This is a genomic window from Actinoplanes sp. NPDC020271, assembly GCF_044388125.1.
GTDB lineage: Bacteria > Actinomycetota > Actinomycetes > Mycobacteriales > Micromonosporaceae > Actinoplanes.
Genome location: NZ_JBIRWQ010000020.1, coordinates 130,134 through 187,804, shown reverse-complemented (window position 1 = coordinate 187,804; position 57,671 = coordinate 130,134). Strand labels below are relative to the sequence as shown.

Below are 57,671 nucleotides of genomic sequence, written 5' to 3'. Positions count from 1 at the left end.
CGATCGCGATCATCGTGATGGCCCGGGTCCGCAGCCCCTGGCGGTGGGTGTTCCCGGCGCTCGCGGTGCTGATGCCGCTCGGCGTGGCGATGTCCCGGATGTACCGCGGGATGCACCACCCGACCGACGTGTTCGGGGCCTGTCTGCTTGCGGCGGCCTGGCTGTCGGTGCTGTGGTGGGTTGTCCGGCCGAATGCGCACGCGGTCACCGCGACCGAGGCGGCGGTGGAGAACCGGCAACTGGTGGTCGCCTGATGCGCTTCATGTCGTGGAACATCAAGACCGGTGGGGTCGACCGGGGGCAGCGTTTCCGGCTGCCGGCGATCGCCGAGGTGATCGCAGCCGAGAAACCCGACATCCTGTGCCTGCAGGAGCTGCGGGACTTCACCCGCAACGACGGGCGGCGGATGACCGAACTGGCCGGGGCGGTCGGGATGACCGCGCACCTGGCCCGGTCACTGATCGGGATGCCGGTCGCGGTGCTGGTCCGTGACCCGCTGCGCTTCACGCACACGGCGAGTGTCACCTGGCGGCTGCACCACGCGGCCGCGGTCGCCGTGATCGCGACCGGAGGCGAGCCGCTGACCGTGGTCAGCGCGCACCTGAACCCGTTCTCGCCGTTCCGCCGGATGCGCGAGGCCCGCTGGCTCGCCGCCCGGTACGTCGATTACGTCGTGGTCGCCGGTGACCTCAACGGGCTCGACCCGGTCAGCGACCACACCGCGGCGCTGGAGAGTCAGCCGCTGCTGTTCCGCAAACGGCACCTCTACCCGGACGGGCGGGTCGACAGCCGGGCGCTCGCGGCGTTCGCCTCGGCCGGGCTGGTCGACCTGTGGGGCACGGCCGGCCGCGGGGACGGGCGGACCGTGCCGACCACGCAGGGCGGCGGGCGCGAGTTCGGCGGCATGCGCCTCGACTACGCGCTGGCCTCGCCGTCGGTGGCGGCGCACGCGCACGACATGCGGGTGATCCGCGGCGGCCCGTCCGAGCACGCCTCCGACCACTACCCGATCCGCGTCGACCTCTGACAGCGCGGTCGTACGAGCTGCCGTCGGCAGACCGGACGCACAGCGCGCGCTCGTTGCCGTGAACGGGCCCCGTCGGGCGGCTCGCGGTCGCCGGCCGGCGCTGAAGGCCGTTCTGGTCTCGGGAACCAGCCGTGAGGGCCGGCCGGAGACGGTGCGGCGCGCTGCCGGCGGAGGTCGCGCGGGAGCGTCAGGGGCGCGGGCTCACGGCGTACGGGCGCCTGGGGTTGATCTTCGGGGTCAGGCCTCGACGGGGTGGCGGGTGGCGTGGCCGGAGTGGGCGCCGGCAACGCCCAGGTCGTAGGCGGATTCGCCGTGCAGCGCCAGGTCGAGGCCGCCGTGTTCGTGCTCGCTGGTGACCCGGAAGCCGATCGTGCGGTTCAGGACCGTCGCGATGACCCACGTGGCCGCGAACGAGAACGCCGCCACCGTGATCGCGGCGAGCGCCTGCCGGCCGAAGAGCGAGAGGCCGCCGCCGAAGAACAGCCCCCGCGGGCCGCCGGTGGCCGTGGCGGTGGCGAGCAGACCGATGAGGATCGTCCCGAGGAAGCCGCCGACGCCGTGCACTCCGGCCACGTCGAGCGAGTCGTCGAGGCCGAGCCGGTGCTTGAGGCCGACGACCCAGCCGCACAGGGCGCCCGCGGCGACACCGATCAGCAGGGCGCAGAACGGGTTCACCGAGCCGCACGCCGGCGTGATCGCGACCAGTCCGGCGACCGCCCCGGACGCCGCGCCGAGCGTGGTGGCATGCCCGTCACGCAGGCGTTCGACGATCAGCCAGCCGGCGATCCCGGCCGCGCCGGACACCTGGGTGTTGAAGAACGCGAGCGCCGCCGACCCGTTCGCGGCCAGCGCCGACCCGGCGTTGAAGCCGAACCAGCCGAACCAGAGCAGCCCGGCGCCGAGCACCACCAGCGGCAGGCTGTGCGGGCGCATCGGCTCGGAACGGAAGCCCAGCCGCTGACCGAGAACGATCGCCAGGGCCAGCCCGGAGGCACCTGAGTTGATCTCGACGACAGTGCCGCCGGCCAGGTCCAGGATCCGCAGGTGCGCGGCGATCCAGCCGTGCGGGGAGAAGACCCAGTGCGCGACCGGCGCGTAGACCAGCGTCACCCAGATCGCCACGAACACCACCCAGGTGCTGAACTTCGCCCGGTCCGCGATGGCGCCGCTGAGCAGGGCGGCCGTGATGATCGCGAACATCATCTGGAAGGCCGCGAAGACCAGCGTGGGCGTCGAGCCGGTGATCGCATCCGGTCCGATGCCGGCCATCCCGGCCAGGCTCAGGTTCCCGATCAGGCCGTCCCCGGTGTCCGGCCCGAACGCCAGCGAGTAGCCGTAGGTCACCCAGATCACGCTGACCACGGCCAGGCAGGCGAACGTCATCATCAGCATGTTCAGTGTGCTCTTGATCCGCACCATGCCGCCGTAGAAGAGGGCCAGGCCGGGGATCATCAGCAGCACCAGAGCGGCGCTGACCAGCAGCCAGGCGGTGTCCCCGGAGTTCATCTGTGCGGGCATGACGGTCAGCGTCACGGTGATCGGTTTCGGGACGGCCACCCATGGGTTTCCGACGTGTTACAACCGGATCTCCAGGGTGATCTCGTCGCGGAGAGGAATCCCGTACTCCCCGACCAGGGGGATCGACGGCTTGACGGCGCGGGCGGCGTCGACCGCATCCGGCGTCACCGCCACGATCCGGAAACCACGACGCTGATAGAAACGCAGCGCATCCAGATTGTCGTTGGTCGTCACCACCCACAGCCGGGCCGGGGCCAGCTCGCGCGTGGCCTCGACCAGGGCGCTGCCCACGCCGGCGCCGGAGGTGAACGCATTCAGCGAGACGATCTCCAGGGCGTCGCCGTCGAGGTGGAACGTCAGCAGGCCGGCCACCTCGCCGTCGCGCTCGGCGATCAGGGCCGGGAGCTCGGCCGCGTCGTACGTGACACCGTGCACCACCAGGATCGGGGCGCCCCACGCCTCGCTGATCAGGCGTTTCACCGTTTCGCGGTCGCCGGGACCGGCACGTCGTACCCGCAGAGCAGTCATCTCGTCATCCAAGCTGCATACTCGCGGCATGACGATCGAGTTTCCGTCGCCGACCCGTCCTGCCGCCGGCACCGCCGACGTCTTCTCGGGCTACCTGACGTACTTCCGTGACACGCTGCTCGCCAAGGTCTCGGCCCTGCCCGACGCCGAACGCCGGACCAGCCGCCTGCCCTCCGGCTGGACCCCGCTCGAACTGGTCAAACATCTGCGGTACGTCGAACTGCGCTGGATCGAGTGGGGATTCGAGGGGGTGGCATTCGACGACCCGTGGGGTGACCGCAACGTCGACCGCTGGTACGTGGCGCCGGAGGAGAGCTTCACCGAGCTGGCCGAGGCGCTGCGGACACAGGGGGCACACACCGACGCGGTGATCGCGAAGACCGAGTTGAGCGCGGTGGGGAAGCCGGGGCCGCGCTGGGACGGTGCTGACCCGCCGACTCTGGAGCGGATCCTGTTCCACCTGGTGCAGGAGTATGCGCGGCACGTCGGTCACGTGGACATCGTGGTGGAGCTGTCGGTCGGCGCCGTCGGCGAATGACCGGCTCGGAGCACCGGCCCACCCCGGCTGCCCGGCCGGCAGCGGGCGGCCGGGCAGCCGGGGTGTCTCGGGTGGCTTGAGGCACCCCGGGGCCCGGCCGAGAGCGGGCGGCCGGCTCGCGGGCAGACCGGAGCGGCGCGTCGGTCAGATCGCCGGGTCGGCGACGACCCGGTCGCGGCCACTGCGCTTGGCGGCGTAAAGGTTGCGGTCCGCCTGCGACAGCATCGTCGTCACGCTGCCGTTCCCGTCCAGCGAGGTGGTCACCCCGATGCTGGTCGTCACCGGCAGGCTGCCGGTGATCGGGCCCCACGCGTGCGCACGGATCCGCAACCGCAGCCGCTCGCAGCGGACCGCCGCCTCCTCCGGGCCCACCCCGGGGAAGACCAGGAGGAACTCCTCCCCACCCATCCGGGCGGCCAGGGCCGGCCCGGGGGTGGCCTCCTCCAGCAGTTCGGCCACGTTCTGCAGGACGCTGTCACCGGTGGCGTGCGAGAGCGTGTCGTTGACCCGCTTGAAGTGGTCGAGGTCGACGATGGCGAGCGAGATCGGCTCGCCGCCGGCCACCGCCTCCTGCAGCAGGGCGGGCAGCCGTTCGTTGAGGTAGCGGCGGTTGTAGAGCCCGGTCAGCGCGTCCCGGTGGGCCATCTCGCGGAAGTGCTCGCTGGCCCGTCGCGCCTCATTGGCCTCGAAGACGGCCTGCAGCGCGCGGGCCCGGGCGTCGCGCTGCGCGGAGAGCAGCGCGGTGGTCTCGGTGTGGAAGGCGCGGTGCTCCTCGTACGCCTCGGCGTAACGCCCGGTCGCGGCGTACAGCGCGGCCTGTTCCTCGCGGATCCGGGCGCGCACCGCGGCGAGCCCACGCTCCTTGCAGATCCGCAGGTTGGCGTCGAGGGCGGCCTGCGCCTCCGGGTAGCGCCCGGCGAGGCGGCGGGCCAGCGCCAGGGTGAGCTGGCACTCGGCGATCGCGTCGCCCTCGTTCGCCGCGACCAGGTCGGCCAGCACCGGGGTGAGCAGCGCCTCCACCTCGTCGTAGTGGCCGCCCATCAGCTCGACGCGGGCCATCGTGTCGAACTCGTTCGCGCCGAAGCGGTGACCGGTCCGGGCCTGCAGTTCGTGCATCTCGGTGACCAGTGCGCGGGCGGTGGCCTCGTCGTCGGTCTCGTACGCGCTGTAGACCATGTTGTTCAGCGCCAGGATGGTCATCTCGTGGTCACCGCCGGCCTTGGCGAGCGCCAGCGCCTCCCGCGCGCGGCGTTCGCCCTCATCGCGGGAACCGGACTCCTCCAGGGCCACCGACAGCGACATCAGCAGCTGGGCGCGCATGGTGACCGGCCAGTCCTCCCGCATGTGGGCGACGGACTGGACGGCGTGCTTGAGCCCGTCGGCGGAGTCGCCGACGTATCGGTAGAAGAGCGACAGATAGCGGTGCGCCCGGGCCAGCAGGTGTAGCGACTTGTGTTCCTCGGCCCAGGCCCGGACACGGTGGGCGGTCTGGCCGCCCTCGCCGATCCGGCCCTCGCGCAGGTCGACGGAGGCGAGCAGCAGATCGGCGCGATGGAAGAGCTCCTCGGCACCGAGTTCGCCGGCCCTGCGGCGGATCTCGGCGGCGGGCTCGCGGATGGTACGGAACTGGGAGTTGGGCCGCCCCTCCAGCTCCGTCACGGCAGCCTCGAGCGCACCGAGCTCGTCGAGCCCGGTGGTGGGGACACAGTTCGCCGTCTCGGTCGTCACTGTCCCTGCTTCCTGTAGTCGCCGTGACGGCCAACACTCCGGCGCCACGGGAGCAAGACGGTTCCCCGTCGGGTGCGATCCGGGTGCATGGTCACCGGGCCGTGCAGACGGGCGCGGAGGCGGCGAGTTCGCCGCCGGAGGTCTGCACCGCGACGGTGAAGCAGTAGTCCGGCTGGTCGTTGAGGTTGTAGACCTCGTAGCCGGTGGCGCCGGGGGAGAGCCGCTGGAACTCGGCCGGTGGCTGCCCGCTGCGCCCACCGGAGATCACCACCAGGCCGGTCGCGGACGCCGGGTAGATCCAGCTCAGGGAGACGCTGGCACCGTTGTCGCGCAGGGTCACCCGCTCCGGTGAGCCGGGCGCGCCCGGGCCGGCGGTGACCGGGGCGGGCGCAACGCTCGCCGGGGGCGCGGCCGGCGGGGTGGTGGCGCCGTCCGCGTCGGGCAGCGTCACGATCACCGCGGCCGCGGCGACCGCGACCCCACCGGCCAGGGCCGCGGCGAGCAGCGCGGGGTGGCTGCCGCGACGGCGCCCGGCCGTGTCGTCCGGTGGTGGCCCGGCGGGGCCGGGCGGCCCGTAGTCGGGCGCGCGGTGCCCGGGCAGCGGCGGCGGGGTGTCGGCGCGGGCGTGCCGGCCGACCGGGTCACCGGGCAGGCGCAGGTCGCTCAGGTAGAACGGCTGCTGGTAGATCGTGCCGTTGGCGTCGGTGGCCAGATTGTCGGGCGGCGGCTGGGTGGCGTCGTCGAGCGTGTCGTCCGGCGCCGGCAGGTATTTCGTCGTCGGTTTCCGGCCGCCGGGGTCGGGGACCGTGGGCCGCCGGGGGAAAGGGCGGAAGCCGCCCGGCCGCGGCTCGGTGTCGTCGTCGCGGCCGGGCCGGGTCATCCGCCCGCAGGTGTGGCGGCCGGAACGCTCGCCGGCGACCAGCGCGGCGGCCTGCCGGGTCAGCAGGTGACCGGCCGGCAGGTGCTCCTCGGCCAGGCGCAGCGCGGTGCCCAGGTGGTCGCGGGAGGCGGCGTCGCGCCCGCACTCGCGTTCCATGGCACCGAGGCGGGCCAGCATCTTGATGCTGGCGGGCGCCGACTCCCCGTACCTCCGGTGGTGGCGACGCCAGGCGCCGGTCAGGCGGGCGCGGGCGGCGGCACAGTGCCCGGCCGCGTGCTCGGCGGTGGCCAGATCGGCCTCGGCGGCCAGCACGCGCGGCGAATCCGGGTCGTCGACGTGGGACAGCTCGCCGACCAGATCGTGATAGACGAGGGCGGCCCGTCCGTACTGCCCGATGAGGTGCAGGACCGCGGCGTGGGTCGCGGCCGCGGCGATGGTGCGCTCGTCGCGCGGGCCGTGCAGCTGCTCCTCGGCGGCATGGGCAAAAGCGGCCCAGAGCCGGGCCGACTGCGGGTCGCCGAGCGCGATCAGGACCCGGGCGAAGAGGGCGGCGGCGACGGCGAGCTCGGCGGTGGCGCGGCGGGGGTCGGCATCCGCGGTGCGCAGGACCTCGGCGAGAACGGCTCGGGCGCCGGTCAGATCACCGGCTGACGAGAGGGTCTGTGCCTGGGCGGTGAGTTCGGCGAGCGGAGGAGCCACATGTCTCATAGTGCTCGTGCGAATACCCTGGGTACAAGTCTTGGGGTGTGACGGCCGGTACGAAGTGGACGGGGTAGAACATCCGCATGTCAGTCACCACGGTCAAACGCGAACTGCTGATCCGCCATCTCGAAGCGTGGGCGCCGACGGCGTTGCATCGCGGGCGCCGGGCCATCTATCTGCACGGATACGCCGACGTGGACGCGGGCGCGAGTGCTGAGGCGGCGGTCCGGGTGCTTGCCGATCTGCCCGATCTGGCCCGCGGGCGAGAGCTGTCCATGGTGGCCGTGGGTGACGACATGACGACAATCACTGCGCGGCTCGGCGAGGTCCAGCAGCAGGCGGGGGCCGGGGCGGGACTGTCCGTTCTTGCCATCGCGGCGCCGGTCGCTGTCGCGTTGCGGGCGGCCGGGGCAAAAAACGTACCGACGCTGGGTTTTCTCGATGCCGGAAGCGCGAGTGAGCCGCCCGCGGTGACCACCGTGACGGCGCTGTCGGCGGGCCGGCCGGCCGAGGTGCTGCTGGTGCTGCCGCCCGGATCGTCGCCTGATCCCTATCGGGCGGCCGGCTTCCCGCTGGTCACCGCGGCGGAGCTGGCCACCGGCGACGAGCCGGGTCAGGTGGTGGTGTTCCTGACCGGGTCCGGCAAGAGCCTGGAGCACTTCAAGGAGGCGCTCTGGGCGGTCGATGAGTTCGCCGGGGTGCGGCTGCGCGACCCCGGTGATCCCGAACGCCACCTGATCGACATCTCGCTGCAGCCGCACCCCGGCCCGTTGCGCCGGGAGATCCTGGCGTACCTGGCCGGGGTGGGTGCGGCGACGGTCAGCGATCTGCGGACGTTCACGCTGACCGAAACGGTCTATCGAGCGGCGGACGCGAGCCGCGTCCTGCACCTGATGCTCGACGCTCGCGTGGTCACCCGCGACCCGGAACACGGCCGGCTCGGCGGGGACGTGCTGATCACCGCGTCATGACCGGGAGCGGGACTTGTCCTGCTTCCAGGAGAGCGGGCCGGGCAGATCGACGCGGTGCGCCCGGGTCTTGGAGTTCCACGACCAGCGGCCGATCTTGAGGCTCCACGACGAGTAACCGTTCTCGGTGAAGTTCAGGATCAGCGGACCGAACTTCTTGCGACTGCGGAACACGAGGCCCATCGGAACGTCTCCTTCGGGGGGAACAGCTGTGCGATGACAGCACGTTTCCCGATCGGACGTTTCGACAAACGTCATCCCGCGTCGGCCGACGATCAAGCCCGTCTGCGCGTACGAGGGTCAGGGGCCGGCTGCGGCCGGCCGGTGGACCGTCAGCGAGGCTGCCAGGCGTCCGGACGCGTGGTCAGCTTGCGGACGTGCGCGGGCATCCGGCCGCTGATCAGCTCGGCGAGACTGACCTCGTCGAGCACCTCGCGGACCGCGGCCCGCACCGCGATCCACAGATTCGGCAGGTTCTCGGCGGCGCCCGTGTACTGCGTCTCCTCCGGACGGAGGCCACGCACACCGGCGAGCGGACCGTCGACCGCCCGGATGATCTGGCCGATCGTCACGTCCCGCGGTGGGTGGGACAGTGTGTACCCACCCTCGGCGCCGCGTTGTGCCCTCACCACCCCGGCACGGCGGAGATCGGCGAGCACCGCTTCGAGGAACTTGCGGGGCATTTCCTGGTCTTGGGCAATGGCCTGGGCGGACATCAGTGCCGGGTAGGCCTGCGCCAAGCTGAGCGCTGCCCGGACCGCGTAGTCGCCGCGCGCGGAGATCTGCACGCGACCATTCTGCCTCGCCGTCGCACCCGCGATGCACATACCCCACGGCTATATGGGAATTAACGCTCAGTCAGCGGGCCGTCGCTGTCCCGGAATGCCTCCGGACTGCTCGCCGGGACCGCCCCGGAAGTGGCCCGGACTCAGCCCGGTCTCCCGGTGGAAGAACCGCCCGAAGTTGGTCGGCTCGGCGAAGCCCAGACTCCGGCCCACCTCGGCCACCGACAGCTCGGTGGCGGCGAGCAGCCGGCGGGCCTGCAGGGCGACCCGGTCGTCGACCACCTGTTTGGCTGTCCGGCCGGTCACCGCGAGGCTGGCCCGGGTCAGGGTGCGGACCGAACAGCCCAGCTCGGCCGCGTAGTCCTCGACCCGGCGGCTGTGCGGATAACCTTCCTCCAGGCGGCGCCGGAACCTCTCGAAGGTCCGCCGCTCCACGTTCGCGGGGTCCCCGCCGTCACCGTCCAGCAGGTGGATCCGCAGCAGCAGCGCGGCGAGCTGATGGCGCAGCACGGCGGCGGCGATCCGGCCCGGCGGGCCGGCGGCGTCGGCCGCGATGTGGTCGAACGAGGTGCGGAACACCTCCGGGTCCGGCAGGACCAGTGGTGTCCGGGCCGGCCCGTCCGGATCGTCGGGGAACAACCCGGGAAGTTCCTCCGGCCCGAACAGCCCCGGCCGGAAGACGACCGTGGCGGTGCCGGTCGGCGGACCGCCCGTCTCGAAGTGGACAGCCTGGCCCGGACGCACCCAGAGGAGGGTGCCCGGGCCGGCGAGGTGCGCGGTGAAATCTACGTCGGCGTGCACGGGCCCCGTAGTGGTCAGCACGAGTGCGTGACACTCGAGCAACCCGGTGGCGGATCCCGCCGCCACCGGCAGGGCGCATGCGCCGACCCCCGCCCACTCGGGCGGTTCACTGGATGGCGCGCGCTCGGCGCGATGAATGAGTGCTGGCATCGTGCCTGACGGTAACCGTCGATGGACGTCAACGCATCCCTTACTGCACTACCCGGGTTATTTGTCCGTTTCGTGCCTCGGTATTCGCTATACGTCCGATTCCGATTCCTTTTCGGAGATCCAGACCTTTCCCGGATAAAGGGCGACCCGTACGGACCGGCAGTGTCCGTACGGGTCGCCCTTGGCCGCTTTTGTGACTATCCGCCTGTCACCTACCGGCGAGCAGGCGGTTGACCGCCGCGTCGACGTCCAGATGTTCGGATTCCCGGCCGCGGGGCACCACCACATAGGTGCGCCGCAGGAATCGGACGAGGACGCTACGCGGCACCTCGAACAGCGCGTTGCCGTCAGGTGACGACAACGCCAGAGCGACGAAGTCCCCCCGCGGCGTGGCCCACGGCCACACCCGGACATCGCCGATACCGGCCGGCTCGTCGAGGCCGGTGACCAGCAGTTCCCTTGCGAATGACCAGCTCACGGCTTCCCCACCGGCTGATTCCGCATGGAACAACACATGGACCGCGTACGGGTCCGCCGGGTCGTAGCGCAGACTGGCGCGAACCGGCAGTGCCGTCGCGTCTGGTGCTACGAGCCGCAGCGAGGTCTCGACCTCGACGGTCGTTGGACGAATGGTACTCATGGACGAACTCCCCCCGGCACCGCTGCGAGGCTGGTGAACCCCGCGTTTCCCATACTCAGGTGATCCCTGTCATTACGCTCCGCCATACGCTGATCTCACCCAGTAGTGGGAAGACGGTTCCGAAAACCCCTCCGCACAGGACGCAAAAAGATATCTTGTCCTGTTCTGCCCATGTACTCGGTTCCGCCCGGCGTCGGGTGGTCCAGCAGTTGACTTACTCCGGTAACGTCCATTCGTCCCGGGCGGTGACGGGGCCCCGGGACACTGGGGGATGAAATGGGTGTAAAACCGGACGACAAGGCTTCTGACGTGCGTCTGCTCGACCGTATCCGTTCCAACCCCACCGGGCGGCTAGCTCTGAAGATCGGCATCGGGGTGCTCGGCGCCCTGGTGGTGGCCCTGGGCATCGTGCTCATCCCGTTCCCCGGGCCCGGCTGGGCGATCGTCATCCTCGGCCTGGCCATCTGGTCCGTCGAATTCCACTGGGCCAAACGACTCCTCGACTTCACGAAACGGCACGTGCTCTCCTGGACCCACTGGATCGGCCGGCAGAGCCTGCTGATGCGCGCCGTCATCGGCCTCGTCGGCATGATCTTCGTGGCCGCCGTCGTCTACTTCGCGGTCCGTTTCAGCCTCGGCATCGACCTCGTCCAGGTCGGCCGCGACTTCCTGGCGAAACACTGAGTGGGACCCGGTTCGCGCGGGGCCGCTGAGGTCCGGTAGAGTTCCATCTCGTTGAGGGCGATTAGCTCAGCGGGAGAGCGCTCCGTTCACACCGGAGAGGTCACTGGTTCGATCCCAGTATCGCCCACATAGTCTTCTAGCTGCAAAAACACCCGCCACAGAGATCATCTGCGGCGGGTGTTTTGTCATGATTTTGGGAGCGGACGGGGAGCAGTGGCACCGGTCGGATGGTGACCTCTCCCCGAACACGGATTGTCCGCTCCCTGCGTGAGCGCCACTACGTTGCCGAGGTGGTCACCGTTTCCCGGTGTCCTCCCAGCGTTCTTGCAGGCCGTCGACGAGTCGTTGTTCGACGGTAGGGCTGACGTGGCGGTAGATGCCGTGTACTCCCCCGGTAGGCCTTCCAGGTCAGCCGGACCTTGACCGACAACGGGGCTGGCCGCCCTTCGAGCGGGTCGGGAATGCGCGGCGAGGGCCGGCCGGCCACGGCGTCCGGTCCGCATCGGGGTCGGCGGCGTAGAACCGGAACCCGGCTGCGTAGCCGGGGGTCGGTGGCGGCGATGAGCTCGAGCACGGCCGGAGGCCATCCCCGAACAGTCGACAGCGTGAACTCGACCAGCTCCGGCCCGGTCATCCCCTGCGCGGTGGCGGGGGCAGCACGGTCTCGGTGGCACTGAGTCCCCACACCAGGCACGGGGCCTCCGTGATCGCCGGGACGGTGGTGCAGGAGGCCGGATCGATTGCCGGGCCACCGGTCGGGTCGTGGACCTGCATGAACACCGACACTCCCTTGAGGCCCAAGGCGAGCACCGGCCCGTCGTTGACGATATCGGCCAGCAGGCGCGGGTGCGGGCGGTGAGGGGAGTGCGGGCGGCGGTGCCCCCGAACCCGATGGGATCGGCCAGGTCGCGGCCGGCCAGCGAGGCCGCTACCCGGGAGCGGGTACCGTCGGCGCCGACGAGGACATCCGCGGTGTCGGTACTGCCGTCAGCGAAGTGGGCGGTGACCCGACCGTCGGACAGAACCTCGTGAGACACATCTTCGGCCCCGAACCGCACCCGATCATCCAGGCTGTGGGCCAGCAGGGTTCGCAGCGGCACTCGTCCGATCATGAGAGTGTCCGTGCCCTGATCGGCGCGCCCGAGGTCGGGACACCTAGCAGGTCAGGCCAGGGGGCAGGCTGTGCCGTTCAGCGCGGCGACGGTGGCGGAGGCGTTGCTCTTCGTGTACGTGCCGAGAAGGCCGACCGTGATGCCGGCGCCGGGCTGGATCGTCGCGTTCCAGGTCTCGTTGGTCAACGTGACCGTCGAGCCGGACTGGACCCACTTCGTCGCCCACGACGACGTAACGTGCTGGTCCCCGCCCAGGGAGACGGCGAGAGACCAGCCGTTGACCGGTGTGGTCGCAGTGTTGGTCAGCGTCACCTCGGCGACGAAACCGCCCGGCCAGTCGCTGGTGGTCTTGTAGGCGACTTTGCACGGCGTGGCCGGCGGGGTGGCGGTCGTGGATACCTGGTTGGAGGCGATCGACAGATTGCCGGCCGCGTCGCGTGCGCGTACGTAGTAGCGGACCGTCCCGGTCTGGGTGCTCAGGATCGGCGCGGTGAAGGAGGTACTGGTCGTGGTGCCGAGGTACCGGGACACGTACCAGCCGTCGAACAGGTAGACGTAGTAGCCGGTCAGCTCCGTGTCGTCGGTGGACGCCGTCCAGGTCAGCTGCGCGCCGGCCGGTCCGACGCCGGTCAGGGTGAGGTTGCCGGGGGCGGTCGGTGCGGTCATGTCGCCGGTGGTGTTCGCCGGGGTGACCACAACGAGCGTGTTACTCGCCGCTGAGGAGTGGCCGTCGGCGTCGATGGCCTGGACGGTGACTTGGATCTGACCGTTCGGGTTGATGCCGGACGTGATCGTTGCGGTGGTGACGTTGCCGACGTGCTGGCCGTAGCCGACGTCGCCGAAGGCGGGCCAGTAGCTGAGCGAGTAGTCGACGGGGTCACCGGTGGGAGCGGTCCAGGCGAGCGTCACGGAGGTAGGGCTGACGGAGGTGACGTGAAGGTCGGCGGGCGCGGAGGGCGCGGCCGCCGCTGCGGCCCGACCGGCGACCAGGAGCAGCGCGCCGGTGGAGAGCAGAACGGCCAGCAATGCACGGAAGCGGTGTGTGAGCATTCCTTGACCGTCCGGCATTCCATAGATGACTGTCAACCAATTGGCAGGCGGTACTCGACCTTCGGGCGGCCCGGTCTATCGGTGCTGGACAGAATTCCGGCGGCGACTACAGCGGTCCGGCGGCCGGCGTGGCGCGGCAGGAAGGCGGGGGAGGCTAGGTGCGCAAGCGTTCGTACACCGCTCGGAGGAAGTCGTCGGCCGGGAGTTCGGGACGGGACGAGGTCTGTAGCGGCTCAGGGCCGTTACCGGAGCGAAGGTCGTACAAGTGCACGGTCCGGTCCCGGCGGCCCAGGGCCGCGTGAGTGCCGGAATGATCGAACGTCAACCAGCACGGGGCTCGCAGACTGTCACGTATGGTGCGCCGCACGCAGCCGGTTCGGATGTCGTACAGGCGGGCTACGCCGTCGTCGGTGAGGGTCATCAGGGACTGTCCGGGGCCGTACAGGATCCGGCTCACCGGAGGGTCATGGCGGTCCAGCAGCGTCCGGCCCAGGCGGATGTCGAAGACGCGGACTCGGCCATCCTCGGTGAGGGTGGCCAGCGTACGACCGTCCCGTCCGGCCAGGATCTCCGTCGGAATGGCCTCGTCGCGCAGGTCGGTCAGCTTCTCGCCGGTCGTGAGCGATCGCAGCCGTACGCCTCCCGACGCCAGCGTCGTCGCCGCCCACCCCGCGCCCGTGTGAAAGGCGACCTGCCGGGGTGAGTGGGCCCCGGTCAGGACCGAGAGTTGGCGGCCGGTCCGCGCGTCCCAGACGCGTAGGGTTCGGTCCTGGCCGGTGGTGAGCACCCACCCGCCGTCCGGGCTGAACCCGCCGCGCCGGATCGCACCGTCGTGGCCGCGCAGCGTCCGGGTCCTCCGGGAAGTGCGCACGTCCCAGATCTCGGCGACCGGTTCCCGTCCGATGTTGAGCAGGAACGGTTCGGACTGATGCAGTGCCAGGCATCGCCCGGTCGTCTCGAGTCGTGCGGTCGGACGGCCGCTGGGCAGGCCCCACACGCGTACTGTCCGGTCTCTCTCGGTCGTGGCCAGCATGGTGCCGCCTACGCCGATCGCGTGGTTTCCCACGCCCTTGGAGATGGTGAGGCGCAACCGGCGCGTCGCTACGTCCCAGATCTCGATACGGCCGTTGCGTCCGGCAACGATCAGCGTGGCACCGTCCGGGCTGAAGACGGGCCGAGGCAGCGGCCCATACCTGGTCCCCGCCTTCGCGGCGGCGGGACCACGAACGGGCGCGGCGGTGACGGCGGGCTTGTTGGCGGCCATCTTAGTAGCAGGCGCGGCGGTGACGGCGGGCTTGTTGGCGGCCACCCTCGCAGCGGCCGGGGTGGCGACGCGGGCCGGCTTGATGGCAGCCGAGGCGCCGGTAGCGGGCACGGTGACGGGCTTCGGAGCCGTCCGCCGCGGCCCGGACGGACTCACCCGCGGTTTCGGATCAAGGTGCGGGCCCCGTACGGCGGTAGCACTGCGTCTGTCCGCAGACCCGCCCGCCGATCCTGTCCACCGGTTGCGAGACAGCACGATGCCGACGCCCGTGCCGGTCATCCGGTTGGCCGGGGCGGGGAAGCCGCCCGCCCGCATCGCCGTTTGTAAGCGTTCGAAGAGGAACTGAGCCGAGAGCAGTTCCGGGCCCTGGTGTACCCCGTCGCGCAGCAGCTTGATCAATTCGCCGCTGAACGCGGTGTGTGTCCGGCCGGCCGGCGCCACCGCCTTGCGGTTCGACTGGGTGGCGGTGAGCAGGTAGCTGTTGCCGTCGACGCGACCGTTGACCGCGAGTCCGCTGTAGCAGCAGTCCAGAATGACGACCGTGTTCTGCGCCTGATTGTGGTGCACCGTCTCGTGGAAGAGGTCGAAGGCGAGCCCGCTCAGCTGCGGATCCGACTTCACCGTGCCGCGCATCGCCAGGTAGAGGCGGTTGTCGTCGCCGCGCAGCCCGTGTCCGGCGAAATACACGACGAGCGTGTCGCGGGCGGCCTCGGCATGCTCGCGCAGCACCTTGATGGCGTCGTGAGGCTCGGTGGCCTCGGGGACGACCTCGTATCGGTCGTCCGCCACGATCCCGTGCGTCGGGTCGGTCAGCAGAAGGCCCAGATCCCGGACGTTGTTTCGTACACCGGGGAGCTCGCACAGGTCATCGTCGTTGTAGCGGCTGGAGCCGATGATGACCAGGTTGGACCGATCCCGTTGCGGGACGTGCACGTGCTCACCTTTCGTCGATGGCGATCCGGGCCAGTTTCTCGGCGAGCGCGGCCGGGTCGTCGCCGCCGGTGACGGTGATCCGGCACACGCCGCCGACCTCGATGGTCACCTGGCGCCTCCGCTGCGCCCCGAACGCGATCAGCGATTCTGCCAGCGGGGTCAGCGCGCCGGATACGACAGCGGTGGCGAGCGGCACCACGATGTCGGTCATCGTGCCCATCGCCTCCGGGTCCACCGGGCCGGGCTGCTGCTGTATGCATCCCCGCAGCTCGCGCTCGTCACGTAGCCAGCGGCTCAGCGCCATGGCGTCCCGGTCGTCGCCCTCCACGTCGAGTCTCAGATTCATGCGGTGCAGATTAGCCACGGGCGGGGACCGGATCCGGGTCGTTCACTCTCCCGGATCGCGTTGTCCGCCGGACGCGGTCGGCGGAAAGGCTGATCTCACCCCCGCTCCTCCTTGCGGCGCCGGGTTCGTTCCATCAGCGCCGCATGCCAATTGCGGCCCGGCGCGCCGCAATTGGCGCCGATGGCGTCACGCAGCCGGGCGGTCTCCCTGTTCAGACGCTGTACGTCCTGTTCGTAGCGCTCGCGGTGGGTTCGCAGCACGTCACGGTCGACGCGTAGCGCCTCGAGCGCGTGCCTCGCCGCGCCGGCGTTGCCGCCGCCCCGGTGCGTCGCGGCCTCGATCGCGCGAATGTTCTCCCTGACCTTCTTCTCCGCGCCGCGGGCGTCGCCGAGCATGGTGTACGCCAGGTCGGCGGTCTGCCGGGATTTCTCGTGCAGCCCGCGCAATTCGGCGAAGTCGAGCTCCCGCTGGTGTTGCCGGAGGCGCGCGGCGACCTTGCGCTCCTGCTCCTTGACCTGGGCGTGCACGCGTTTCTGCTCGGCCTCCCACACGGCGCCGAGCGCCTTCTCGAGAATCGCCCGGACCTGCGCCTCGGTATAGAGCGTCTGTCCCCCGCCCGGCGGGTGCTGCTTTTTCTTCTTCTTTCTCGGCGGTGCCGGCTGCGTGTAGTGAACTACCTGCCGGCCGCTTCGTGGGCGCTCCTTGGCGCCGGACTGGACGACCAGCGCCACGATCACGCCGATGCCGATCACGAGCAAGAGGCAGAAGGACATCATGCCTTTCCACCGCTCGGCAAAGCCCGCAGGCTGAGCGCCTCGAGCACTGCGGCCGCGCCGTCCTGCCCGGCGACGACCGAGGTCATCGCGCGGGAAAGGACGGGTACGGCGAGCGCCGCCATCGCGGCCAGCTCCGGCCGTCCGGTCACCAGCCGAGTCGCCCTGCTCATCGCTTTGCCGAGTTCGCGCCGGTCCGCCTCCCGCCGGCGCAGATGCTCGCGGGCCTCCGCGAACGACTGCCGGTTCTGCCTCTGCCACTCGGCCTGGCGAGCCATCTCGGCCTGGAACGCCGCGTCGATCCGAGCCATCTCGGCCGCGAACCGCCGATCAGCCTCGGCCCGCCGATGCGCGCCCTCCAGTTTGATCGCCCGAAGGGCCGCGTCGAACCGCTCCTCAAGCCCGCCCAGATCGGCCGCCACGGGCCTCGGCTTGCGGGCCGAGCGCCGTATCGCCACGCCGCCGCTCGCGGTGCCGGTTCTCGCGGCGCGGACCGATTCCGACCGCCTCCCGTCGCCGGCCACATGAAGACGCTGTACCTCGACCCGGGACGCCACCACTTTCGCCACCAGCCCGGAGAGCCCGAGCAGGGGTCGAAGGGCGACGGCGAACTCAAACACCGTCCCCGTGAAGAACGGCTCCTGGCCGTCATAACGGACGAGCTCCGCAGACATCGATCAACTCCGGACAGAAGCGGGCGTTTCGCGGCCCGAACAGGCCGGTGTCAAGAATGTCCAGCAGGATCCGGTCACCACATACTCCGCAGCGACAGAACAAACGGCCTGAGCGGGCTAACCCACCCGATACAGTCCATCCCCCTTTCGAGAAAGTGCTCTGCGGGCCTGCGGATGCTCCGCCGGTGAGGGAGCCGCACGGGAGTAGGAAGGTCCGGCGCCGCGCACCTGTCGTACGTCACGTTCACGCAGTCGGTCGATTGGTTCCGGTTCGGCCGGTTTCGGCGTACGGCGATGGGCGTCTCTGTCTTTGTGGTGGTCACCTGCGCGGATGTCGGCGATGACGCGGGGTCGTACACTCCCAGTCCGCGGCACCGGGGGAGTGCCGCGTAACCCCTCGAAACGGAGACGTTCGCGCATGAAGCGCTTCCTGGCCGGCGCCCTCGCCGGTGGTGTCACCCTCACGCTCGCGGTCGGCTGTGCCAAGCAGATCGAGCAGCTCGAACCGAAGCTGGAGATCAAGAAGGCGGCCGAGGCCCTGGGCGCGACCGGCAAGGCCGGGTTCACGCTGAAGGCCGGCGGCAGCGCCGAGGACCTGATCGCGCTGGCCAAGAAGGATGCCGGCACCGGTGAGGACGCGTTCACCGACGAGGACGCGGACATGCTGCGCAAGCTCTACAACTCGTCGTTCACCATCGGCTGGGACAAAGGCGGCGACGGCGTCACCGACGACCGTGGCTCGGTCAGCGCGGTGATCGACGGCGTCACCGGCCTCGACGTGCGGGTCATCGACCAGGTGGCCTACGTGAAGGCGCCGGTCGCCGAGCTCGCCGCGAAGTTCGGCGCGTCGAAGGCGGACGTTCAGGACATGCGCAAGGAGATGGGCTCCTCGATCGACGGCCTGGACACACTGGTCGACGGCGGCTGGGTCTCGGTCGCCCTGACCGACCTGCAGAAGTTCAGCGGGGCGGCCGGCGCCGGCGTCACCCCGAGCGCCGACCCGGCGCAGAACGACAAGGCCGTCGCCGAGATCAAGGCCGGCGCGCAGAGCCTGATCGAGGGCGCGGACGTGGTGCGCGACGAGAAGGACAAGACGCACCTGACCGTCACCACGTCCACGACGAAGGCGTACGAGCAGGGCAAGCAGCTGATCACGTCACTGTCGAAGATCGGCGGGGAGTCCACCTCCGGCCTGCTCGACGAGACGCTCGGCTCCGAGTTGGACAAGCCGCCGGCCGACAAGCCGATCGTGCTGGACCTCTGGGTCGACAACGGCCAGTTCAAGGCGCTCGAGATCAACCTGATCCAGTTCGTCGAGGGCGGCACCGGCCGGGCGTCGCTGCGGGTCGAGCTCACCTCGGGCGTGGACATCGCCGCCCCGACCGGCGCCAAGAAGATCGACCTGAGCAAGCTGGTCGAGTCGATGGGCGCTTCCGGTCGCGGCACCGGCCCCACGGGCATCGGCGCGGCCGACGGTGGCAGCGCCGAGCAGTGGGCCGACATCATCGGCTCGCAGGCCACGCTGCTCGCCATCTCCAAGGGCGGCAAGCCGGCGTCGCACCTCAAGGAGGCCGTCGCCAAGCTGACCCTGCCGGGTGTCAGCGCGAAGGTCGTCCGGTCCGGGGTCGCGCAGGTCACCTCCGGCACCAGCGTCGCCTGCGTGACGGTTCCGGCCAGCACCGACGGTGAGCCGAAGGTCGTCGCGCACGCCTGCTGACCACCTGTCGACCACGAGAGCCCGTCCCTGTCGCAGGGGCGGGCTCTCGTCGTCCCGGCGGTTGACCCGGAGTGATCAGAACGATGCGTTCTGTTGATCTCCCCAAAGAACTAACATCCACGTACGTCGAATTGATGTTCGTCTTTGGGGGGATGTTTTGGGAGTCAGGGGACGTGGGGTGCGCCGTGCGGTGACCGGGGTTGCCGCCGGGGTGCTGGTCGTGGGGGTGTGGGCGCCCGGCGCCGGCGCGCAGGGGCCGGAGGATGCCGCGAGCCGGGCCTACGAGCAGATCGGCGCACTGCAACAGCTGAAGAAGTCGTTGTCCGGGGCGGAGCGGAAACTGGACAGCCGGCTCGCGGTCGAACTGCGGCGGCGCAGCGGGAAGGTGGCGGCGAGCGCGCTGCCGCAGGTGTCCACCGGGGTGGAGGTCTCCAGCGCGGGGACGACGCGGGTGGAGGTGCACGCCGGCAAGGTCGGCGACGACCTGCTCGGCCGGCTGCGCAAGGCCGGGGCCGGCATCCGGTACCCGTCCGCGGCGACCGGGACCGTGCTGGTGGACGCGCCGGTGGGGGCTCTGACGACGATCGCCGGGTGGTCCGACGTGACGTCGGTCGGTATCGCGCACGGGCTGATCAGCGGGCACGAGACCGACCCGCGCGACAAACCGGTCACGGAGTCCAAGGACGCCCGGGCCGCCCGGGTCGAGCAGACCGTGCGGGCAGCCGTGTCGAAGGCCGCGGCGGTCGCGCCGAGCCAGGGCGCGGTGGTGTCCGAGGGCGATCGGACGCACGCGGCCGACACCGCCCGGACCAAGTTCAAGGTCACCGGCGTCGGGGTGAAGGTCTGCGCGCTCTCCGACGGGGTGGACTCGCTGGCCGCCTCGCAGGCGAGCGGCGACCTGCCGGCCGACGTCGACGTGCTCACCGGGCAGGAGGGCAGCGGCGACGAGGGCACCGCGATGCTGGAGATCATCCACGACCTCGTGCCGAACGCGCGGCTGGGCTTCGCGACCGCGTTCACCAGCGAGGTCAGCTTCGCCGACAACATCCGGGCGCTGCGGTTCACGGCCGGCTGCGACATCATCGTGGACGACGTCGTGTACTACCACGAGAGCCCGTTCCAGGACGGTCTGCCGGCGCAGGCGGTCAACGCGGTGATCGCGGACGGCGGGTTCTACTTCAGCTCGGCCGGCAACGAGGGCAACACGCTCGACCGGACGTCCGGGAACTGGGAGGGCGACTTCACCGACTCCGGCCGGGGGATCGAGAAGTTCGCCGGGCAGGCCCACGACTTCGATCCCGGTCCCGGGGTGCAGGTCTTCGACCCGCTCTCGCCGAACAGTGCGCGCCGTGTGTCCTCGCTGTGGTGGGCCGATCCGCTGGGCGGGTCGGCGAACGACTACGACCTCTACCTGATCAACGCGGCCGGGAACGTCTCGGACTTCTCCCAGGACGTCCAGGACGGCAACGACGACCCGTTCGAGATCCTGCAGACCGGTGCCGGGAGCAACCAGAAGCTGGCCGTCGTCAAGTACTCCGGCGCGAACCGGTACATCCAGCTCAGCGTCTTCCGCGGGCGGTTCACCGACTCGCCGGACGGCACGCTCAAGGCGTTCTCCACGCCCGGGATCACGCGTGGGCACAGCGCGGCCGTGGGCGCGTTCTCGGTCGCCGCGGCGCCGGCCGCCGGGCCGCTGCCGTTCGACCTCGAGGACGGCGACCCGGCCAACCCGGCCGGGCCCTACCCGAACGTCTTCACCCGGCAATCGCTGCCGGAACGGTTCACGTCGGACGGTCCGCGGCGGGTCTTCTACAACGCCGACGGCACGCCGATCACGCCCGGCGACCTCAGCTCGACCGGCGGGACCGTGCGCGCCAAACCGGAGATCACCGCGGCCGACGGGGTGCTGACCTCGGTGCCGGACTTCGCGCCGTTCTTCGGGACCTCGGCCGCCGCACCGCACGCCGCCGCGATCGCCGCGCTCGCCCTCTCCGGCAACCCGGGAATGACCAACGCGGAGATCCGGGCCGCGCTCACCGGGACCGCACTCGACCTGACCCCGGCCGGCCGTGACAACCGCACGGGCGACGGCGTCGTCCGGGCCGACCTGCTGCTGCGCAACACCGGCGCGACACCACAACCGCTGGTGAAGGCCGGGACGCCGACGGTCACGCCGGTCACCGGGGACGGGGACGCCTATCTGGAGCCCGGTGAGAACGCGACGGTCACCCTTCCGGCGATCAACACCGGCGACGGTACGGCCACCGGAGTCAGCGTCGTGACCGGCACGGACGACAGCCGGGCGACGGTGGTGCCGCGCGCCGTGTCGTACGGGAACATCGCCGCGGGCGCGTCGAAGTCGAAGAACGTGACGCTGAAACTGGCACCCGGATATCCGCTCGGCAAGCCGGTCACGCTCTCGGTGAAGATCACGTTCGCCGGGTATCTCTCGCCCACCACGGGCACGGTCGTGGTGCCGACCGGGCAGCCGTCGGCAACCGTCCGGGACTTCGCCTACACCGGCCCGCCGGTCGCGATCCCCGACAACGACCCGACCGGGGCAGCGGCCACAGTGGACGTCAGCGGTGCCGGCTACGCCTCCACGCTGACGTTCTCGATCGACGGCACGGCCTGCTCCACCGACACCGGCTCGGCCGCGGTCGGCCTCGACCACACCTACGTCAAGGACCTGGTCGGCACGCTGACCGCACCGGACGGCCGGACCGCGACCCTCTTCGCCCGGGCCGGTGGCAGCGGCAACAACCTGTGCCAGGTGGTGTTCGACGACGCCGCGACGCGGCCGTTCGCGTCCGCGGAGACCGCGGACGCGCCGTACACCGGCGCCTGGAAGCCGGCCGACCCGCTGGCCGCACTGCGGGTCGCGCCGGTCGACGGCACGTGGACGTTCCGCGTGGCCGACCTGGCCGGCTCGGACGCCGGGTCGTTGCGGGCGTTCTCGCTGCACGTGACCGGGTTCGAGGCGGGGTAGCGGTGACGGCCCGGGCGGGGTCACTCCCCGTCCGGGCCTTCTGCCGGGCCGCCACCGGCGCACTTGACCGGCTCTCACCAGAGCCGGTCACCACGGCCGATTCTTGTCTCGTATTCGCCGGTGGTCATCCGTCCGGGAAGATCACCGGAGAGCATTGTGAAAATCGTCGGAGAGACCGCGGATCTCATGCTGCGGGACGTGCCGGATCATGATCGGTGGCGTGGCGTGAACCGGTTTTCTCCCCACCTCCGGGATCTCGGACGACCATGCGGATCACGAGACCAGCGACTATTGATGATCCATTGGAGAGGGTTCCCTGAAACGGATTATGTCGGCCGGCTCCTACTGTTTTCGGGGGGTCCCGTCGAGCGGGAGAGGGGATATGCTGTGCCGAAGATGACCGGTGAATCCTGAGGTATCGCAGCGCGGCGGCCGCCGTCGACCGCATTCACCTGGGAGAACAACGATGGTTGCCGACCGATGAGACTCCAGCCGCGCCAGGAATTGCTGTCGGTGTGGAAGGCGATATCGCGCTGGTGCGGCCCGGTCCGGTCCTTCAACTGGGCCGACCGTGGTGGGCGGAATTCGATCAGCGATGCCGAGCTGCTGCTGTGCCTGCTGCTGCCGCCGCAGCGGCTCCCCGCGATCCGCTTCGACCGGCCGGACACCACTGAGCCCGACGTTGTCTCGGCCCTCTATGCGTTCGGCGGGCCGGTCGACATCCCGCAGCGGGTGGTCGAGCTGATCGGGAGCTACCTGACGACGTACACCGATCCCCTGACCCAGCTGCCGGTGTTCGCCGGCGGCAACTACCTGACCACGGCCCCGGGCGATGACCGGGAGCCGACCCCGGAGCAGCTCCGGCTCGAGGTGGTGGACGCGTTCGCGACCTCGGTGGTGCTCTGCACCGCGGTGATCCAGTTCCTCCGCAACTACCGCGCGCAGGTTCAGCGCAGGGCCTACCTGGACGAGATCGCGCGGGTCGAGGCGGACGCGCAGCGGCGGCTGACCGCGGCGATGGTGGGGCTGCAGCGCAGTTTCACCATCAGCGTCTTCGACTCGGACAGCTCGCAGGGCCGGGTGCTGCGGGAGACGTCGTTCCCCGGCTCCGGCTTCTCCGGCGACCTCGTCGGCCGGATCCGTCGCTCGCTGCGCCCGGTCATGGCCGGTCTGCGGGAGCTCGGGACCTGCGACGACCAGGTGGACGACCTGCTGGACGACCGGGGGGACAAGCTGTTCGAGTGCGGGTGGTCGTGGGGCGTGGTGCAGGGCGCGGCGGAGGTGAAGACCTCCGTCGGGACCTTCAACCAGCCCGGCCCCGCCGAGCCCGCGCCGTATCTGTACTTCACCGTGGTGGCGATCGACGGCATCCGTGACCTTTTCTCCCAGGAGACCCGCCTGGCCGGTCTGCTCACCGACGAGCAGCAGAGCCTGGCCCGCGTCCTGCAACTGCAGTGGGACCTGGCCCAGCGGTACTGGTCGGCCGTCGCCACTCTCGGCGATCAGCGCTGGCCGGTCGAGGAGCTGCCCTGGCGGACCACCGACGAGGAGGAGAGCGACTACTACAGCGTCCTGGTCCTGTCCCTGGTCCGGCATGCGCTCGCCGACCGCGGCGCACCCGACTCCGACCTCGCCCGGATCACCAGTGTGCTGTCCGACCTGGCCGACCGCGGCCGGATCCGGCGTCGTCCGCTGGCCGACGACCCCGCGCTGCTGATGCACCAGCCGGGCCGGTGGGTCACGCTGGTCGGCGCGGAACAGGTGGGGACGGAGTCGCCGCCGATCGGCTGGCGCCTCGGCGAGTTGTCCAGCCTCCTGCTGGGCCGCGTGCTCGCGCTCGCGGCTCAGGTCAACGACCCGCAGGAGGAGGCACGACTGGTGGGCCTGGCCGACGACATCTGGCGGCACCTGCACCGCCGCCGCCTCGGTGACGACACTCCGGGCGCCGGGCTCTGGGACGACCCGAGCAGTGTCTACCCGACACTGCCGCGGCGGGACAAACCCAGCTGGTACCACACCACGAGGGTCGTGCAGTGCATGAGCACCGCGGCAGAGTACCTCCAGCGGGACTCCCCACCCGGCACCCTGCTGTCCGGGTATGCCGCCGACCTCCTCGGCGAGGCCGAGCGGGTCTTCGACAAGGAGCAGCTGCGCAACTCCAGCGGTGGCGGCCCCGCCCTGCGGGACAGCCTGACGAAGCAGGGGATCGGCATCCGCCGGGCCCGCCGGCTGATGGCGACCCGGCCGGGCAGCGCGGCCGCCATCCTCCACAACGTCCTGCGCGAGCTGGACAAACTCGCCGCAGCCCGCGAAGCGGCCGGGGATTAGCGTGCTGGTCTTCGCGGCCTCCGACAAGGGCGGGACGGGGAGGTCGGTGACGAGCTGCAACGTCGTGTACCGCAGCGCCCTCTCCGGTTCCGACGTCTGCTATCTCGACTTCGACTTCGGGTCCCCGACCGCCGGGTCCATCTTCCAGATCAACGACGTCACCCGCGGGGTCCGGCGAGGTGGCCTGCACTCCTACCTGCTGGAACCGGACACTCAGACCACCGGGGAACCGCACCGCATCGACGTGTGGACCCAGTCGTCGCGGGCGAGCCTGCGGCAGCGGCCACCCGGCTCGGGCAAGCTGATGCTCTTCCCCGGCGATCAGGACGGCGGCGAGTTCGGGCCGGACAAGGAGGCGTTGCGCCGCTGCGTGCACCTGCTCCAGGCGCTGGACGAAGAGTTCGACATGTGCCTCGTCGATCTGAGCGCCGGACGGTCGTACGCCACGCAGTTGGTTCTCGAAGCGACCGCCGATCCGGCCCTTCGCGGGGTGGCGGCCCGCTGGCTGGTCTTCCACCGGTGGACGCGGCAGCACATCCCGGCTGCGGCCGGACTCGTCTACGGCAGGGACGGAATTCTCGACGTCGGGTTGCGGGCCGGCCACGACAGGGACGAGTTGCAGTCGGCCATCAAGTTCGTCCGCACCGCGGTCGTCGACCCGGACTCGATCGAGCTCAGCGGCCTGCGCCCGGCCCAGGTCGCGTGGCTGCGCGACTGCGACCAGGACCTGGGCCGGCTCGCCGCGATACACCAGGTGGGCCGCCGGGCGATGCTCGGCGAGGTCCCGTTCGACCCGGTGCTGCAGTGGCGCGAGCAGCTGATCTCCGACAACGACGTGGTGGCCCGGGACATCGCCAACAACGCGACGGTGGACGCGTTCGACGACCTGGCCCGCAAACTCGCCACCGACGAGGAATGGGACAGCCTATGAGAACCGACGCCGGTTTCTCCGAGTCCACCGCGGACGCCCGGGTGGAAAGGACGCCGCTGTCCCATCTCTCGGTCGCGCTGGGCCATTTTTACGGCGCGGATCTGGGACAGGACGAGGATTTCTTCGTCGAGCACTTCAAGCGGATCGGCGTGTGGTTCGCCGCGGCGCGCTCCGCCTGCGAGATGACGATCCCGCGGACCCCGCGAATCTCCACCTGCCTGGTGATCGACGACTACTTCGGCCGGCCGGAGCCGCCGCCGGCCCTGATCCCGAAACTCGTCGCGGCGGCCCGCAAGGCCGGTCTGGAAATCGATTACCTGGTACGGGAGTCCGGCTGCGCCGGCAACGTGGCCGGCGTCGCCCCCGACCCGGCCGAGCCGGAGACCGGGCCGCCCGGGCTCTCCCTCGCCGAACTGGTCGAGGCCCGGATCGTGGAGGATCCGCCGCCGAACACCACCGCGGCTCGCCCACCGGTGAGCGACACCGGCTGGCTCAGCAACGGGCAGCGGTCACCGGCGACCGAGACCCACGAGGCGATGAAACGGCCCCCGGCATGGCGCCCACCGGCCGAGAACGCCGCGGTCAACCACTCGATCTTCGCTGATGTCGAGCTGTGGCGGGAGGAGGCCCACGGCCGGATCTGGTCGTGCGCGATGCTGGCGGCCGTCGGGCAGTTGCTGCGGCTCGGTCTGCTGCGCGACGACGGGCGCTCGGTCGCCGTGTCGCGCCCGTTGCCACCCGACCTGCCGGACAACTGGCCGGCGCTGCCGATGGTCCTGCAGATCGACGAGCGGGCGGCGCCGTTCAACGCGTACCGGGTGATGACGGTCTGCGACCCGATCTTCCTGCCGATCGAGAACGCCGTACGGACGATTCTGCAGCAGGTCGCGGTGGACCCGGCCGTGCTCGGTCAGGTCAGCGAACGGGCCGGGAAAGAGGGCGTCACGCTGCCGCGGGAAGTGGTCGACCGGATCGAATACCTGTTCGTCGACACCGGGCCGGTGCGCGGTGCTGATCCTGGGTGAGGTGTTGACCGCGGCGCTGCGCCACTCCGGCGGCATGCCCCGCGACCTCGTCGAGGACGTCCTGGGGCTGCTGGCCGGCGAGCGGGTCCGGACCTTCGAGCGGCCGATCAGTCATGCGGTGAGCCCGAAGACCTACACCGGCGTGGACTGTCGCATCGCGGCCCGCTCGGGTGCCGGGGTCCGGGGCGTCGGCACGCTCATGGGCCGGGCCTGCCTGACCGGCGGCCGGGTGCTGCAGAGCTCGGCGGTGGCCCGGATCGAGCCGGTCGGCGGCGGCTTCCGGCAGCCCTGGTCGCACTACCTCGGACGGCTCGGGACGGTGGAGACGCTGGGCCGCCCCGATCTGCCCGGGACGGTGGACGCGCACCTGCTCGGGGGCCGGTCGTCCTCGTCGGCGATGGGGCTGGGCGCGCTCTGCGTCCGCCTGCTCACCGAGGTCCAGGGCTCACCGGTGCTGGACCGGAAACCGCCGGTGCGGTCCCGCCGGACGGTGCTGCGCTGGGCCGCGACGATCAAGGACGACACCGACTGCGTGAAGTGGCATTTCACCGTGCGCGAGGACGGTCTGCGCACCCTCCGGCTGGAGCTCGGTCCCACGCGGATCGACGACATCGTCAACCTGTGTGAGGATCTTGCGCTGCACGACTGGTTGCTGACAGCGCTCACGTCGATCATCGAGCAGAGCCGGATCGGTGCGGGGCAGCCCGCGCAGAGCGTTCTCCGGCTGCGGCCCGCCGTCGACCACCTGCTTCACCTCTGGATGCCGGCGGCCCGGCTCGACGGTTTCGCGCTCTCCGTGTGGGAGGGGCTGGAGAGCCGGCCCGGGTTGTCGCGGCAGTGGGAGGCGTCGGTGCGCCGGGTGCGTGACCAGATGGCGATGGCCGCGGCACTGGTCGGCAATCGGCCGCCGGAGAGGAAACAACTCTCCGGTTGAGCCATATGGGACCGTTCAATGTCGGCGCGTCCGAAATTGATCAGGTCCCGCAGGTCTTGCCGGACAGCCACCATCCGGTTTGGCTACTGCCGCTTTGTCGCGACCGGCGAACTATTTAGTACTTGCGATGTCTCTAATCATTCGTGACAGGTAGGATCGACGGAAACAACTATAAGTGGCCGAGGTTCGCGTCTGTCTCGGGAGAAATGCCGGGTGAGTGGCGTACCAATGGCCTGAAATCGCGGCTGGACACCACTTCCCAGTCCAGTTCCGGAAACGGCGGGGTGACGTTGTTGCAGACCGGAGGCGCCGTGACGGGGCGGCACACCGCGGCCGGCTGGGAAGCCGACGTGGAGCTGCTGCGCACCGCGGGTCAACTTGAAGCCGCCGCCCAGTTGCTGTGGAACGTCTGGGGAGCCCGGACTGTCGCCGAACGCACCGAGGTGATCAGCACCAGCCTGTTACGGACGTTGTTCCACACCGGCAACTACGTCGCGGGTGCCTACGTGCACGGCGAACTCGTCGGCTGCATCGTCGGCTTCTTCGGCTCCCTCTCGGTGGACGGCCGCCCGGACCACCTGCACTCCTCGATCGCCGGAGTGCTGCGTGCGGAGAGTAACCGCGGTGTCGGTTACGCCATGAAGCGGCACCAGCGGCAGTGGGCGCTGGAGCGCGGCTTGCGAACCGTCCGCTGGACATTTGACCCGTTGGTCTCCCGCAACGCCTACTTCAACCTGTGCAAACTGGGCGCCACCGTCGCGTCCTACGAGACGGACTACTACGGCCAGCTCGACGACGGGGTCAACAACAACCAGGACACCGATCGTCTGCTGCTGAACTGGGACCTGCTCGACCCTTGGGTCGAACAAGCGATCATCGGCGAGTTCGGCGAGATGAGGCGGCATGCGCTCGCCTCCCCCGAGGCCGTGGTGATCGAGGTGCCGGAAGACATCAGCCGGCTGCGCGAGGTTGACGGCGTGCGAGCCGAGCGGGAACGCGCCCAGGTGCGCGAGAGGTTCCGGTCGCTGCTGTCGCAGGGCTACCGGGTGGTGGGCATGGACAAGGCCCGCAAGTACATCCTGCTGCCCGTCGGCGTGGAAGCGGTACACGACGAGTGAGGATCGCGCGAATCCGGCTGCACTGGGTGCGGCTACCCTTGGTCACCCCGTTCCGGACCTCCGTGTACACGGAGTATGACCGCGAAGCCCTGCTCGTCAGCGTTCACACCACGGACGGCATCGTCGGCTGGGGCGAATGCGCCGCCATGGCGGAACCGGTCTACTCGCCGGAATACCTCGAAGGCTGCGTGCAGGTCCTGCGTGAACGGCTGATCCCGCTGGTCCAGCGCCTCACCGAGGTGACCGCGGAAAACACCCGGGCCGCATTCACCGCCGTCGACGGCAACGCGAACGCCAAATCGGTCCTCGAGATGGCGATCCTCGACGCCCAACTCCGTCGGGAGAAGACGTCCCTCGCCACCTACCTCGGCGCGACCCGCACCTCCGTGCCGGCCGGCGTGTCCCTCGGCATCATGACCCGCGACGAACTGCTCGACGCCGTCGACCGGTTCTGGAACCGCGAGCACTACCGGCGGATCAAACTCAAGATCCAACCCGACTGGGACGAGGAACCCGTCCGGCTGGTCCGCGAGTTCCTGCCGCCCGGCGCGGCCGTCCAGGTCGACGCGAACGGCGCGTACACGCCGGCCGACGCCGGCCGCCTCGCCCGGCTCGACGACTACGACCTGCTGATGATCGAACAGCCGCTCGGCGCGGACGACATCGACGGCCACGCCGAACTCGCCCGGCGCGTGAAAACCAGGATCTGCCTGGACGAGCCGATCGTCTCCGCGGCGACCGCGGCCCACGCCATCGACGCCGGCGCGGCCGCCATCATCAACATCAAACCCGGTCGCGTCGGAGGCTACCTCGAAGCGCGCGACATCCACGACGCGTGCGGTGCGCGCGGCGTGCCGGTCTGGGTCGGCGGCATGCTGGAGACCGGCATCGGCCGGGCCGCCAACGTGGCCCTCGCCGCGATGCCGCACTTCACGCTGGTCGGGGACCTTTCCGGGTCGGAGCGCTTCTACAAACGGGACATCACCCCGCCGATCGTCGTCCGTGACGGGCACCTCCAGGTCCCGACCGGCCCGGGCATCGGCATCGAGCCGGACGTTGCGGCCCTCGACGCCGCCACCGAGCGCACCGAGTGGATCGACCTCGCCGCCGAGTCGATCACCGCCCGCGCCCGCTGACCACGACGGCACTGCGGGCGCTCCCACCGGCCGGATCGTGGCCGGGTCAGTGGAGCCAGACGATGACGCCGGTGACGTTGTGCAGAACGGCGGCTACTCCCGCCCGGACGGCGTTGCCGCAGCGCTCGGCGGTGAACGACGCCGGGTCGTAGGTGGAGGCGGAGCCCAGCCCTTCGCCCCGGAAAGACGCGCCGGCCCAGTCGGTGGCGGTGACGTTGCCGGTGGGCTCGGCCAGTTCGGCTCCGACGACCAGGAACTGCTGGTCCAGATGGCTGGCGGTGACGATCGCGAGCGGGTCGACCAGTGAGTCCCCGGCGCTGACGATCAGATCCGGGCGTAGCTTGATTGCCTCGCTGATGCTCGCGATGGGGTCGTGAGCGCCGGCCACGATCGTCCGCAGATCGGCTTTTTCGCTTCTGGCCCATTCGTTCACGGCGCTGACCAGCGCCTTCGTCGGGGCGTCGTCGCCGATGGTCAGTAGCACCACGCGGTAGCCCTCCGGCGGGTGCACGCCGGACCACGACCCCGGGGCGGGCGTGATCGTGCTCTCCGGCGCGGGGCTGGCCGAGGGCGCCAGGAAGCCCGGGCCGAGGGAGCCGACGGGGGTGGGTGCGGCGTGCGGCTCGGACCAGTCGTCGCCGGAGCCGCATCCGGTGATCAGCATGGCGGCCGCGGCGATCGTGGCGACGGCCCGGAACGGGTGGCGCAAGGTGGGTCTGCCTCGTGGTGGGGGGTGGTGACGACCCTTCCTACACCGGATCCGCGGCGTTTCAAGGCCGGGGACGACCTTGTCGCCAGCGGTTCGCCTACCGTCTTGATCTTGTTCACCGGAGGCGTGCACGGTGCTCAGGCCACATCCGAAGGAGCCACCGTGTTGCGCCGTGCCATTGCCGCCGCCGTTCTGGGGGTCGCCGCCACGGCGACCGTCCTGCTGAGTGCCGGGCCGGCGCTCGCCCACGGCTTCAGCTCCACCGTTTACGTCGACGTGACCGCGGGAGACACCGGTCACGTCCGCACCACGGTGGAACTGGAGTACGACCTGTTCATCGTCTCGGCCGCGGACTACGAGAAGGACGACCCGCTGTTCCGGGCGGGGACCGACGCGTTCGAGGCCGAGGACGACGCGGCGATGGGTGCGGCGCTGAACGCGCATCGGGACTCCGCGGTCAGGTACGTCACCGAGCGTCTCGGCGTGAAGTCGGCGGGCGCGGCCTGCACCGGCACGCCCGTCGGGGACTTCGTCATGGAGGTGCGCGAGACCGTTCCGTACGCGAGATTGGTCCTTGATTGGAATTGCCCGGACGTGTCGGATGCGCACGACCTGCACAGCGGGCTCTTCCCGGACACCGAGACGTATGTCAAGGGCGTCAAGACCATCGTCATGTACGAGCTGGACGGGCGCACCGGCAGCGCCGCGCTCGACGCGAGCAAGCCGTCCTTCTCCACCGGGCAGTCGTGGGAGCAGCGGTTCGGCGAGTTCTTCCTGCTCGGGGCGGAGCATCTGCTCACCGGCATCGACCACATCCTGTTCCTGCTGGCGCTGATCGCGGGCTCGCGGCGGCTGCGCGAGATCGTGCTGGCCGCGACCGCGTTCACCGCGGCCCACTCGGTGACGTTCCTGCTGGCCGCACTGGGTCTGGTCGACGTGCCGGCGGCCGTGGTGGAGCCGATCATCGCGCTCTCCATCGCGGTGGTCGCGGCGTGGCATCTGTGGCGGCTTCGCACTCACGTGCCCGACCTCCCGCCGGGACGTGGCCTGGATCGTGCCGGTTGGACCCGGCTCGGGGTGGTCTTCCTCTTCGGCCTGGTCCACGGTCTGGGGTTCGCCGGGGCGCTCGGCATCGACGAGGCGTTCTCCTGGACGCTGCTCTGGTCATTGCTGGTGTTCAATGTCGGCATCGAGGCGGTCCAGCTCGGTGTCATCGCCGTGATCTTTCCGCTGCTCATGCTGGTGCGACGCAGGTCACCGCGGGCGGGGCTGTGGACCACCGGGCTGATTTCGGCCGGTGTGTCCGTGATGGGACTGATCTGGTTCGCGCAGCGCGTCCTGCAGGGCTGAGGTCTTCCGGTGGGTGCCACCGATGCTCTTGATCTTGTTAACTCCCGATTCATCCGACCGGACCAGCTTGATCTCGCTTCCCAGAACTTTCTCAGCGGGAAGCCATCTCTCTCATCCGGAACAAGGAACGGACACCGATGAGAACCAACCACTCGAAGCAGGCCTCCGGGCTTGCTCGGAACCGTGTGGCCGCAGGGGCCACCGCGGTCTTCCTCGGCATGGCGGTTGCCCTGGGCAGCGGCCTTGTCACCCCTGCGGTCGCGGCGGACAGTTCGGTCTCCGCGATCATCCTCGGTGTGGGCGCCAACGAGGCGCAGCGCATCGTGACCTGGTACTCCAGCGTGGACACCGCGCAGCAGATCCAGGTCGCCCCGACTGCCTCCCTGGTCAACGGCGAGTTCCCGGCGAACGCCGTGACGTTCGCCGCGACCGGTGCCGCGAACATCGCCAGCAGCGGTGGCTACAACCGGCACGCGACCATCACCGGTCTGCAGGAGAACGTCGCCTACTCGTACCGGGTGGGAGCCGAAGGCGCCTGGTCGTCGACCTACACGTTCAAGACGCAGAACTTCGAGGGCGACTACGACTTCCTGTTCTACGGCGACCCGCAGATCGGGGCTTCCGGCAACCTGGCCAAGGACCAGGCCGGCTGGGCGGACACGCTCGACGTGTCGACCACCGCCAATCCCAACGCCGAGCTGCTGGTCTCCGGCGGCGACCAGGTCGAGACCGCGAACACGGAGTCGCAGTGGAACGCCTTCCTGGCGTCCGACAAGCTGCGTCAGTACCCGTGGGCCGCGACCATCGGTAACCACGACGTCGGTGGCAAGGCCTACGAGCAGCACCTTTACACCCCCAACACCGACCGGTCGACCTCGTACTACGCCGACAACTCCGGCGCCACGACGTCGGGCGGCGACTACTGGTACATCTACAAGGACACGCTGTTCATCGACCTGAACAGCAACTCCTACGACAGCAACAAGGGTGGCGGCGACGCGGCGCACGTCGCATACGTGACCGACGTGATCAACAAGCACGGCGGCGACGCGAAGTGGACCGTGCTGGTCTACCACCACTCGATCTACTCGGCGGCGTCGCACGCCAAGGACGCGGACAACAAGGTGCGCCGGGTGGACTTCCCGACGACCTTCTCGAAGCTCGGCGTCGACCTGGTTCTGCAGGGCCACGACCACGTCTACACCCGCAGTTATCTGATCAAGAACGGTCAGAAGGCGGACCCGGCCGAGCAGCCCGGCCAGTCCGAGGTCTTCGCCGGCCCCGGTGGCGTGCTCTACGTGACCGCGAACTCGGCCTCGGGTTCCAAGTACTACGACATCACCACCCCGGACCAGAGCGGCACCAGCGGCGCGGGCAACGGCGCCGACCCGCTCAAGCCCGAGGACTACTGGTACAACTCCGTGCAGAACCAGGAGCACGTGCGGTCGTACATGAAGGTCGAGGTCCGCAACGACAAGCTGGTCGTGGCGGACGTCCGGAGCGGCACCTGCGCCGCCCCGAACGCCGCGGTCGAGCTGGGCAGCTCCTGCTCGAACGGCTCGGACAAGGGCGTGGGCACGGTCGTCGACAAGGTGACGGTGCACCCGTACCACGGCGACAACCAGGACATCCAGGTGAACGTCCCGACGCTCGCGCCGGGCGAGTTCGGCTGGACCATCGACGGCAAGAACGGCCTTGTCGACCTGGGCACCGCCACCGAGGACAAGGCGTACAACCTCTCCGCGAGCGGCAAGATCAACCCGATCAAGGTGTCGGACAGCCGGCGCACGCTCTCCCCGTGGTCGATCTCGGCCAACGTGGGCGACTTCCAGGACGCCGGCAAGACCATCGCCGGCTCCGCCCTGGGCTGGACGCCGTACCTGGTCTCGGCCGGTGCCGGCGCGAACCCCGGCCCCGCGGTCGCGAACGCCACCGAGCAGGGCAAGGGTCTCGCCGAGTCCAGCGTGCTGGGTTCGGCCGCGCAGGGTCACGTCCGTGGCTCGGCGACGCTCGGCGCCTCCCTGAACTTCAAGGTTCCGGACAGCGTCGACAAGGGCAGCTACCGCACCACCCTGACGATCACCGCGCTGAGCAGCTGATCGTTCGACCGGAAGTTGGGGCGGGCGCTACTTCTGGCGGCGTCCGCTCCGCCGTACCCCCTCAAGGAACTCGACATGCGTCTCAGTCTCGCCGGGCGGGCCTCCGCACTCCGGAAAGCCGCCTCCGCGGTGATCGGGCTCAGCTTCGTGACCGCGTCGGCGGTCGTCGGTCTCAGCGTCACCCCCGCCCTGGCCGAGGGCGACGACGTCACCTGGGCGGTCCGGACCGCCTCCAACACCTACGGCAACGACCGCTCCAGTTACAGCTACGCCGTGAACCCCGGCGGGTCGGCCCAGGACGGGCTCGTCGTCGCCAACAAGGGGGACACCCCGCTGACCCTCGCGGTCTACGCCGCGGACGGGCTGACCACCTCGACCGGACAGCTCGACCTGCTCGCTCGGGACAAGAAGTCCCAGGGCATCGGCATCTGGGTCGCGGCGGACACCCCGACCGTGACCGTGCCGGCCGGCAAGATCGTCGAGGTGCCGTTCAAGGTCGCCGTGCCGGCGAACGCCACCCCTGGTGACTACGTCGGTGGGATCGTCACCTCGCTGACCGCGCCCGACACGACCGCGCAGGTCAACGTGGAGCGTCGTCTCGGCATCAAGATCAAGCTGCGGGTCGGTGGCGCACTGGTCCCCTCGCTCGCCGTCGAGGATCTGAAGGTCGACTGGTCCGGAGCGGCCTTCGCCCGCGGCGCCGCGACCGTGAACTACACGATCCACAACACCGGCAACGCGGTGGAATCGGCGAAGCAAGCCGTCTCGATCACCGGCCCGTTCGGCCTCCTGCGCACCGAGTCGGATCCGATCGCGGCCCCGCCGGAGCTTCTGCCCGGCGAGAGTCGGAAGGTCTCCGTGCCGGTGCACGGCGTCGCCCCGGCGGTACTGCTGACCGCGACCGTCAAGCTGACCCCGCTGGTCACCGACGAATCCGGCTCGACCACGGCCCTCGACGCGGTCACCGCGAACGCCCACGTGTGGGCCCTGCCGTGGACCCTCACCGTCCTGCTGATCGTCCTGATCGTGGCCGTGATCGCCCTGATCTGGCTGCGGCGCCGCAGCCGGGTCCGCCGCAAGGCCCGCGAGGAGGCCCGGATCGCGGAGGCCGTCGAGCAGGCCCTCAAGGCGAAGTCGGCAAAGGCACCCGCGAGCGACCTGTCCTCCGGCGACGCCGGCTCCAGCGGCTCCTCGACCGACGCCGACGCCGGCTCGGAGCAGGTTGCGGCTTCCGCCACGTCCGGCGGCACGCCGCCCGACGAGAGCTAGCCGCTCTGTCTCTCCGCCCGGCCCGCGCATCGGATGTGTGGGCCGGGCGCTTCTTCTCTGACGCATCGCGCCTCCCTCGTGGTCGGTTCTCCAGCACGCCCGGTGTGCTGCACAGCTAAGGCGCCGCACGGCGGATCCGCCACAGGCCGACCGCGGCCAACAGCAGCGTCAGGCCCAGATAGATCGCGGACTCCAGCCACTGGAACGCCCAATAGCGGCTCACCGGCTGATAGTCGACGTCGACGTGCAGGTCCAGCGCGCCCAGACAGTCCGCGGCCTTCTCGAACGAGCCCGCCACACACCTGCCGTAGGCGTCTCCCGGGACGACCCCGCCGTCCGCCGTGCGCAACTTGCTTGTGCTGATCACCCAGGCGCCGGGCACCTTCAGCCCGGAGATCTCCGGTTGCTGCCCGAGGAAACTGAGATTGCGCACCACCTCGGCGGTGATCGGTGCGGACATGTGCTCGGGCGTCATCAGGTGCGGGCGGACCACATTCGGAGTGAGGGCCTGCGTCACGACGAAGACCAGCAGGGTGAGGGCCATCGCGGGAACCGTCCGTCGGATCAGCAAGCCGGCGACGACACCCAGGACCAGGGCGAACACGCCGTAAGCCACGGGCGCCAGATTCCGCGTACCGAAAAAGATCGTGGAGAAACGATCGCCGGTGAACCGATCGAGCGGACTGGCCGCCCAGGTCAGCAGTGCGCTCACCAGCGCGCCGGCGACGACGGCGGCGAGCCCGGTCAGCAGCAGCTTCACCGTCAGCCATCGTCGCCGGGTGACGCTCTGATTCCACACCAGACGGTGCGTGCCGCCCTCGAACTCCCGGGACACCAGGGGCGCGCCCCAGAACAACCCGATCAGCGCCGGGGCCAGCAGGAGCACCGCGTCCAGCAGATAGACCCGGCCCTGGAAGTGCTCGCGCAACTCGGGGCCGGAATAGTCGCCGTCACGGATCTGCTGACCGAGCACCACCAGACAGCCTGCCAGCAGGATCAGCGTGATCGACGCGACGAGGGCCTGGGCGCGGAATTGTCGCCAGCTCAACCAGATCATCGGACGGCCTCCTTGAGATGGGCCAGCACCAGGGACTCCAGCGAGCCCGGGCCGGCGACCAGGGTGTCGACGTCGCCGGCCACCCGGACGCGGCCGGCGGCCAGGACGATCAGGTGGTCACAGACCCGCTCGACGTCGCCGAGCAGGTGGGACGAGAGGACCGCGGACGCGCCCAGCTCGGCCACCGACTCCAGCAGGTCACGCAGGAACGCGTCGCGGGCGAGCGGGTCGAGAGCAGCCGCCGGCTCGTCGAAGATCAGCAGCTCGGGCCGCTTGGCGACGGCCAAGGACAGGGCGAGTTGAGCCCGCTGACCACCGGAGAGCCGCCCAGCCTTCTGCCGCGGGCGCAGGCCGGCCCGCTCCACCCGGCGCCGGGCCAGCGCGGCGTCCCACCGCGGGTTGAGCCACGCGCCGAGGCGCAGGTGCTCCTCGACGGTAAGAGAGGTGTAGACCGGGGTGTCCTGGGCGACGAACCCGACCCGGGCCAGGTGTGCGGCGGTCGCGCCGGGCCGGTCGCCGAGCACCTCCAGGGTGCCCGCGGTGGGCTCGATCAGGCCGCAGGCGAGCTGCAGCAGAGTGGACTTGCCCGCGCCGTTCGGCCCGACGAGGCCGGTCACGCGGCCGGCCGGAACGTCCAGGTCGCAGTCGGTCAGAGCGAGGTGCTTGCCGTATCGCTTGGTGAGGCCGGTGGCCTTGAGCACGGAAGACATGCCGACCATCGTGCTGATCCCGGCGGCTCGGCACACCCTTCCGAAGAGGGGGCAGGCAGTACTTTCGGCCGGTACGGGAGGTCGGCGGCCGCCGTACCGTGTCGGCTGTGGAGATTCGCAGGCGGCTCACCGAATTCATGCTCGGCGCCCTCATGGTGACCGCGGTGGTGCTGACTGCCGTGGCGGTCGGAACCAGCTGGGGCGGGTGGTATTGGCTGTTCGGCGCGGCGATCGGGCTGTGCTTGACCGCCATTGCGCTCGCCCGCCGTCGAAAACCGTTCGTGGCGGCCACCTTCGGCCTGGTCATGGCGATGGCGGCGGTCGTGATCGCGCGTCTTGCCGGGTTCCCGCGCGAGCCGGGGCCGGCCGGGATCCTCGCCCTCGCGGTGCTGGTCGGGATGGTGGTGCGCCGGAGCTCGTATTCCAAGGTCGTGGCCGTCACCGCGGGCGCGCTGACCGTGGTGCTGATGGCGTTCGTGGCCGGCCAGCCCCTGGGCGGCGAGGTGAACGTGGTGGCCGCGCTGAATGCGCTGGGCCTGGCCGGTGCGCTGGCCACCGGCCTGGCTCTGCGTCTGGCGGATCGCACGAGGAAGGAGACCGAGGAGAGAGTACGTCGTGACGAGCGCCTGGCCCTGGCCCGCGAGCTGCACGACATGGCGGCTCACCATCTGACCGGGCTCGTGGTGCAAACCCAGAGCGCGCGGATCCTGGCGCGGAAACGGCCCGGCGAGCTGGACGAGTCGCTGGACGCGATAGAGAACGCCGGCTCCGATGCGCTCACCGCGATCCGGCGAGTGGTCGGGCTGCTCCGCGACGACACCGACCCGTTCGCGCGGCCGGTGCCGGAGCAGGTGCGTGAGCTGGTGCAGCGGTTCGAGTTGCACGGGCCTCCGGTGCGGCTGGACGTGCCGGAGGAGGTGGGACCCTGGGCTCCGGAGGTGGCCGGGGCGGTTCAGCGGGTGGTGCAGGAATCGTTGACCAACATCGCGCGGCACGCTCCCCGGGCGAGCGAGGTGGATGTCACGGTTCGTCAGGACGACGCGGGGGTGCACGTGCGGATCGCCGATGACGGGCCTCCGCCGGGACGGCCGCCGCGGCGCGGGGGATACGGTCTGATCGGTATGCGTGAACGGGTCGAGGCGCTGGGCGGCACACTCCGGGCCGGGCCGCGCGACGGCTCGGGGTGGCTGGTCGACGCGACGCTGCCGGTGGCAGACCTCATGCCCGCCATCGACAGCGGTTGACGGGTGCCGGACGCGGCGGGTGGCACGTCGGTGGAGGCCGATGGCGGCCGGTGGTCGAGGGAGACCGATGACGATCAAGGTGCTGATCGCGGACGACCAGGAGATGGTCCGCAAAGGGCTGCGGGTGATCCTGGACGACGAGCCGGACTTCGAAGTGGTCGGTGAGGCCGTGGACGGGATCGAGGCGCTGCGGCTGGCCCGAAGGCTGCGGCCGGATGTCTGCCTGGTCGACGTCCGGATGCCCGGCATGGACGGAGTCGAGGTGACCCGCGCACTGGCCGGCCCGGGGGTGCGGGATCCGCTGCGGGTCGTGGTGGTCACGACGTTCGGTGAGGACGAGTACGTCGACGGCGCGTTGCGTGCCGGGGCGGCCGGGTTCCTGCTCAAGGGTGCCAGCAAGCAGTTGCTGGTCGAGGCGGTCCGGGCAGCGCACCGGGGAGAGGCGCTGATCTCGCCGGAGGTGACCGCGCGCCTGGTGCGGGAGCTGAACGCCGCGCGGCCGGTGTCCGAACCGATCCGGCACAGCCTGACGGACCGGGAGCTGGCGGTGGCGCGGGAGATCGCTCGCGCCCGGACCAATCCGGAGATCGCCGCCGCGCTGTTCATCTCGCTCAGCACGGTGAAAGGGCACGTGGCGTCGATTCAGGGCAAGCTGGGGCTGGCCAACCGGGTCGCGATCACCAACTGGGTCCGCGACAACGGCCTGGGCCGGGAGGGCGACACGCGGGCGGGGTGAGGCGGTCGCAGCGGGCGGCGTTCGAGGGCGATGGCCGTCTGCGTGCCGCGGGCGCTACCCCGGGCGGCGTTCGAGGGCGATGGCCGTCTGCGTGCCGCGGCCGCTACCCCGGGCGGCGTTCGAGGGCGATGGCCGTCTGCGTGCCGCGGGCGCTACCCCGGGCGGCGTTCGAGGGCGATGGCCGTCTGCGTGCCGCGGGCGCCGCCCCGGGGTAGCGGCCGCCCGTGGGCGCGGTGGGTTACTGGTGGTAGGTGGAGAGGAAGGTGCGGATCCGGGAGACGGCGTCGTCGAGGACGTCGGTGCCGGCGAGGAAGACCAGACGCAGGTGGTCCGGGGTGTCGAGGTTGAAGCCCGTGCCGTGGGAGATCAGGAGGTGTTGCTGTTCGAGGAGGTCCATCACCAGGCGCTCGTCGTCGTGGATCTTATGGACCTGGGGGTCGAGACGAGCGAAGAGGTAGAGGGCGCCGGCCGGCTTCACGCAGTCGACGCCGGGGATGTCGACGAGGGCGCGCCAGGCGTGGTCGCGTTGCTCCACCAGGCGCCCGCCGGGGTGGGTCAGCTCCTCGATGCTCTGGTAGCCGCCGAGCGCGGTCTGGATCGCGTGCTGGGCCGGCACGTTCGGGCACACGCGCATGTTGGCGAGCAGCTGCAGCCCGTCCAGGTAGTCCGAGTCGCTGCCGCTGAAGCCGCTCGTCGCCAGCCAACCGGAGCGGAAACCCGCGGCCCGGTAGACCTTGGACAGGCCGCCCATGCTGACCACCGGCACGTCCGGGGCGAGGGCGGCAAGCGTGTGGTGCGTTGCCCCGTCGTACACAATTTTGTCGTAGATCTCGTCGGCGAAGATCAGCAAACCGTGTCGGCGGGCGAGCTCGATCATGCCGAGCAGGACGTCCTTGGAGTAGACGGCGCCGGTCGGGTTGTTCGGGTTGATCACTACGAGCGCGCGGGTGCGGTCGGTGATCTTCGCGGCCATGTCCTCCAGATCCGGGGCCCAGTCCGCGCTCTCGTCGCAGCGGTAGTGCACGGCCCGGCCGCTGCACAGGTTCACCGCACCCGTCCAGAGCGGGTAGTCCGGGCTCGGCACCAGCACCTCGTCGCCGGTGTCCAGCAACGCCTGCAACACCATCACGATCAGTTCGGAGACCCCGTTGCCGAGCAGCACGTCGTCCGGCTGCACGCTGGTCACGCCGAGCGTCTGGTAGTGCTGGGCGACCGCGACCCGCGCCGAGTAGATGCCGCGCGCGTCGCTGTACCCCTGAGCGGCCACGATGTTCTGCACCACATCGGCGACGATCGGCTCCGGCGTGGCCAGGCCCCACGGCGCCGGGTTGCCCAGGTTCAGCTTGAGGATCCGGTGCCCGGCGGCCTCCAGCTCCTGGGCCCGGCGCAGCACCGGGCCACGGATGTCGTACCGGACACTCTTCAGCCGCTGCGCCTGCCGCATCGGACCTCCTCAACGAGACGTAGGTCCGATGCTAGGCCGCCCCGCCCCGCAACGCGGTGAGGGTCAGGAGTGCCGGCCTTCCGTGGCCCCGACGGCGGCGAGGTGAAGGGGTGTGAATTCAGGAGAGTGCCGGCCGGCTGTGGCCCCGACGGTGGCGAGGTGAAGGGGGTGAGGTGAAGGTCAGGAGCGTCGGGTGGCCATGGCTTCGACCGCGGACATCAGCAGGTCGGTGCCGAACGCGTAGTAACGCTCCAGGTCGGGTGCGCGTTGAAAGGTCTTCGCGAACTCGACCATCATCGGGAACTGGTCGACCGGCAGGCATTCCATCTGGACGCGTTTCTGCCGCCGCCACTCCTCGGCCTGGTCGGCCGGCACGCTGGCCGGGCAGTCGGGCTGCCCGGCGACCAGGCCTATCGCGCCGTTGAGCAGGTACATCGCGATCCAGTAGGACTCTTCGACGTCGAACCCGGCGTCGGCGAGCAGCGCGAGGGTGTCGTTGGTGGCGCGGGTGAAGCTGGGCGTCTGCGTCTTGTCCGTCGAGTGCAGCAGGTCGGGCAGGGACGGGTGGGCGCGCATGACGCCGACCACAGTTTCGACGATCGCGCGGAGTTGTTTCTGCCACGGGTCGCCGGCGCTGCGGTCGGCCCGGACGTCGGTCAGCACGTGGTCGACGACGCCCAGCAGCAGCTCGTCCTTGTTCTTGAAATGCCAGTACAGCGCCATCGGGGTGACGCTCAGTTCCTTGGCCAGGCGACGGATGGTGATCGCATCGACGCCCTCTTCGTCGGCGAGGCGCAGGGCGCGTTCGGCGACGGTCGCCTTGCTGAGTCGTTCCGCTGGGGTCACTTGACAACCATACAACGTACAGGTCTCATGTACGAGGTACATGTACGTCGTACAGGTACGCCGTATAGGGGGAGACTGTGGAAAAGAACCGACGGTGGTGGGCGCTGGTCGCGGTCGCGCTCGGCACCTTCATGACGTATCTCGACAACAACGTGGTCAACGTGGCGTTGCCGAGCATCCAGCGCGAACTGGGCCTGAGCATCTCCGGGCTGGAGTGGATCACCAGCGCGTACATCCTGGTCTTCGCCGGTCTGCTCCTGGCCGGTGGTCGTCTCGGCGATGTCGTCGGCCACCGGATGGCCTTCCTGTCCGGCCTGGGGATCTTCACGGTCGCGTCGGTCGCGGCCGGTCTCGCCGGCAGTCAGGAACTGCTGATCGGCGCCCGGGCCGCGCAGGGCATCGGCGCGGCGCTGCTGTCGCCGGCCGCGCTCGCGCTGATCCAGGAGTTCTTCCCGGACCCGAAGGAGCGCGGCACGGCGATCGGCGTCTGGGGCGCGGTCGGCGCGCTCGCCCTCGCGATCGGCCCGCTGACCGGCGGCGTCCTGGCCGAGCACGTCTCCTGGGGCTGGATCTTCCTGATCAACCTGCCGATCGGTGTGGCGACGTTCGCGCTCTCGATGATCACGATGCCGCGGGGGAACGCGCCGGCCAGAACCGGGAACACGCTGCGACGGATGGACCCGTTCGGCCTGGTCACGTCCTCGCTCGCGCTCTTCGCGCTCACCTACGGCTTGATCGAGGGCGACGCCAAGGGCTGGACCTCCGCCACCATCCTCGGATCATTCGCGGTCGCCGCCGTCGCCGCGATCGCCTTCGTGATCCAGCAGGGCCGCACCGGGGACTCGATGGTGAACCTGGCCTTCTTCCGCCTCCGGATGTTCACCGGTGGCCTGCTGGCCATGGGTCTGTGGGCGTTCGGCGTTTTCGGCATCTACTTCTACATGGCCATCTACCTGCAGAATGTGCTGGGCTTCTCGCCGACCGAGGCCGGGGCCGGCTTCGTCCCGCTCGCTCTGATCACCGCGGTCGGCGCGGTCCTGGCCCCGCGTTTCGAGGCCCGTTTCGGGGTCGCCCGGGTGACCGCTTTCGGTCTGCTGGTGATGGGCGCGGCGATCGGCGGCATCGCCCAGTACGGCGAGGGCACCCACTATCTCGACCTGCTGCCGTGGTTCGCGCTCTACGGTGTCGGCGGTGGCCTGCTGATCCCGCTGAGCAACGTGGTGATCGGCGCTCTCCCGAGTGAACGGGCCGGCATCGCCTCCGGCATGCTCAACGTCTCCCGCGAGGTGTTCGGCCTGCTCGGCGTGACCGTGCTGGGCGCGATCCTGAGCAACCGGGCCGGCGCGGCGACCGGCACCGAGCTGCACCGCTACCTGGTCGGCTACCAGTCCGCCCTGGTCGTCGCCACGATCCTGATCCTGGTCGGCGTCCCGCTGAGCCTCTGGATGCTGCGCCAGGCGAAGCCGGTCGAGCGGGAGCTCGTGGTCCCTGTGCTTGAGACGGTCTGACGCTGCGTGCTCCGGGGGCCGGCCGCCCATGGTCGACTCCCGGAGTGAAACCAAGCGCAGTGGTGGCCGGGCTCGTCGCCGTCCTCGTCTCGTTCTCCGGCCCGTTCGCGGTGGTGCTGACCGCCGCCTCCGCCGCGCATCTGTCGACGGCCCAGACCACCTCGTGGGTCTGGGCCATCGCCATCGGCAGTGGATTGTCCGGCCTGGTGCTGAGCCTGGTCACGAGGACGCCGGTGATCACGGCTTTCTCGACGCCGGGCGCGGCGTTGCTGGTCGGCTCGCTCGCCGCCTACAAGTACTCGGACGCCGTCGGCGCGTTCCTGTTCGCCGCCGTCGGCATGACGATTCTCGGCTTCTCCGGGCTGTTCGGCCGGATCCTGGCCCGCGTTCCGCAGGGTATCGTCTCGGCGATGCTGGCCGGCATCCTGCTGCCGTTCGCGCTGGACGCGTTCCGGGAGTTGCCGGCGGCACCGGCGGTGGTGCTGACGGTGCTCGCGGCGTACTTCCTGGGCCGGCGCTTCTTGCCGAACTATGCGGTGCTGCTGGCCCTCGGCTCCGGTTCGCTGGTCGCTGCGCTGCAGCATCAGCTGCACCTCGGCGGGGTCTCGGCGGAACTGACGCTGCCGCATCTGACCGTGCCGACGCTGAACTGGTCCGCGCTGGTCAGCGTCGGACTGCCCCTGCTGATCGTGACGATGGCCGGGCAGAACGCGCCCGGTCTGGCCGTACTGCGAATAAGCGGTTATGAGACGAACGATCGACTTCTGCTCGGCGGCACCGGCATCGTCTCGGTGCTGCTGGCGCCGTTCGGCAGTCACGGGATCAACCTCGCCGCGATCACGGCGGCGATCTGCACCGGCGAGCAGGCTCACCCCAACCCCCGATTACGGTACGTCGCCGGGGTGGCCTGCGGTTTCTTTTACCTGGTCTGCGGTTTCCTCGGCACCGGGCTGGTCGGTTTCTTCACCGCGCTGCCGAAGCCGCTGGTCGCCGCCGTCTGCGGGGTGGCCCTGCTCGGCGCGTTGCTGAACAGTCTGGCCGGCGCGCTCGACGACCGCCCGGCGCGCGAAGGTGCGCTGGTCACACTGGCCGCGACCGCCTCCGGGATGACCGTGGCGCAGGTCGGCTCGGCGTTCTGGGGCCTAATTGCCGGCGTGGGCGTGCACCTTGTCCTCCACTGGCGGCCGCGGCTCCCGCGAGATGCGCAGCCAGACCACGAAACCCCAGATCACGAAGCCGGCGTAGACCGCGTAGAGCACCGCTGACGGGTAGTAGCCGAAGTGCAGCAGCTCGGGGACGCCGACCAGGTCGACGGCGATCCAGCAGAGCCAGAACTCGACCCAGCCGCGGGCCATCGCGTACGTCGCGAGCATCGACCCCACGAAGATCCACGAGTCGGCCAGGTAGTACCACCAGGGCACCGGGAAACCGGCGCCGACCTGGCGGAACACGAAGAAGCAGGCGATCACGGCGAGCAGGGCGGCCGCGATCAGGACCAGCCGTTGCCGGGGCCCGGCCCAGTGCGGCACGACCGCGACGCCCTCGCCGGTGCGCCGGTTGCGGCGCCACAGCCACCACCCGTACACGCTGGTGATCAGGAAGAACACCTGGCGGGCGGCCTGGCCGTACAGGGGAGTGCCCTGGTCGTTGCCGACGGCCTGGCCGAGGAAGACGGTGAACAGCAGGATGTTCCCGACGATGCCGACCGGCCAGGCCCAGGCGCTGCGACGCAGCCCGAACAGCGCCGACCCGAGACCGAACGCGTTGCCGACGATCTCCCGCCAATAGATCGCCTGATCCGCGGTCACCTGCCACTTGGCGGTGTAGAACGCGGTCAGCAGGTCATTCAGCCAAGTCACGGCTCATGGTAGGCCGAGCCGAGTTTCCGCCCGGTTTCCGCCCGGGCATAGTGAGCCGGTGACGACAGCGATCTCCTGCCCCGTGCAGACCCGTCTCTACTCCCGGGGGCGGGTGACGAACCAGGATTTCGCGTACGACGACCTGGCCGTCCAACTGCGTGAGCACCCGGATGCCATCGCCTGGCTGGACCTGCGTGAACCGTCCGCGGCCGACCTCGCCGCCGTCGCCGCGGAGTACGGCCTGCACCCACTCGCGATCGAGGACGCCCTGGCCGACCACGAACGGCCCAAGCTCGACCGTTATCCCGATCACCTCTTCGTCAACGTCTACGCCGTCTCGGTGCCGCGCCCGCAGGAGAAGCCGCACAAGGTGGAGATCAGTGCATTCGTCACGAAGCGGGTGCTGATCACCGTGCACAAGGGTGAGGGCGACGTCACCATCCTGACCGATCGCTGGGATCGGGAGGCCGACACCGAGCTGTCCGCCTCCGGCGGCATCAACTTCCTGCTGTACGGCCTTTTCGACACGGTTGTCGACAGTCAGTACGCGGCCGCGCGGCAGATCGACGAGGCCATGGACTCGATCGAGGACGCCATGCTCGGCGAGGGCGGCGCACCCCGCCCCGCGCGGATGAAGGGTTTCGCCCTGCGCCGCACGCTGGCCCAGCTGCGTCGCGCGGTCGCGCCGATGGAGGACGTGGTCGCCGAGATCCTCCGGCCCGACGGTGACCTGGTCGACGACAACCTGCGGCCGTACTACCGCGATGTCGAGGACCACGCCGAGCGCGCCCTCGAATCGATCGAGCACTCGCTCACCCGGGTCACCGAGTTGCTCGACGCCGACCTCAACGAGCAGAGCAACATCCTCAACGACATCACCCGCAAGCTCGCCGCCTGGGCCGCGATCATCGCCGTGCCGACCGCGCTGACCGGCTATTTCGGGCAGAACCTGCCGTATCCCGGCTTCCAGCAGACCTGGGGTTACGTGCAGAGCATGGTCCTGATCGTCCTGGCCGGCGGATCGCTCTACTTCTACCTCAAGAAGCGTGGCTGGTTGTAGTAACGTCCCCGATTGATCGGGGGTATTGAATATGGAACTCGACTCGGTGGATCTGGGGTACGGGAACGGCGAGCCCGTCCTGCGAGGCGTGACCGTGACCGCCCGCCCCGGCGAGGTGCTGGCCGTCACCGGAACTTCCGGAGCCGGCAAGACGACTCTGCTCAGTGCGATGGCCGGTCTGCTCGCGCCCCGCGCCGGCACGGTCACTGTGGACGGCGCGCCGCTCGGCGATCGGGACGCCGCGGTCGAGCGAGGCGTGGTGCTGATCCCGCAGGAGAACGGGCTGGCCGCGATCCTCACCGCGGCCGAGAACGTGTCCGTCGCGGTGATCGCCACCGGCGGCTCCCCGGCCGACGCCCGCCGCCGGACCGCCGACTCGCTCGCCGCCGTCGGCCTCGCCGGCCAGGCCGGTCAGTTGATCGAGGAACTCTCCGGCGGCCAGCAGCAGCGCGCCGCGATTGCCCGGGGCCTGGCCCTGCAGGGCGTTGTGGTGCTGGCCGACGAGGTGACCAGCGAGCTGGACGCGGCCAACCGGCAGAGGGTTCTGGAGCTGCTGAGGGCCGAGGCCGCGCGCGGCGCCACGGTCGTGCTGGCGACCCACGACCCGGAGGCGGCGGCCGGCTGCGACCGCGAGCTGCACCTCGCCGACGGCGTGGCCGGGTGGGTCCGGGGCTGAGTTGTCCACAGGGCGAAACTTACGGACACCACGGAGGGCGATGAGCGCGTAACCTCCCCGATGACCACGGGGGAGGGGATCGATGTTCGCGCTCGTTCTCGGCGCCGTGCGGACCAGGACCGCACAGGTGCTGACCATTCTCGTGCTGGCGCTGCTGGCTGCCGCCGTCGCGGTGGCCGGTTCCTGGTTCGCGTTCGCGGCGGCCGGCCGGTCCGCGGCGGCCGATCTCGCCGCGGCCGGCGCCGCCGAGCGCGTGCTCACCGCGCAGCGGGCGGTCACCACGGCGGGCGATCCCGGCCCCGCGCTGGAGCAGTTCACCGGCCGGGTGCGCGACGCGCTGCGAGTGCCGGTGACCGGGCCGACGGGCGGCCTGGCCATGTCGATGAATCTGCGGCAGGGCACCGGCGACACCCCGATCCGGTTGGCGTACCGCGAACAGTTCTGCGAGCACGTGCGCCTCGACGGCCCGTGCCCCGCCGCGCCCGGCGAGGCGGCGATCAGCGTGGAGGCCGCCCGCCGGCTCGGCCTGACCCGCGGTGCCACTGTGGAGACCGGGTCGTCGCTGGTCAGCGGCACGGTGACGGTCACGGTGGTGGCGCTCTACACCCGACTGGACCCGGACGGACCGTTCTGGGCGCCCGAGCTCGCCCACGCGGTCGCCGGCCTCGACCCGGTGTTCGTGCCGATCACGGCGTTCCGGGCGAAACCACTGTGGAACCCCACCGCGTCGTACGACGTGGTCCTCCCCGACGACCTGATCCGCACCGACCGTGACCTGGACGCGAAACTGACCGCCGCGGACAACCGGCTCGGCCTCGACGATGTGCAGGTGACCGTCAACTCCCGGCGCCTGCTCACCACCATCGACCGGGACCGGTCCACCGTGCTGCGGGGTGTGCTCACCGCCGGGCTGCAACTGGTCGTGCTCACCTGGTTCGCGATCGGCCTGGCCGGGCGGTACACGTCGCGCGACCGACGCGCCGACGCCGCCCTGCTGAAGCTGCGCGGGGTGAGCCGCTCGAGCACGCTGCGGCTGGCCTGGGGGCAGCACCTGGTGCCGCTCGGCGCCGGCCTGCTGCTCGGCGCCCCGGCCGGTGTCCTGCTGGCCCGGCTCCTGGCCGGCCCGGTCACCACCACCGGCGACCAGCGGGCGGCGCTGATCTGGTCGGCGGTCGCGGCCGGTGCCGTGCTGCTCGGCGGCCTGGCCGTCCTGGCCGCGGTCGAGGCGTCGATGCTGGGCCGGCCGGTGGCGGTGCTGCTGCGCCCGGCGACCGCCGGCGGCACCCCGTGGTGGTCGGTGCTGGCCGACGCGCTGCTGCTGACGATCGCCGCGGCCGCGCTCTTCCAGGCCCGGTCCGGCAGCCCGGCGGTGGGCGTGGACGCGGCTGCCCCGGCCCTGGTCGCGCTGGCCGTCGGTCTGGTCGCCGCCCGGCTGCTGGGCCGCGCCGCCGCCCGTACCGGCCGGGTCGCGCTGCGCGCCGGCCGGTTGCGGCTGGGCCTGAGCGCCTTGCAGATCTCCCGTTCGGCCGGGGCGGAACGGCTGTTCGCTCTGGTCGTGGTCGGGGTCGCGCTGTTCGTGACGGCCGCCGGCGGCCAGTGGGCCGAGCGGGCCGGCCGGGCCGCCCGCAGCACCGCCGACCTGGGCGCGGTCCGGGTGCTGACGGTGCCCGGCACCAACCGCACCGCCCTGCTCGACGCGGTCCGCCGGGCCGACCCGGGTGGCCGCGAGGCGATGGCCGCCGTGGTCGGCCTCGACAGCCAGGTGCGGGTCCTGGAGGTGGACACGACCCGGCTCGCCGCGGTCGCGGCCTGGCGCGCGGAGTACGGGCCGGTCACCACGCTGCCCGAGGCCACCGCCGCGGCGGCTGAGCCGGGGCTGCCGCCCATCACCGGCGACCGGCTCACGCTGAGCTACCGGCGGGACGGGCCGGAGCCGGTCGCGGTCGGCCTGACCCTGCGGCACGAGGCCACCGGCGCGCCGGTCACCGTCTCCTTCGGGGTGCTCGGCGCGGGCGAGGGCACCGCCGTGGCGCCGGTGACCGGCTGCACCGCGGCCCCCGGCTGCCGGATCGTCAACTGGTCGCTGACCACCCCGCCGGATTCGAACGGACGCACCCGGCCCCCACCCGACGGCGCCGCGGTCGCCCTGCGTGAACTGCGGCAGGACGGCGGCGAGCCGGTCATCCTGGACCGGTCCACGCTCGCCGACATCAGCCACTGGCTGCCCGGCACGGCCGGCTCGGCGCTCGACGTGGCCGCCGCGGACGGGACGTTGCGGCTGGCCGCCGACGAGAACACCGGCAACCTGCAGTATGTCGGGTCCGAGCTGTGGGCGGCCGGCACGCGCGGGCCGGCCCCGGTGATCCTGGCCGGGCGCCCGCCGGAGGACTGGCGGTACTCGGATGCCCTGCTGACCGCGTACGGGGAACCGGCACCGGTCCAGGTGACCGCGACCGTCCCGGCGCTGCCGGTGGTCGGCCGTTCCGGGGTGATGGTCGACCTGGACGTGACCCGCCGGCTGGCCGGGGTCGCCGACGCCGGTGGCCAGTTCCAGGTCTGGCTCGCCCCCGGCGCCCCGCCCGGGATCGTCGACGCGCTGACCGCGGCCGGCCTGACGATCGGCACCGACACCACCGCCGGGCAGCGCACGGATCAGCTCGGCGGGCAGGGCCCGGCCGCGGTGGTCCGGTTCGCGCTGCTGGCCGGGGCGGCCGCGATGCTGCTGGCCGCGGTGACAGTCGCGGTCGGCGTGGTCGCCGAGCGGCGCTCGCTCGGCGACCAGCTCCGGGCGCTGCGCCACCAGGGTCTGCCGGCCCGGGTGGCGGCGGCGGCCGGATTCGCCGGGCCGGCCGCCCTGATCGCCGCCGGGGTCCTGGTGGGGCTCCTCGCCGCGATCCTGAGCGTGGCGGCGACCGGCAGCCCGGTGCCCGGCTTCACCGACGGCTGGCGGGTGCTGGCCGGGCCGTTGGCGCTGGCCCCCGGCGTGACCACGCTCGCCGTCCTCGCCGCGCTGGCGTTGTTCGGCCTGGTCGGCTGGCTGTCACTGCGCTCGCTGATCCGGGGGTTGCGGCGATGATGACGCTCGTTCTGGCGATGGTCTGGCACCGGCGGGGCCAGGCGGTCACGCTCGCGCTGCTGTCCCTGCTGGCGGTGGCCTCGGCGGTGGCCGCTCCGGCGTATCTGATCGCGGTGGGCCGCGCGGTGGCGGCCGGCCAGATCGCCACCGCGTCCACCGGTGAGCTGACCCTGACCGTGCGGGGCGCGCAGGACGCGCTGACCGGCGGCGGCGGGGACGGGAAGGACTTCACCGACATCGGCGGGACCCTGATCGCGCTGCCCGGGTTCACGTACTACTACTCGCGGGAGACGCCGACGGTCGGCCTGGAGAAGACCGACCGTTACCCGTCGCGCCTGGTCTTCCGGCAGGACGTCTGCGCGCACGTGCGGATCGTCGCCGGCCGCTGCCTGTTCGGCGAGGGCGACGTGCTGGTCGGTGAGCAGACCGCGCAACGGCTCGGCCTGGCCCCGGGCGATGCGATCACGGTCGCCGCGGCGAGGCCGGACAACTCGGTCGGCGTCTCGCGCTACGTGGCCGACGGGAAGCCGAAACCGCTGGTCGTCGCCGGGACCTACCAGGTGGTGCGGCCCGGGGAGACGTACTGGGGACGGCACGGCTACTTCGTCAAAGGGCCGGACATCGGGCCCGGCGAGCCGCTGTTCACCACGTCGATGACGTTGCCGGCGATGGAACGGGTCCGTACCGAGATGGCGATCGACGGCATCGCCGCCCCCGGCACCCTCGACGTCGGCCGGCTCGGCGCTCTGCGGTCCGAGCTGACCCAGCTGAACAATGCCGCGGCCGAGGTCGACGACACGCTGCAGATCGAGACCGACATCCCGCTGCTGCTGGACCGGATCGACCGCGGCCGTGCGGCGTCGCGGCTGCTGGTCCCGGTGCTGGCCGTGCCGCTGGTCCTGCTCGCCTGCTTCAGCATCTACCTGACCGTGGGGTACGGCGCCGAGGGCCGCCAGAGCGAACTGGCGGTGGTCGCGCTGCGGGGCGCCCGGTGGTGGTCCCGCTGGTGGCTGGCCGCGGGGGAGAGCCTGGTCGCCGTGCTGGCCGGTGCGGTGGCCGGCTGCCTCGCCGGTCAGCTGCTGATCAACCTGGTCGCCGCGATCCGGTTCCCCGGCGTCGGTCAGGACGCCGACTGGTCGTCGCTGCGCTACGCCCCGGTGGCCGCGCTGATCGCGCTGCTCGCCGCGGTCGCGGCCCAGCGCCGCCAACTGACCAGCCCGGTCGCCGCCCTGCTCCGGCGGATCCCGGCGCCCGGCACCGGCCGGGTGCCGTTCGGCGAGGCGGTGCTGCTCGTGCTCGCCGTGCTGGCCGGCGGCCAGCTCTACCTGTCGAACGGCTCGCTGACCGGGATCGGCCTGTTCGCCCCGGCGTTCGTGCTGCTCATCCTGGCGCTGCTGTTGTCACGGGGGCTGCTCCCGGTGATCGGCCGGGTCGCTGCCGGTGCTCTGCGCCGCGGGCGCCTCGGCCCGGCCCTGGCCGGCCTGCAACTGACCCGCCGGCCCGGGGCGTCCCGGCTGTTCGCGCTGCTGGTGGCGGCCGCGGCGGTGGGCGGGTACGCGGGGTGCGCGGTCGACACCGGGGTGCGCGGCCGGGACACGCAGGCACGGCTCGGCGCGGGCGCGGACCGGGTGCTCACCGTGGAACCGGTCTCCGGGCGGCAACTGCTGGCCGCCGTCCACGCCGCCGACCCGCACACCGACTGGGCGATGGCGGTCACCCGGATCTCCAGTGGCGGGGACAACCCGATGATCGGCCTGGCGGTGGACACTCAGGCCCTGGAGAAGGTCGCCATCTGGCCTTCGGACGGGCCCTCCGCGCGTACGGTCGTCGAGGGCATCCACCCGGTGGAGGCGGAACCGACCGTGATCGACGGGCCGGAACTCGCCGTCGACGTCACCAGCAGCAGCGACAAGCTTCAGCTGTCGGTCTCGGTCTCCTCGGTCAGCGGCGAGGCGCTCGTCGACCTCGGACGGCTCCGGACCGGCCGCGCGACGTACCGGGAACGGCCGGAGGTCTGCGCCGCCGGCTGCCGGGTCAACGGCATCCAGGTCGGTGGCAGCGGGCGCGAGAAGGTCAAGGCCCACCTGGTGATCCACTCGCTGGGGGCGAAGTGGGCGAGCTCGTCCACGACCGGGACGCTGACGACCGGGCCGGACGGGGTCGCGCTGGAACTCCAGGTGTCGCCGGCGTACGCCGAGGTGGCTCGGCTCCGGCCGGTCGGGGTGCCGGATCCGCTGCCCGTGGCGTACGCGGGAAGTGTCCCTGAGGCGATCAAGGGACTGGCCGACGACGTGGTGCGGATGACGCCGGCTGTGTCGTTGCCGGTGGTGCCGGGGCTGGGGCGGCAGGCGTGGATGGCCGACCTCGGCTACACCGGTCTGCTCGGCTCCTCGACCCGGCGTGCCCTGATGTCGCAGGTCTGGCTGAGCCGGGCAGCCCCGGCCGACGCGGTCGACCGGCTCACCGCGCAGGGGCTCGCCGTCGTCGAGGACACCGGGACGGCCGCGGTGCGGGACCGGCTGGAACAGCAGGGTCCGGCCCTGTCCCTCGGGTTCTACCTGCTCGCGGCCGGGCTGGCGACGCTGCTCGGGGTCGGCGCGCTGGTGCTGACCGTGGCGGTGGACCGGGGGCGGCGCGCCGAGGACCTGATCGCGATGCGGGTTCAGGGTTTACGGCGGGGCCCGGCCGGGCAGGCGACCTTCTGGACCTACCCGGCGCTGGTGACAGCCGCGGTCGTGGTGGGCATGCTGGTCGGGCTGGCCGGTTGGTGGCTGACCGGGTGGGCACTGCCGCTGGCCGGGGTCGACCCACCGGATCTGCCGTTGCCGGGGTGGCCGCGGGCCGGGGTGATGCTCTGGTGGGCGGTGGCGATCCTGCTGCCCTACCTGGTGGCGGCCGTGCTGGGCGGCCGGGATCTGCGCCGCCGCGTCGGTTGATCCGCTCTACCGGATCGCCGAATTTTGCGCCAGGGCCGAAAGGCCCTGGTGTCATTGATCCACCGGCGCTCCTGATCCGTTCTCGTGCATGAACAAGCTGTGCGGGAGCTGTGGAGGAGGTTCGTGTGGTCGCCATCGAACTGGGAGCGCGCCTGCGTCACCTGGCGTGGGCAGCCGTTGCGGTAGTGGCGTTGCTGCTGCTTCCGCCGCGCGCGGCCTGGGCCGCCGAGGATCCGGGCGTGCCGGTGCCGCCGAACGAGCTGATCACCGACACCGGTGAGGGCGAGGTCTCGGCGGCGGACCGGGACTTCGCGACGAAGGTGCGGCTGGCCGGGCTCTGGGAGATGCCGGCCGGGCAGATGGCCCAGGAGAAGTCCGGCGACCCGCGGATCAAGGCCATCGGCAAGGAGATCGCCGCGCAGCACACCGTGCTCGACCAACTGGTCCGGTCCGCGGCGAAGAAGCTCGACATCACCCTGCCGAACAAGCCGAACGCCGACCAGCAGGGCTGGCTCGGGGAGATGCGGGCGGCCTCCGGCAAGGAGTTCGACCAGATCTTCGTGGACCGGCTGCGGGCGGCGCACGGCAAGATCTTCCCGGCGATCGCGACGATCCGGGCGAGCACCCGCAACGACACGATCCGCAAGCTGGCTCAGCGGACCAACCAGTTCGTGGCGACGCACCTGACCCTGCTGGAGAGCAGCAACCTCGTCGACTTCGACGGGCTGCCGACCGCGCCGCCGCCGACCACCGCCCCGGCCAAGGACACCACGGCGGTGCTCTCGGCGAACCAGACCGCGACGAACCAGCCGTCGTCGCCGCTGACCACGCCGGTGGTCGCGGTGGTGGTGGTCGCCGCGTTCGGGGTCGCCTTCCTGGTCACCCGCAAGATGTGGCCCAGCGGCCCGCGCCGCCGGCGCCGTTATTACTAGGGCCTGGCGGAAACTCGACCGAGGCTGCGGCGGACCTTCCGGGCAGGGTTCAGGCCGCGGCCTCGGAGCTGCCCGGGACGAGAGTGACCTCGCCGTCGATGTGCTGGACGGTGAAGAGCGTCCCGGGCGGGTAGGCGCCCAGCACCTCGGGCGGCAACTGGACCGTGCCGTCACCGGCGACGACCGCGAAGTCCTGCCCGTCGCGGCCCTCGGCGCCGACCCGGCCGTCCCGGATGGTGACCGCCCGGCCCAGGCGTGCCCCGACCTCGTTGTCGTGGGTGACTACCACGATCGTGGTCTCCCGTTCCTGGTTCACCGTTTCGAGTGCGTCCAGCACCTCGTCGCGGCCCGCGGTGTCCAGCCGGCTCGTCGGCTCATCGACCAGCAGCAGCCCCGGGCCGGTGGCGATGCCGACGGCGAGGGCGGCCCGCTGACGGCCGCCGGGGGTCAGGTCGGCCAGCTTGCGACGACCTTGACCAGGCAATCCGACCAGGTCGAGGATCCGGTCGGGATCGTCGAGCTTGATGCCCCGGGTGTGCGCCGCGCGGCGTTGCGCCAGCCAGATGTTGCGGTGCAGCGTCGCGTACGGCAAGAGGTTGCGCGCGGCGCCCTGCAGCACCACCCCGATCTCGGTGCCGCGCAGCCGGGAGATCTCGCTGTCGGCGAGTTTGCCCAGGTCGTATGTGCCGACGTTGATCCGCCCGGCGGACGGGCGCATCAGGCCCGCGAGCAGGGCGATCAGCGTCGATTTGCCGGACCCGGAGGGCCCGACCAGGGCGAGCGTCTCGCCCGGGGCGATGGAGAGATCGACACCGGCGAGGGCCACCACGTCCCCCGCCTCGGCACGGTAGATGTGCACCACGCGCCGGCACGCGACCGCCAGTCCGTTCATGAGAGCACGCTAACGTCGTGGGAGTCGTCCGGCGACCCCGTACCGCCGCCTCTTAGCATGTGCCCCGTGCGCGACATCGCCGTTTTCACCGGATCCGCCCATCCCGAACTGGCCGCGGAGATCTGCGAGCACCTCGCGGTGCCACTGATGCCGACCAGGATCTCCCGGTTCGCCAACGACTGCATCGAGGTGCAGCTGGAGGGGAACTGCCGGGAGCGGGACGTGTTCCTGATCCAGCCGCTCGTCCCTCCGACCCAGGAGCATCTCGCCGAGCTGCTCTTCATGCTCGACGCGGCCCGTGGCGCGTCGGCCGGCCGGATCACCGTGGTCCTGCCGCACTACGCCTACGCCCGCTCCGACAAGAAGGATGCCCCGCGCATCTCGATCGGTGGCCGCCTGGTCGCCGACCTGCTCACCACCGCCGGCGCCGACCGGGTGCTGGCCATGACCCTGCACTCCCCGCAGGTGCACGGCTTCTTCAGCATCCCGGTGGACCACCTGCACGCGCTGCGCGAGCTGGCTCATCACTTCCGCGGCTACGACCTGAGCAACACCGTGGTGGTCTCGCCCGACCTGGGCAACGCCAAGGAGGCGGCGGCGTTCGCCCGGCTGCTCGGCGTCGAGGTCGCGGCCGGGGCGAAGCAGCGGTTCGCCGACGACAAGGTGGTGATCAACTCGATCATCGGTGAGGTCGCCGACCGGGACGTCATCGTGCTGGACGACGAGATCGCCAAGGGCAGTACGGTCTTCGAGCTGCTCGCCCGGCTGCGCGAACGCAACGTCCGCAGCGTGCGGGTGGCGTGCACGCACGGCCTGCTGACCAACGACGCGGTGCAGCGGCTGGCCGCGGAGAAGGAGGTGGAGGAGATCGTCTGCACGAACACGGTGCCGATCCCGCCGTCCAAGCGCCACCCGAAGCTGACCGTGATCTCGGTGGCGTCGGCGCTGGCCGAGGCGATGCGCCGGATACACAACGGTGAATCGGTGAGCGCTCTCTTCCACTAATGGCACGCCGGATTTGCCGAACACCCCGCACGCGCGTCACATAACACGAAAAATGTGCACATGGGTGTCATGGCTTACCCCCTCCGGTACGCGCTTGCCGATCTTGCCCTCGCGCTCAGTCGCGCCGCGACGGATCCGGCCGAGGTGCGATCCACTGCCGCCCGTGCCGCCGCCGACATGATCGGTGACGGCGCGGGCGTCCAACTCCTGCGCGACGACGGTCACTACGAACAGATCGCGTACCACCACCTGGAGGACAGTCGCTCCGGGCCACTGGCGCGGGCGCTGGACCGGGCCGGTCAGACGCCCGACGACGAGTACTCCACCACGCTGGCGGCCAGCCGGCGCCCGATCGTGCTGGCCGGGGACTCGGCGGCCGCACTGGCCCCGCCCGAGCACGGCGTCACGGCCGCGGTGATGTGCCCGGTGATCGTCGACAACACGTACGCCGGATATCTGATTCTGACCCGGCACACGGCGGACTCCTTCTACTCGACGCCGGAGGTCGAACTCGCCCGGGACATCGCCGGTGAGCTCTCCCTGGCGGTGTCCGGTTCCCGCGCCCAGGAGCGGCTGCGTGCGGCCGAGGAGCGGTACCGCCGGGTGCTGGAGACGATCCCGGAGGGGGTGCTGCAGCTCGACCCGGACGGCGTGGCGACCTACGCCAACGAGCCGATCGGTGTGGTCCTCGGCATGCCCCGCAGCGAGCTGATCGGGGTGTCGCTGCGCGGCTTCCTGGACAACGTGGGCCAGAAGGAGCTCGACCGCCGGATCGCCGAGTGCAAGCAGGGCCGGTCCACGGTCGGCGCCGGCCGGCTGATGCGGGCCGACGGTTCCCGCCGCAGCGTGCGGATGAGCATGATGCCGGTGCGCGACGACCACGGCGACTTCGGCGGCGTGCTCTGCATGATCACCGACACCACCGACCACATCGACGCCCGGGGCCTCAAGCGGCAGCTCGACCACCTGCGCCGGCTGGACAGCCTGGGCCAGCTGATCGGCGGGCTGTCCCACGACTTCAACAACCTGATGACCGTGGTGGCAGGCTCGGCCGACATGATCCTGACGCAGACCGAGGAGGGTTCGCCGCAGCACGCGCTGGCCAAGGACATCATGGACGCGGTGTCGACCGGCCGGACGCTCACCCACCAGCTGCTGGCGTTCGGGCGCAGCGAGGGCAACCGCCCCGAGGTGATCCCGATCCCGGACCTGCTCACCGACGTGCAGTCGCTGTTCTCCCGGACTCTCGGCGAGCACATCGGCCTGGACCTCGCGTTCGGTGCCGACGTCTGGCCGGTCAAGGCCGAACGCGGCCCGCTCGAACAGGCGCTGGTCAACCTGGCCGCCAACGCGCGGGACGCGATGCTGCACGGCGGCATGGTCCGGGTCGCGGCGACCAACGAGGTGGTCGAGCCGGGGCAGCTGGCCGAGGGCGCGCCGACCGGCAAACTGGTGCACCTGGTGGTCACCGACACCGGGATCGGCATGGAGGAGGAGATCCGCAAGCGGGCCCTCGAACCGTTCTTCACCACCCGGCCGACCGCCGCCGGCCTGGGCCTGGCCACCACCGCCGGCATCGTGCAGAACCTGGGCGGCCACATCGAGCTGGAGTCGCGGCCGCGGATCGGCACGACCGTGCACATCTACCTGCCGGCCGCCGAGCAGCGCAAGGACCCGTCCGGCGAGAGCAAGACCAAGAACGCGGTGATCGGCCGCGTGCTGATCGTCGAGGACCAGCCGGACGTCGCCCAGCTCGTGCAGCGGCTGATCGCGCCGGCCGGTTACGAGATCGCGGTGGCCACCGACGCGCTGACCGCGGTCACCCAGGTGGCCTCGGGCGCCCGGCCGGACCTGCTGATCACCGACGTGGTGATGCCGACCATGACCGGTCCCGAGCTGGCCGGGGCGCTGCGCACGCACCAGCCGGATCTGCCGGTGCTCTACATGTCCGGTTACACCGCGGCGTCGCTCGGGCCGCAGCTGCACCTCGACGAGAACAGCATGCTGCTGGAGAAACCGTTCACCCGGTCCACACTGCTGGGCGCGATCCGCTCGTTGTGTGGTCCGCAGCCCACTCCGGGCGGCTCGTAACGGGCTGAACGACATCGGCGGGGATTCGTGACGGTCCGGGAGTCCTTCCTCCCGGACCGTGCGAATCTGCGCGGAGGGACTTGCCAGTTCATCCGGACAAATCGCAGTATCTCGGGGCATTGCCGTCAGGCGGAAGGATCCCCGAGTAATGCAGGATTCCACGGACAGCGAGCAACTTGCCGGACGGAATGTCGGTAACTCGTACCGGCTCGTGAAACCGATCGGGCAGGGCGCGACCGGCACCGTCTGGGAAGGCGTGGAGAGCACCACCGGCGAGCCGGTCGCCGTGAAGCTGCTGCACGAGAGCCTGCTGCGCCAGCCGCGGCTGGTCACCCGGTTCGTGCAGGAACGGACGATCCTGCTGATGCTGCGGCACCGCAACGTCGTCCGGGTCCGCGACCTGTTCAGCGTCGGCGAGACCCTCGGCCTGGTGATGGACCTGGTGGCCGGCGGCAGCCTGCGCGACCACCTGGAACGGGTCCGGACCGTACCGCCGGCCGAGGCCGCCCGGCTCGCCGCCCAGGTCGCCGACGCGCTCGCCGAGGCCCACGAGCTGGGCATCATCCACCGGGACCTGAAACCGGACAACATCCTGATACTCGAACGCGACGGGCGGCTCGACACCCGGCTGACCGATTTCGGCATCGCCAGGATCCTCAACGTGCCGAGCATGACCACGCCCAACGCGGTGGTCGGCACGCCGCACTACATGGCGCCGGAAGCGTTCCACGGGGTGACCCCGAGCCCGGCCACCGACGTGTACGCGCTGGGCGTCCTGCTCTACGAGCTGGTGTCGGGGCAGCCGCCGTACATGAGCGACTCGGTGCCCGAGCTGATGCGCATGCACGCCGAGGGCCGCCCCGAACGCCGCCCCGGCATCCCCGACGAACTGT

47 protein-coding genes, 1 tRNA gene and 2 pseudogenes (2 of these 50 cut by a window edge) are annotated in these 57,671 nt (G+C 70.8%); 29 read left to right on the top strand and 21 right to left on the bottom strand.

The genetic code is table 11. The features are described 5' to 3' along the window. Together ACH442_RS34345 and ACH442_RS34340 are read left to right on the top strand one after the other, a co-directional pair. Nucleotides 1-254: the final stretch of a phosphatase PAP2 family protein gene (locus ACH442_RS34345; RefSeq protein ID WP_396342222.1), read on the top strand. Its footprint begins 1,204 nt before the window's first position; the window shows 254 of its 1,458 coding nt (coding positions 1,205-1,458); its start codon lies beyond the left edge, outside the window; it ends in the stop codon at nucleotides 252-254. Next, complete coding sequence (locus tag ACH442_RS34340) at nucleotides 254-1,027, top strand: endonuclease/exonuclease/phosphatase family protein (RefSeq protein ID WP_396342221.1); 774 nt, start codon at nucleotides 254-256, stop codon at nucleotides 1,025-1,027. The genes ACH442_RS34345 and ACH442_RS34340 overlap by 1 nt, the downstream gene beginning before the upstream one ends. Nucleotides 1,028-1,264: 237 nt before the next feature. On the opposite strand, the gene ACH442_RS34335 is transcribed toward ACH442_RS34340, so the two are convergent. Beyond that, nucleotides 1,265-2,545, bottom strand: coding sequence for an ammonium transporter (locus ACH442_RS34335; RefSeq protein WP_396342220.1), 1,281 nt, complete (start codon nucleotides 2,543-2,545; stop codon nucleotides 1,265-1,267). A gap of 57 nt (nucleotides 2,546-2,602) precedes the next feature. Then, on the bottom strand, nucleotides 2,603-3,073 hold the full coding sequence (locus ACH442_RS34330; protein WP_396342219.1) for a GNAT family N-acetyltransferase: 471 nt from the start codon (nucleotides 3,071-3,073) through the stop codon (nucleotides 2,603-2,605). Between the two features lie 28 nt (nucleotides 3,074-3,101). On the opposite strand from ACH442_RS34330, the gene ACH442_RS34325 reads away from it, so the two are divergent. Next, the gene (locus ACH442_RS34325; protein WP_396342218.1) at nucleotides 3,102-3,611 is read left to right on the top strand and encodes a DUF664 domain-containing protein; all 510 of its coding nucleotides are present in this window, start codon (nucleotides 3,102-3,104) and stop codon (nucleotides 3,609-3,611) included. Nucleotides 3,612-3,755: 144 nt separating this feature from the next. Here the strand turns inward: ACH442_RS34325 and ACH442_RS34320 are convergent, their stop codons facing one another. Continuing rightward, nucleotides 3,756-5,339: a diguanylate cyclase gene (locus ACH442_RS34320; RefSeq protein WP_396342217.1), complete on the bottom strand. Its 1,584-nt coding sequence runs from the start codon at nucleotides 5,337-5,339 to the stop codon at nucleotides 3,756-3,758. Between the two features lie 91 nt (nucleotides 5,340-5,430). Further along, nucleotides 5,431-6,927, bottom strand: a complete 1,497-nt coding sequence (locus tag ACH442_RS34315; RefSeq protein ID WP_396342216.1) for a fibronectin type III domain-containing protein — start codon at nucleotides 6,925-6,927, stop codon at nucleotides 5,431-5,433. Nucleotides 6,928-7,004: 77 nt separating this feature from the next. Between ACH442_RS34315 and ACH442_RS34310 the strand changes: the two genes are divergently transcribed. Continuing rightward, nucleotides 7,005-7,892, top strand: a complete 888-nt coding sequence (locus ACH442_RS34310; RefSeq protein ID WP_396342215.1) for a hypothetical protein — start codon at nucleotides 7,005-7,007, stop codon at nucleotides 7,890-7,892. On the opposite strand, the gene ACH442_RS34305 is transcribed toward ACH442_RS34310, so the two are convergent. The 4 genes from ACH442_RS34305 to ACH442_RS34290 form a co-directional block, all read right to left on the bottom strand. Further along, nucleotides 7,887-8,072 carry a DUF4236 domain-containing protein gene (locus ACH442_RS34305; RefSeq protein WP_396342214.1) on the bottom strand — a complete coding sequence of 62 codons (186 nt, stop codon included), beginning with the start codon at nucleotides 8,070-8,072 and terminating at the stop codon, nucleotides 7,887-7,889. The genes ACH442_RS34310 and ACH442_RS34305 overlap by 6 nt on opposite strands. Nucleotides 8,073-8,221: 149 nt before the next feature. Next, nucleotides 8,222-8,677, bottom strand: coding sequence for an Rrf2 family transcriptional regulator (locus ACH442_RS34300; protein ID WP_203742665.1), 456 nt, complete (start codon nucleotides 8,675-8,677; stop codon nucleotides 8,222-8,224). A gap of 66 nt (nucleotides 8,678-8,743) precedes the next feature. Further along, nucleotides 8,744-9,625 (bottom strand): helix-turn-helix domain-containing protein, encoded by an 882-nt coding sequence (locus ACH442_RS34295; protein WP_396342213.1) that lies wholly within the window; start codon nucleotides 9,623-9,625, stop codon nucleotides 8,744-8,746. Between the two features lie 208 nt (nucleotides 9,626-9,833). Further along, nucleotides 9,834-10,265: an SsgA family sporulation/cell division regulator gene (locus ACH442_RS34290; RefSeq protein ID WP_020514863.1), complete on the bottom strand. Its 432-nt coding sequence runs from the start codon at nucleotides 10,263-10,265 to the stop codon at nucleotides 9,834-9,836. A gap of 276 nt (nucleotides 10,266-10,541) precedes the next feature. Between ACH442_RS34290 and ACH442_RS34285 the strand changes: the two genes are divergently transcribed. Together ACH442_RS34285 and ACH442_RS34280 are read left to right on the top strand one after the other, a co-directional pair. Further along, a complete protein-coding gene (locus tag ACH442_RS34285; protein ID WP_396342212.1) occupies nucleotides 10,542-10,949 on the top strand; it encodes a TIGR02611 family protein in 408 nt (135 codons plus the stop codon). Between the two features lie 55 nt (nucleotides 10,950-11,004). Continuing rightward, nucleotides 11,005-11,076 (top strand) — tRNA-Val (locus ACH442_RS34280). 503 nt (nucleotides 11,077-11,579) lie between these two features. Here the strand turns inward: ACH442_RS34280 and ACH442_RS34275 are convergent. The 6 genes from ACH442_RS34275 to ACH442_RS34250 all read right to left on the bottom strand — a co-directional run bounded on the left by ACH442_RS34275 (nucleotide 11,580) and on the right by ACH442_RS34250 (nucleotide 17,101). Next, a complete protein-coding gene (locus ACH442_RS34275) occupies nucleotides 11,580-11,729 on the bottom strand; it encodes a hypothetical protein (protein ID WP_396342211.1) in 150 nt (49 codons plus the stop codon). 383 nt (nucleotides 11,730-12,112) lie between these two features. Then, nucleotides 12,113-13,111, bottom strand: a complete 999-nt coding sequence (locus tag ACH442_RS34270) for a cellulose binding domain-containing protein (protein WP_396342210.1) — start codon at nucleotides 13,109-13,111, stop codon at nucleotides 12,113-12,115. Nucleotides 13,112-13,265: 154 nt separating this feature from the next. Beyond that, nucleotides 13,266-15,308 (bottom strand): caspase family protein, encoded by a 2,043-nt coding sequence (locus ACH442_RS34265; RefSeq protein WP_396342209.1) that lies wholly within the window; start codon nucleotides 15,306-15,308, stop codon nucleotides 13,266-13,268. 4 nt (nucleotides 15,309-15,312) lie between these two features. Next, a complete protein-coding gene (locus tag ACH442_RS34260; protein ID WP_396342208.1) occupies nucleotides 15,313-15,654 on the bottom strand; it encodes a hypothetical protein in 342 nt (113 codons plus the stop codon). 95 nt (nucleotides 15,655-15,749) lie between these two features. Then, nucleotides 15,750-16,430 carry a hypothetical protein gene (locus ACH442_RS34255; protein ID WP_396342207.1) on the bottom strand — a complete coding sequence of 227 codons (681 nt, stop codon included), beginning with the start codon at nucleotides 16,428-16,430 and terminating at the stop codon, nucleotides 15,750-15,752. Beyond that, nucleotides 16,427-17,101 carry a hypothetical protein gene (locus ACH442_RS34250; RefSeq protein ID WP_396342206.1) on the bottom strand — a complete coding sequence of 225 codons (675 nt, stop codon included), beginning with the start codon at nucleotides 17,099-17,101 and terminating at the stop codon, nucleotides 16,427-16,429. The genes ACH442_RS34255 and ACH442_RS34250 overlap by 4 nt, the downstream gene beginning before the upstream one ends. A gap of 418 nt (nucleotides 17,102-17,519) precedes the next feature. Between ACH442_RS34250 and ACH442_RS34245 the strand changes: the two genes are divergently transcribed. The 8 genes from ACH442_RS34245 (at nucleotide 17,520) to menC (ending at nucleotide 29,279) form a co-directional block, all read left to right on the top strand. Beyond that, entirely contained in the window at nucleotides 17,520-18,818 is a 1,299-nt protein-coding gene (locus ACH442_RS34245) for a hypothetical protein (protein WP_396342205.1), read from the top strand. 190 nt (nucleotides 18,819-19,008) lie between these two features. After that, the gene (locus ACH442_RS34240; RefSeq protein ID WP_396342204.1) at nucleotides 19,009-21,807 is read left to right on the top strand and encodes a S8 family serine peptidase; all 2,799 of its coding nucleotides are present in this window, start codon (nucleotides 19,009-19,011) and stop codon (nucleotides 21,805-21,807) included. Between the two features lie 480 nt (nucleotides 21,808-22,287). Further along, nucleotides 22,288-24,135: an SCO2524 family protein gene (locus ACH442_RS34235; RefSeq protein WP_396342203.1), complete on the top strand. Its 1,848-nt coding sequence runs from the start codon at nucleotides 22,288-22,290 to the stop codon at nucleotides 24,133-24,135. 1 nt (nucleotide 24,136) lies between these two features. Further along, the gene (locus tag ACH442_RS34230) at nucleotides 24,137-25,066 is read left to right on the top strand and encodes an SCO2523 family variant P-loop protein (protein WP_396342202.1); all 930 of its coding nucleotides are present in this window, start codon (nucleotides 24,137-24,139) and stop codon (nucleotides 25,064-25,066) included. Beyond that, the gene (locus tag ACH442_RS34225; RefSeq protein WP_396342201.1) at nucleotides 25,063-26,091 is read left to right on the top strand and encodes an SCO2522 family protein; all 1,029 of its coding nucleotides are present in this window, start codon (nucleotides 25,063-25,065) and stop codon (nucleotides 26,089-26,091) included. The genes ACH442_RS34230 and ACH442_RS34225 overlap by 4 nt, the downstream gene beginning before the upstream one ends. Beyond that, a complete protein-coding gene (locus ACH442_RS34220) occupies nucleotides 26,075-27,025 on the top strand; it encodes an SCO2521 family protein (protein WP_396342200.1) in 951 nt (316 codons plus the stop codon). The genes ACH442_RS34225 and ACH442_RS34220 overlap by 17 nt, the downstream gene beginning before the upstream one ends. A 311-nt stretch (nucleotides 27,026-27,336) precedes the next feature. Beyond that, nucleotides 27,337-28,143, top strand: a complete 807-nt coding sequence (locus ACH442_RS34215) for a GNAT family N-acetyltransferase (protein WP_396342199.1) — start codon at nucleotides 27,337-27,339, stop codon at nucleotides 28,141-28,143. Continuing rightward, nucleotides 28,140-29,279, top strand: a complete 1,140-nt coding sequence (gene menC / locus ACH442_RS34210; protein ID WP_396342198.1) for an o-succinylbenzoate synthase — start codon at nucleotides 28,140-28,142, stop codon at nucleotides 29,277-29,279. The genes ACH442_RS34215 and menC overlap by 4 nt, the downstream gene beginning before the upstream one ends. A 46-nt stretch (nucleotides 29,280-29,325) precedes the next feature. On the opposite strand, the gene ACH442_RS34205 is transcribed toward menC, so the two are convergent. Further along, nucleotides 29,326-29,988, bottom strand: a complete 663-nt coding sequence (locus ACH442_RS34205; RefSeq protein ID WP_396342197.1) for a hypothetical protein — start codon at nucleotides 29,986-29,988, stop codon at nucleotides 29,326-29,328. Between the two features lie 162 nt (nucleotides 29,989-30,150). Here ACH442_RS34205 and ACH442_RS34200 point away from each other — a divergent pair, with 162 nt between their 5' ends. The 3 genes from ACH442_RS34200 (at nucleotide 30,151) to ACH442_RS34190 (ending at nucleotide 34,706) form a co-directional block, all read left to right on the top strand. Next, nucleotides 30,151-31,338 carry a HupE/UreJ family protein gene (locus tag ACH442_RS34200; protein WP_396342196.1) on the top strand — a complete coding sequence of 396 codons (1,188 nt, stop codon included), beginning with the start codon at nucleotides 30,151-30,153 and terminating at the stop codon, nucleotides 31,336-31,338. A gap of 137 nt (nucleotides 31,339-31,475) precedes the next feature. Next, entirely contained in the window at nucleotides 31,476-33,437 is a 1,962-nt protein-coding gene (locus ACH442_RS34195) for a fibronectin type III domain-containing protein (RefSeq protein WP_396342195.1), read from the top strand. A 75-nt stretch (nucleotides 33,438-33,512) separates the two neighbouring features. Beyond that, nucleotides 33,513-34,706: a WxL protein peptidoglycan domain-containing protein gene (locus ACH442_RS34190; RefSeq protein ID WP_396342194.1), complete on the top strand. Its 1,194-nt coding sequence runs from the start codon at nucleotides 33,513-33,515 to the stop codon at nucleotides 34,704-34,706. 115 nt (nucleotides 34,707-34,821) lie between these two features. On the opposite strand, the gene ACH442_RS34185 is transcribed toward ACH442_RS34190, so the two are convergent. Next, nucleotides 34,822-35,763, bottom strand: coding sequence for an ABC transporter permease subunit (locus ACH442_RS34185; protein WP_396342193.1), 942 nt, complete (start codon nucleotides 35,761-35,763; stop codon nucleotides 34,822-34,824). A gap of 53 nt (nucleotides 35,764-35,816) precedes the next feature. Further along, nucleotides 35,817-36,473, bottom strand: a pseudogene (locus ACH442_RS34180) (ABC transporter ATP-binding protein); the annotation flags it as partial. A gap of 107 nt (nucleotides 36,474-36,580) precedes the next feature. Here ACH442_RS34180 and ACH442_RS34175 point away from each other — a divergent pair. Together ACH442_RS34175 and ACH442_RS34170 are read left to right on the top strand one after the other, a co-directional pair. Continuing rightward, the gene (locus tag ACH442_RS34175) at nucleotides 36,581-37,717 is read left to right on the top strand and encodes a sensor histidine kinase (RefSeq protein WP_396342192.1); all 1,137 of its coding nucleotides are present in this window, start codon (nucleotides 36,581-36,583) and stop codon (nucleotides 37,715-37,717) included. 67 nt (nucleotides 37,718-37,784) lie between these two features. Continuing rightward, on the top strand, nucleotides 37,785-38,453 hold the full coding sequence (locus ACH442_RS34170) for a response regulator (protein ID WP_396342191.1): 669 nt from the start codon (nucleotides 37,785-37,787) through the stop codon (nucleotides 38,451-38,453). A 238-nt stretch (nucleotides 38,454-38,691) separates the two neighbouring features. Here ACH442_RS34170 and ACH442_RS34165 read toward each other — a convergent pair whose 3' ends face one another. Together ACH442_RS34165 and ACH442_RS34160 are read right to left on the bottom strand one after the other, a co-directional pair. Beyond that, the gene (locus ACH442_RS34165; RefSeq protein ID WP_396342190.1) at nucleotides 38,692-39,897 is read right to left on the bottom strand and encodes a pyridoxal phosphate-dependent aminotransferase; all 1,206 of its coding nucleotides are present in this window, start codon (nucleotides 39,895-39,897) and stop codon (nucleotides 38,692-38,694) included. A gap of 180 nt (nucleotides 39,898-40,077) precedes the next feature. Next, nucleotides 40,078-40,743: a TetR/AcrR family transcriptional regulator gene (locus ACH442_RS34160; protein ID WP_396342189.1), complete on the bottom strand. Its 666-nt coding sequence runs from the start codon at nucleotides 40,741-40,743 to the stop codon at nucleotides 40,078-40,080. A gap of 77 nt (nucleotides 40,744-40,820) precedes the next feature. Here ACH442_RS34160 and ACH442_RS34155 point away from each other — a divergent pair, with 77 nt between their 5' ends. Both ACH442_RS34155 and ACH442_RS34150 read left to right on the top strand, forming a co-directional pair. Further along, on the top strand, nucleotides 40,821-42,251 hold the full coding sequence (locus ACH442_RS34155; RefSeq protein ID WP_396342188.1) for an MFS transporter: 1,431 nt from the start codon (nucleotides 40,821-40,823) through the stop codon (nucleotides 42,249-42,251). Nucleotides 42,252-42,295: 44 nt separating this feature from the next. Beyond that, nucleotides 42,296-43,366: pseudogene (locus ACH442_RS34150) on the top strand (benzoate/H(+) symporter BenE family transporter); the annotation flags it as partial. 27 nt (nucleotides 43,367-43,393) lie between these two features. Here ACH442_RS34150 and ACH442_RS34145 read toward each other — a convergent pair. Beyond that, nucleotides 43,394-44,110 carry a nicotinamide riboside transporter PnuC gene (locus ACH442_RS34145; protein WP_396342187.1) on the bottom strand — a complete coding sequence of 239 codons (717 nt, stop codon included), beginning with the start codon at nucleotides 44,108-44,110 and terminating at the stop codon, nucleotides 43,394-43,396. A 58-nt stretch (nucleotides 44,111-44,168) separates the two neighbouring features. On the opposite strand from ACH442_RS34145, the gene ACH442_RS34140 reads away from it, so the two are divergent. From ACH442_RS34140 to ACH442_RS34120, 5 genes are all read left to right on the top strand, one after another. Then, the gene (locus ACH442_RS34140) at nucleotides 44,169-45,170 is read left to right on the top strand and encodes a magnesium transporter CorA family protein (protein ID WP_396342186.1); all 1,002 of its coding nucleotides are present in this window, start codon (nucleotides 44,169-44,171) and stop codon (nucleotides 45,168-45,170) included. A gap of 31 nt (nucleotides 45,171-45,201) precedes the next feature. Further along, a complete protein-coding gene (locus ACH442_RS34135; RefSeq protein ID WP_396342185.1) occupies nucleotides 45,202-45,846 on the top strand; it encodes an ABC transporter ATP-binding protein in 645 nt (214 codons plus the stop codon). A gap of 82 nt (nucleotides 45,847-45,928) precedes the next feature. Beyond that, nucleotides 45,929-48,922, top strand: coding sequence for an ABC transporter permease (locus ACH442_RS34130; protein ID WP_396342184.1), 2,994 nt, complete (start codon nucleotides 45,929-45,931; stop codon nucleotides 48,920-48,922). Continuing rightward, nucleotides 48,919-51,858 (top strand): FtsX-like permease family protein, encoded by a 2,940-nt coding sequence (locus tag ACH442_RS34125; protein WP_396342183.1) that lies wholly within the window; start codon nucleotides 48,919-48,921, stop codon nucleotides 51,856-51,858. The genes ACH442_RS34130 and ACH442_RS34125 overlap by 4 nt, the downstream gene beginning before the upstream one ends. Nucleotides 51,859-51,983: 125 nt before the next feature. Then, a complete protein-coding gene (locus tag ACH442_RS34120) occupies nucleotides 51,984-52,790 on the top strand; it encodes a DUF4142 domain-containing protein (RefSeq protein ID WP_396342182.1) in 807 nt (268 codons plus the stop codon). 49 nt (nucleotides 52,791-52,839) lie between these two features. On the opposite strand, the gene ACH442_RS34115 is transcribed toward ACH442_RS34120, so the two are convergent. Then, entirely contained in the window at nucleotides 52,840-53,682 is an 843-nt protein-coding gene (locus ACH442_RS34115) for an ABC transporter ATP-binding protein (RefSeq protein ID WP_396342181.1), read from the bottom strand. Between the two features lie 66 nt (nucleotides 53,683-53,748). Between ACH442_RS34115 and ACH442_RS34110 the strand changes: the two genes are divergently transcribed. The 3 genes from ACH442_RS34110 to ACH442_RS34100 all read left to right on the top strand — a co-directional run. Continuing rightward, a complete protein-coding gene (locus ACH442_RS34110) occupies nucleotides 53,749-54,687 on the top strand; it encodes a ribose-phosphate diphosphokinase (protein ID WP_396342180.1) in 939 nt (312 codons plus the stop codon). A 60-nt stretch (nucleotides 54,688-54,747) separates the two neighbouring features. Next, entirely contained in the window at nucleotides 54,748-56,778 is a 2,031-nt protein-coding gene (locus ACH442_RS34105) for a response regulator (RefSeq protein ID WP_396342179.1), read from the top strand. 148 nt (nucleotides 56,779-56,926) lie between these two features. After that, nucleotides 56,927-57,671: the beginning of a protein kinase gene (locus ACH442_RS34100; protein WP_396342178.1), read on the top strand. The gene runs 917 nt beyond the window's last position; only the first 745 of its 1,662 coding nucleotides appear in the window; it begins with the start codon at nucleotides 56,927-56,929; the stop codon falls past the right edge of the window.

Excerpts from the sequence above, each read along its gene's own strand:
- ACH442_RS34195 (WP_396342195.1), top strand. The coding sequence starts at position 31,476 with ATGAGAACCAACCACTCGAAGCAGGCCTCCGGGCTTGCTCGGAACCGT.
- ACH442_RS34170 (WP_396342191.1), top strand. The coding sequence starts at position 37,785 with ATGACGATCAAGGTGCTGATCGCGGACGACCAGGAGATGGTCCGCAAA.
- ACH442_RS34190 (WP_396342194.1), top strand. The coding sequence starts at position 33,513 with ATGCGTCTCAGTCTCGCCGGGCGGGCCTCCGCACTCCGGAAAGCCGCC.
- ACH442_RS34315 (WP_396342216.1), bottom strand. The coding sequence starts at position 6,927 with ATGAGACATGTGGCTCCTCCGCTCGCCGAACTCACCGCCCAGGCACAG.
- ACH442_RS34325 (WP_396342218.1), top strand. The coding sequence starts at position 3,102 with ATGACGATCGAGTTTCCGTCGCCGACCCGTCCTGCCGCCGGCACCGCC.
- ACH442_RS34285 (WP_396342212.1), top strand. The coding sequence starts at position 10,542 with ATGGGTGTAAAACCGGACGACAAGGCTTCTGACGTGCGTCTGCTCGAC.
- ACH442_RS34290 (WP_020514863.1), bottom strand. The coding sequence starts at position 10,265 with ATGAGTACCATTCGTCCAACGACCGTCGAGGTCGAGACCTCGCTGCGG.
- ACH442_RS34130 (WP_396342184.1), top strand. The coding sequence starts at position 45,929 with ATGTTCGCGCTCGTTCTCGGCGCCGTGCGGACCAGGACCGCACAGGTG.
- ACH442_RS34295 (WP_396342213.1), bottom strand. The coding sequence starts at position 9,625 with ATGCCAGCACTCATTCATCGCGCCGAGCGCGCGCCATCCAGTGAACCG.
- ACH442_RS34235 (WP_396342203.1), top strand. The coding sequence starts at position 22,288 with ATGAGACTCCAGCCGCGCCAGGAATTGCTGTCGGTGTGGAAGGCGATA.
- ACH442_RS34340 (WP_396342221.1), top strand. The coding sequence starts at position 254 with ATGCGCTTCATGTCGTGGAACATCAAGACCGGTGGGGTCGACCGGGGG.
- ACH442_RS34185 (WP_396342193.1), bottom strand. The coding sequence starts at position 35,763 with ATGATCTGGTTGAGCTGGCGACAATTCCGCGCCCAGGCCCTCGTCGCG.
- ACH442_RS34225 (WP_396342201.1), top strand. The coding sequence starts at position 25,063 with ATGAGAACCGACGCCGGTTTCTCCGAGTCCACCGCGGACGCCCGGGTG.
- ACH442_RS34165 (WP_396342190.1), bottom strand. The coding sequence starts at position 39,897 with ATGCGGCAGGCGCAGCGGCTGAAGAGTGTCCGGTACGACATCCGTGGC.
- ACH442_RS34255 (WP_396342207.1), bottom strand. The coding sequence starts at position 16,430 with ATGATGTCCTTCTGCCTCTTGCTCGTGATCGGCATCGGCGTGATCGTG.
- ACH442_RS34125 (WP_396342183.1), top strand. The coding sequence starts at position 48,919 with ATGATGACGCTCGTTCTGGCGATGGTCTGGCACCGGCGGGGCCAGGCG.
- ACH442_RS34260 (WP_396342208.1), bottom strand. The coding sequence starts at position 15,654 with ATGAATCTGAGACTCGACGTGGAGGGCGACGACCGGGACGCCATGGCG.
- ACH442_RS34115 (WP_396342181.1), bottom strand. The coding sequence starts at position 53,682 with ATGAACGGACTGGCGGTCGCGTGCCGGCGCGTGGTGCACATCTACCGT.
- ACH442_RS34250 (WP_396342206.1), bottom strand. The coding sequence starts at position 17,101 with ATGTCTGCGGAGCTCGTCCGTTATGACGGCCAGGAGCCGTTCTTCACG.
- ACH442_RS34310 (WP_396342215.1), top strand. The coding sequence starts at position 7,005 with ATGTCAGTCACCACGGTCAAACGCGAACTGCTGATCCGCCATCTCGAA.
- ACH442_RS34135 (WP_396342185.1), top strand. The coding sequence starts at position 45,202 with ATGGAACTCGACTCGGTGGATCTGGGGTACGGGAACGGCGAGCCCGTC.
- ACH442_RS34270 (WP_396342210.1), bottom strand. The coding sequence starts at position 13,111 with ATGCTCACACACCGCTTCCGTGCATTGCTGGCCGTTCTGCTCTCCACC.
- ACH442_RS34335 (WP_396342220.1), bottom strand. The coding sequence starts at position 2,545 with ATGCCCGCACAGATGAACTCCGGGGACACCGCCTGGCTGCTGGTCAGC.
- ACH442_RS34245 (WP_396342205.1), top strand. The coding sequence starts at position 17,520 with ATGAAGCGCTTCCTGGCCGGCGCCCTCGCCGGTGGTGTCACCCTCACG.
- ACH442_RS34330 (WP_396342219.1), bottom strand. The coding sequence starts at position 3,073 with ATGACTGCTCTGCGGGTACGACGTGCCGGTCCCGGCGACCGCGAAACG.
- ACH442_RS34105 (WP_396342179.1), top strand. The coding sequence starts at position 54,748 with ATGGGTGTCATGGCTTACCCCCTCCGGTACGCGCTTGCCGATCTTGCC.
- ACH442_RS34305 (WP_396342214.1), bottom strand. The coding sequence starts at position 8,072 with ATGGGCCTCGTGTTCCGCAGTCGCAAGAAGTTCGGTCCGCTGATCCTG.